Annotated in this window: 56 protein-coding genes and 3 tRNA genes (2 of these 59 cut by a window edge); 15 read left to right on the forward strand and 44 right to left on the reverse strand. The window is 66.2% G+C overall.

Features of this window, described 5'->3' with window-relative positions:
- The 7 genes from F788_RS13900 to F788_RS0104680 all read right to left on the reverse strand — a co-directional run.
- Positions 1 to 1,780 carry the 5' portion of a DEAD/DEAH box helicase gene (locus tag F788_RS13900; protein WP_155984428.1) on the reverse strand. It extends 1,046 nt beyond the left edge of the window, so only the first 1,780 of its 2,826 coding nucleotides appear in the window; the start codon lies at positions 1,778 to 1,780; the stop codon falls past the left edge of the window.
- Positions 1,773 to 2,816, reverse strand: a complete 1,044-nt coding sequence (locus F788_RS13600; protein WP_231372021.1) for an EH signature domain-containing protein — start codon at positions 2,814 to 2,816, stop codon at positions 1,773 to 1,775. The genes F788_RS13900 and F788_RS13600 overlap by 8 nt, the downstream gene beginning before the upstream one ends.
- 392 nt (positions 2,817 to 3,208) lie before the next feature.
- On the reverse strand, positions 3,209 to 4,096 hold the full coding sequence (locus F788_RS13605; protein WP_019589416.1) for an OmpA family protein: 888 nt from the start codon (positions 4,094 to 4,096) through the stop codon (positions 3,209 to 3,211).
- On the reverse strand, positions 4,093 to 5,832 hold the full coding sequence (gene zorA / locus F788_RS13905; protein WP_155984429.1) for an anti-phage ZorAB system protein ZorA: 1,740 nt from the start codon (positions 5,830 to 5,832) through the stop codon (positions 4,093 to 4,095). The genes F788_RS13605 and zorA overlap by 4 nt, the downstream gene beginning before the upstream one ends.
- Before the next feature lie 463 nt (positions 5,833 to 6,295).
- Positions 6,296 to 6,952 (reverse strand): YajG family lipoprotein, encoded by a 657-nt coding sequence (locus F788_RS0104670; protein ID WP_019589418.1) that lies wholly within the window; start codon positions 6,950 to 6,952, stop codon positions 6,296 to 6,298.
- A 16-nt stretch (positions 6,953 to 6,968) separates the two neighbouring features.
- Positions 6,969 to 8,009, reverse strand: coding sequence for a YafY family protein (locus F788_RS0104675; protein ID WP_026332707.1), 1,041 nt, complete (start codon positions 8,007 to 8,009; stop codon positions 6,969 to 6,971).
- A 111-nt stretch (positions 8,010 to 8,120) separates the two neighbouring features.
- Complete coding sequence (locus F788_RS0104680; RefSeq protein WP_019589420.1) at positions 8,121 to 8,405, reverse strand: hypothetical protein; 285 nt, start codon at positions 8,403 to 8,405, stop codon at positions 8,121 to 8,123.
- A gap of 142 nt (positions 8,406 to 8,547) precedes the next feature.
- Between F788_RS0104680 and F788_RS0104685 the strand changes: the two genes are divergently transcribed.
- Positions 8,548 to 8,751: a hypothetical protein gene (locus tag F788_RS0104685; RefSeq protein WP_019589421.1), complete on the forward strand. Its 204-nt coding sequence runs from the start codon at positions 8,548 to 8,550 to the stop codon at positions 8,749 to 8,751.
- Positions 8,752 to 8,766: 15 nt separating this feature from the next.
- Here the strand turns inward: F788_RS0104685 and F788_RS0104690 are convergent, their stop codons facing one another.
- The 4 genes from F788_RS0104690 to F788_RS0104705 form a co-directional block, all read right to left on the reverse strand.
- Positions 8,767 to 9,417: an SOS response-associated peptidase gene (locus tag F788_RS0104690; protein WP_019589422.1), complete on the reverse strand. Its 651-nt coding sequence runs from the start codon at positions 9,415 to 9,417 to the stop codon at positions 8,767 to 8,769.
- Between the two features lie 162 nt (positions 9,418 to 9,579).
- Positions 9,580 to 10,548, reverse strand: coding sequence for an HD domain-containing protein (locus tag F788_RS0104695; protein ID WP_019589423.1), 969 nt, complete (start codon positions 10,546 to 10,548; stop codon positions 9,580 to 9,582).
- On the reverse strand, positions 10,538 to 11,725 hold the full coding sequence (locus F788_RS0104700; RefSeq protein WP_019589424.1) for a tyrosine-type recombinase/integrase: 1,188 nt from the start codon (positions 11,723 to 11,725) through the stop codon (positions 10,538 to 10,540). The genes F788_RS0104695 and F788_RS0104700 overlap by 11 nt, the downstream gene beginning before the upstream one ends.
- A gap of 43 nt (positions 11,726 to 11,768) precedes the next feature.
- Entirely contained in the window at positions 11,769 to 11,990 is a 222-nt protein-coding gene (locus F788_RS0104705; protein ID WP_019589425.1) for a hypothetical protein, read from the reverse strand.
- A 158-nt stretch (positions 11,991 to 12,148) separates the two neighbouring features.
- Here F788_RS0104705 and F788_RS0104710 point away from each other — a divergent pair, with 158 nt between their 5' ends.
- From F788_RS0104710 to F788_RS0104720, 3 genes are all read left to right on the forward strand, one after another.
- The gene (locus F788_RS0104710) at positions 12,149 to 12,358 is read left to right on the forward strand and encodes a CopG family transcriptional regulator (RefSeq protein WP_019589426.1); all 210 of its coding nucleotides are present in this window, start codon (positions 12,149 to 12,151) and stop codon (positions 12,356 to 12,358) included.
- Between the two features lie 265 nt (positions 12,359 to 12,623).
- Positions 12,624 to 12,700 (forward strand) — tRNA-Val (locus F788_RS0104715).
- Between the two features lie 136 nt (positions 12,701 to 12,836).
- On the forward strand, positions 12,837 to 14,366 hold the full coding sequence (locus F788_RS0104720) for a phospholipase D family protein (RefSeq protein WP_019589427.1): 1,530 nt from the start codon (positions 12,837 to 12,839) through the stop codon (positions 14,364 to 14,366).
- A 19-nt stretch (positions 14,367 to 14,385) separates the two neighbouring features.
- Here F788_RS0104720 and F788_RS0104725 read toward each other — a convergent pair whose 3' ends face one another.
- Entirely contained in the window at positions 14,386 to 14,976 is a 591-nt protein-coding gene (locus tag F788_RS0104725; RefSeq protein WP_018870381.1) for a cyclopropane-fatty-acyl-phospholipid synthase family protein, read from the reverse strand.
- Between the two features lie 119 nt (positions 14,977 to 15,095).
- On the opposite strand from F788_RS0104725, the gene F788_RS0104730 reads away from it, so the two are divergent.
- Positions 15,096 to 15,947, forward strand: a complete 852-nt coding sequence (locus F788_RS0104730; protein ID WP_018870382.1) for an ion transporter — start codon at positions 15,096 to 15,098, stop codon at positions 15,945 to 15,947.
- Here F788_RS0104730 and F788_RS0104735 read toward each other — a convergent pair.
- The 5 genes from F788_RS0104735 to smc are packed head-to-tail and all read right to left on the reverse strand — an operon-like array spanning position 15,944 to position 23,502.
- Positions 15,944 to 16,264, reverse strand: coding sequence for a nucleotidyltransferase family protein (locus F788_RS0104735; RefSeq protein WP_018870383.1), 321 nt, complete (start codon positions 16,262 to 16,264; stop codon positions 15,944 to 15,946). The two genes, F788_RS0104730 and F788_RS0104735, sit on opposite strands and share 4 nt — an antisense overlap.
- A complete protein-coding gene (locus F788_RS0104740; RefSeq protein ID WP_018870384.1) occupies positions 16,257 to 16,649 on the reverse strand; it encodes an HI0074 family nucleotidyltransferase substrate-binding subunit in 393 nt (130 codons plus the stop codon). The genes F788_RS0104735 and F788_RS0104740 overlap by 8 nt, the downstream gene beginning before the upstream one ends.
- Positions 16,642 to 18,771, reverse strand: a complete 2,130-nt coding sequence (gene ligA / locus F788_RS0104745; RefSeq protein WP_019589428.1) for an NAD-dependent DNA ligase LigA — start codon at positions 18,769 to 18,771, stop codon at positions 16,642 to 16,644. Before ligA ends, F788_RS0104740 begins: the two co-directional genes overlap by 8 nt.
- On the reverse strand, positions 18,768 to 19,955 hold the full coding sequence (gene zipA / locus F788_RS0104750) for a cell division protein ZipA (protein ID WP_019589429.1): 1,188 nt from the start codon (positions 19,953 to 19,955) through the stop codon (positions 18,768 to 18,770). The genes ligA and zipA overlap by 4 nt, the downstream gene beginning before the upstream one ends.
- Before the next feature lie 31 nt (positions 19,956 to 19,986).
- Positions 19,987 to 23,502 (reverse strand): chromosome segregation protein SMC, encoded by a 3,516-nt coding sequence (smc, locus tag F788_RS0104755; protein ID WP_019589430.1) that lies wholly within the window; start codon positions 23,500 to 23,502, stop codon positions 19,987 to 19,989.
- Between the two features lie 148 nt (positions 23,503 to 23,650).
- On the opposite strand from smc, the gene queF reads away from it, so the two are divergent.
- Together queF and F788_RS0104765 are read left to right on the forward strand one after the other, a co-directional pair.
- Positions 23,651 to 24,073, forward strand: coding sequence for a preQ(1) synthase (gene queF, locus F788_RS0104760; RefSeq protein ID WP_018870388.1), 423 nt, complete (start codon positions 23,651 to 23,653; stop codon positions 24,071 to 24,073).
- Positions 24,074 to 24,080: 7 nt separating this feature from the next.
- A complete protein-coding gene (locus tag F788_RS0104765; protein ID WP_019589431.1) occupies positions 24,081 to 25,394 on the forward strand; it encodes an FGGY-family carbohydrate kinase in 1,314 nt (437 codons plus the stop codon).
- Between the two features lie 30 nt (positions 25,395 to 25,424).
- On the opposite strand, the gene F788_RS0104770 is transcribed toward F788_RS0104765, so the two are convergent.
- The 19 genes from F788_RS0104770 to F788_RS0104860 all read right to left on the reverse strand — a co-directional run bounded on the left by F788_RS0104770 (position 25,425) and on the right by F788_RS0104860 (position 42,828).
- Positions 25,425 to 26,597, reverse strand: a complete 1,173-nt coding sequence (locus tag F788_RS0104770; RefSeq protein ID WP_019589432.1) for an aminotransferase class I/II-fold pyridoxal phosphate-dependent enzyme — start codon at positions 26,595 to 26,597, stop codon at positions 25,425 to 25,427.
- On the reverse strand, positions 26,581 to 28,026 hold the full coding sequence (gene der, locus F788_RS0104775) for a ribosome biogenesis GTPase Der (protein WP_018870391.1): 1,446 nt from the start codon (positions 28,024 to 28,026) through the stop codon (positions 26,581 to 26,583). Before der ends, F788_RS0104770 begins: the two co-directional genes overlap by 17 nt.
- Positions 28,027 to 28,033: 7 nt before the next feature.
- Entirely contained in the window at positions 28,034 to 29,224 is a 1,191-nt protein-coding gene (gene bamB / locus F788_RS0104780; protein WP_019589433.1) for an outer membrane protein assembly factor BamB, read from the reverse strand.
- Between the two features lie 14 nt (positions 29,225 to 29,238).
- Positions 29,239 to 29,853 carry a tetratricopeptide repeat protein gene (locus F788_RS0104785; RefSeq protein WP_019570774.1) on the reverse strand — a complete coding sequence of 205 codons (615 nt, stop codon included), beginning with the start codon at positions 29,851 to 29,853 and terminating at the stop codon, positions 29,239 to 29,241.
- A 13-nt stretch (positions 29,854 to 29,866) separates the two neighbouring features.
- Positions 29,867 to 31,141 (reverse strand): histidine--tRNA ligase, encoded by a 1,275-nt coding sequence (hisS, locus tag F788_RS0104790; RefSeq protein WP_026331455.1) that lies wholly within the window; start codon positions 31,139 to 31,141, stop codon positions 29,867 to 29,869.
- 54 nt (positions 31,142 to 31,195) lie between these two features.
- Positions 31,196 to 32,467, reverse strand: coding sequence for a helix-turn-helix domain-containing protein (locus F788_RS0104795; RefSeq protein ID WP_019589434.1), 1,272 nt, complete (start codon positions 32,465 to 32,467; stop codon positions 31,196 to 31,198).
- Positions 32,460 to 33,233, reverse strand: coding sequence for a type IV pilus biogenesis/stability protein PilW (pilW, locus tag F788_RS0104800; protein ID WP_018870396.1), 774 nt, complete (start codon positions 33,231 to 33,233; stop codon positions 32,460 to 32,462). Before pilW ends, F788_RS0104795 begins: the two co-directional genes overlap by 8 nt.
- Entirely contained in the window at positions 33,233 to 34,366 is a 1,134-nt protein-coding gene (locus tag F788_RS0104805) for a bifunctional tRNA (adenosine(37)-C2)-methyltransferase TrmG/ribosomal RNA large subunit methyltransferase RlmN (protein ID WP_019589435.1), read from the reverse strand. The genes pilW and F788_RS0104805 overlap by 1 nt, the downstream gene beginning before the upstream one ends.
- A 242-nt stretch (positions 34,367 to 34,608) precedes the next feature.
- Positions 34,609 to 35,040, reverse strand: coding sequence for a nucleoside-diphosphate kinase (ndk, locus tag F788_RS0104810; protein WP_018870398.1), 432 nt, complete (start codon positions 35,038 to 35,040; stop codon positions 34,609 to 34,611).
- Positions 35,041 to 35,435: 395 nt separating this feature from the next.
- Positions 35,436 to 35,639: a Fe-S cluster assembly protein IscX gene (gene iscX / locus F788_RS0104815; RefSeq protein ID WP_018945660.1), complete on the reverse strand. Its 204-nt coding sequence runs from the start codon at positions 35,637 to 35,639 to the stop codon at positions 35,436 to 35,438.
- A 19-nt stretch (positions 35,640 to 35,658) separates the two neighbouring features.
- Positions 35,659 to 35,997, reverse strand: a complete 339-nt coding sequence (gene fdx / locus F788_RS0104820) for an ISC system 2Fe-2S type ferredoxin (protein WP_019022485.1) — start codon at positions 35,995 to 35,997, stop codon at positions 35,659 to 35,661.
- A gap of 3 nt (positions 35,998 to 36,000) precedes the next feature.
- Positions 36,001 to 37,890, reverse strand: coding sequence for a Fe-S protein assembly chaperone HscA (hscA, locus tag F788_RS0104825; RefSeq protein ID WP_019022484.1), 1,890 nt, complete (start codon positions 37,888 to 37,890; stop codon positions 36,001 to 36,003).
- 56 nt (positions 37,891 to 37,946) lie between these two features.
- Positions 37,947 to 38,468, reverse strand: coding sequence for a Fe-S protein assembly co-chaperone HscB (gene hscB, locus F788_RS0104830; RefSeq protein ID WP_019022483.1), 522 nt, complete (start codon positions 38,466 to 38,468; stop codon positions 37,947 to 37,949).
- A 122-nt stretch (positions 38,469 to 38,590) separates the two neighbouring features.
- On the reverse strand, positions 38,591 to 38,914 hold the full coding sequence (gene iscA / locus F788_RS0104835) for an iron-sulfur cluster assembly protein IscA (protein ID WP_018870403.1): 324 nt from the start codon (positions 38,912 to 38,914) through the stop codon (positions 38,591 to 38,593).
- Positions 38,915 to 38,921: 7 nt separating this feature from the next.
- Positions 38,922 to 39,329, reverse strand: a complete 408-nt coding sequence (gene iscU / locus F788_RS0104840) for a Fe-S cluster assembly scaffold IscU (protein WP_018870404.1) — start codon at positions 39,327 to 39,329, stop codon at positions 38,922 to 38,924.
- Positions 39,330 to 39,377: 48 nt separating this feature from the next.
- Positions 39,378 to 40,601: an IscS subfamily cysteine desulfurase gene (locus F788_RS0104845; protein WP_019589437.1), complete on the reverse strand. Its 1,224-nt coding sequence runs from the start codon at positions 40,599 to 40,601 to the stop codon at positions 39,378 to 39,380.
- A complete protein-coding gene (locus F788_RS0104850; RefSeq protein ID WP_018870406.1) occupies positions 40,601 to 41,119 on the reverse strand; it encodes an Rrf2 family transcriptional regulator in 519 nt (172 codons plus the stop codon). The genes F788_RS0104845 and F788_RS0104850 overlap by 1 nt, the downstream gene beginning before the upstream one ends.
- 60 nt (positions 41,120 to 41,179) lie before the next feature.
- Positions 41,180 to 41,986, reverse strand: a complete 807-nt coding sequence (cysE, locus tag F788_RS0104855) for a serine O-acetyltransferase (protein ID WP_018870407.1) — start codon at positions 41,984 to 41,986, stop codon at positions 41,180 to 41,182.
- Positions 41,987 to 42,042: 56 nt separating this feature from the next.
- Positions 42,043 to 42,828, reverse strand: a complete 786-nt coding sequence (locus tag F788_RS0104860) for an RNA methyltransferase (protein ID WP_019589438.1) — start codon at positions 42,826 to 42,828, stop codon at positions 42,043 to 42,045.
- A 160-nt stretch (positions 42,829 to 42,988) separates the two neighbouring features.
- Here F788_RS0104860 and F788_RS0104865 point away from each other — a divergent pair, with 160 nt between their 5' ends.
- A complete protein-coding gene (locus F788_RS0104865) occupies positions 42,989 to 43,816 on the forward strand; it encodes an inositol monophosphatase family protein (RefSeq protein WP_019022478.1) in 828 nt (275 codons plus the stop codon).
- A gap of 110 nt (positions 43,817 to 43,926) precedes the next feature.
- Here the strand turns inward: F788_RS0104865 and secF are convergent, their stop codons facing one another.
- Genes secF through queA form a run of 5 tightly spaced genes read right to left on the reverse strand, consistent with a single transcriptional unit; the run spans position 43,927 to position 49,341 of the window.
- On the reverse strand, positions 43,927 to 44,877 hold the full coding sequence (gene secF / locus F788_RS0104870; protein ID WP_018870410.1) for a protein translocase subunit SecF: 951 nt from the start codon (positions 44,875 to 44,877) through the stop codon (positions 43,927 to 43,929).
- Between the two features lie 16 nt (positions 44,878 to 44,893).
- On the reverse strand, positions 44,894 to 46,759 hold the full coding sequence (gene secD, locus F788_RS0104875) for a protein translocase subunit SecD (protein WP_019589439.1): 1,866 nt from the start codon (positions 46,757 to 46,759) through the stop codon (positions 44,894 to 44,896).
- A gap of 13 nt (positions 46,760 to 46,772) precedes the next feature.
- Positions 46,773 to 47,102 (reverse strand): preprotein translocase subunit YajC, encoded by a 330-nt coding sequence (gene yajC / locus F788_RS0104880; RefSeq protein ID WP_018870412.1) that lies wholly within the window; start codon positions 47,100 to 47,102, stop codon positions 46,773 to 46,775.
- A 48-nt stretch (positions 47,103 to 47,150) separates the two neighbouring features.
- Positions 47,151 to 48,266, reverse strand: a complete 1,116-nt coding sequence (gene tgt / locus F788_RS0104885) for a tRNA guanosine(34) transglycosylase Tgt (RefSeq protein ID WP_019589440.1) — start codon at positions 48,264 to 48,266, stop codon at positions 47,151 to 47,153.
- Positions 48,256 to 49,341 (reverse strand): tRNA preQ1(34) S-adenosylmethionine ribosyltransferase-isomerase QueA, encoded by a 1,086-nt coding sequence (queA, locus tag F788_RS0104890; protein WP_019589441.1) that lies wholly within the window; start codon positions 49,339 to 49,341, stop codon positions 48,256 to 48,258. The genes tgt and queA overlap by 11 nt, the downstream gene beginning before the upstream one ends.
- 90 nt (positions 49,342 to 49,431) lie before the next feature.
- Between queA and F788_RS0104895 the strand changes: the two genes are divergently transcribed.
- The 7 genes from F788_RS0104895 to F788_RS0104925 all read left to right on the forward strand — a co-directional run bounded on the left by F788_RS0104895 (position 49,432) and on the right by F788_RS0104925 (position 54,768).
- Positions 49,432 to 49,516, forward strand: a tRNA-Leu gene (locus F788_RS0104895).
- Between the two features lies 1 nt (position 49,517).
- Positions 49,518 to 49,593: transfer RNA gene (locus tag F788_RS0104900), tRNA-Thr, on the forward strand.
- Positions 49,594 to 49,828: 235 nt separating this feature from the next.
- A complete protein-coding gene (gene ubiG / locus F788_RS0104905; RefSeq protein ID WP_019589442.1) occupies positions 49,829 to 50,587 on the forward strand; it encodes a bifunctional 2-polyprenyl-6-hydroxyphenol methylase/3-demethylubiquinol 3-O-methyltransferase UbiG in 759 nt (252 codons plus the stop codon).
- A 16-nt stretch (positions 50,588 to 50,603) separates the two neighbouring features.
- Positions 50,604 to 51,503, forward strand: a complete 900-nt coding sequence (locus F788_RS0104910; protein WP_019022473.1) for a histone deacetylase — start codon at positions 50,604 to 50,606, stop codon at positions 51,501 to 51,503.
- Positions 51,504 to 51,775: 272 nt separating this feature from the next.
- Complete coding sequence (locus F788_RS0104915) at positions 51,776 to 52,549, forward strand: SDR family NAD(P)-dependent oxidoreductase (protein WP_019589443.1); 774 nt, start codon at positions 51,776 to 51,778, stop codon at positions 52,547 to 52,549.
- 6 nt (positions 52,550 to 52,555) lie between these two features.
- A complete protein-coding gene (locus F788_RS0104920) occupies positions 52,556 to 53,515 on the forward strand; it encodes an NAD(P)/FAD-dependent oxidoreductase (protein ID WP_026332710.1) in 960 nt (319 codons plus the stop codon).
- Positions 53,512 to 54,768 (forward strand): FAD-binding domain-containing protein, encoded by a 1,257-nt coding sequence (locus F788_RS0104925; protein ID WP_019589445.1) that lies wholly within the window; start codon positions 53,512 to 53,514, stop codon positions 54,766 to 54,768. Before F788_RS0104920 ends, F788_RS0104925 begins: the two co-directional genes overlap by 4 nt.
- A gap of 71 nt (positions 54,769 to 54,839) precedes the next feature.
- Here F788_RS0104925 and F788_RS0104930 read toward each other — a convergent pair whose 3' ends face one another.
- The 3 genes in view from F788_RS0104930 to F788_RS0104940 are tightly spaced (each overlapping or abutting the next) and all read right to left on the reverse strand, a layout consistent with a single transcriptional unit that may run on beyond the window.
- Positions 54,840 to 55,211 (reverse strand): hypothetical protein, encoded by a 372-nt coding sequence (locus tag F788_RS0104930; protein WP_019589446.1) that lies wholly within the window; start codon positions 55,209 to 55,211, stop codon positions 54,840 to 54,842.
- The gene (gene tadA, locus F788_RS0104935) at positions 55,208 to 55,735 is read right to left on the reverse strand and encodes a tRNA adenosine(34) deaminase TadA (protein WP_019569954.1); all 528 of its coding nucleotides are present in this window, start codon (positions 55,733 to 55,735) and stop codon (positions 55,208 to 55,210) included. The genes F788_RS0104930 and tadA overlap by 4 nt, the downstream gene beginning before the upstream one ends.
- Positions 55,732 to 55,811: the 3' portion of a glutathione peroxidase gene (locus F788_RS0104940; protein WP_019589447.1), read on the reverse strand. Its footprint extends 442 nt past the window's final position; 80 of the gene's 522 nt are visible here — the last part of the coding sequence; its start codon lies off the right edge, out of view; it ends in the stop codon at positions 55,732 to 55,734. The genes tadA and F788_RS0104940 overlap by 4 nt, the downstream gene beginning before the upstream one ends.

Consider the following 55,811-nt stretch of genomic DNA (forward strand, 5'->3'; position numbering starts at 1 on the left):
GCGCTTCGTCAAACCCTACCACGGCCCAATCCACCGGAAGAAAGGTGTGGATCCGGTCTCGAAGCGTTTCATATGTAGTGAGGACCCAGTCGGCTTCCTGCAGGCGTTGAGACCGCCGACGCAGCCCTTCTGTTTCTAATTCTCGAAGCCCGCTGCCGAACGCTTCAATAGGCTGGCCTAAACCTGGCCGGACCAAATGTCTCTCTTGCTCACCCTGCCAGTTTCTCAGTAGGCCTGTCGGAGCCACGAGCAAAAACGGCTTTCTCGGATAATCCCCCGAATCCATTTGTTCTTGCACCCAGGCGAGGAACGCTAGCATCTGCAACGTTTTACCTAGTCCCATATCATCGGCTAGCAGAACGCCTGGAACACCCTCCCCCCACGCTTTCTGGAGCCAGTACAAACCATCCCTCTGATGCGGATACAGACCTTTCGTCTCCAGCGCACCGGGTATCCCTCCCGCCTGCCCCGTCCGGCGAATTCGTTTTACCGTATAACCCAACTCTTCCAGATTATCGATAAGTATAGGCACCAATTCCCGATCCGCTTCCTCCTCGCTCGACTCATCCTCCCGGGCGTCTCGTGCGGCACCTTTCGACTTACTGGTCACAAACCGGCCAAGAGTTTCAAGGTTGCTTTCATTCGCCGGCAGATGGATCCCTTGGTATTCAATCGAGTCTCGACCACTGGCAAGCGCCGCTTCCATCTCACTATAGAGGTTCGGAGCGTCATCCAGATCTAGGGATACGAATTGATCACCGAGGAGAACACCAACCCTTTGCTCACTGGTGAATCCATCACTTTCCTGTGGAAGCCATTCCGCCCCCAAATTCGAAACGTATGCACACAGTTTAGGATGCCACTCTCCCAGACACGCTACCCGGCCACTAAGAAATCGAGGTTGCTCAACGAAAAGCCCTTCTAGCGTCCCCTCGTCGAATTCGCCGCTCAGTTCATCCCGCAAAGCAGCGTGCGGATTGGCGATGAATGCCCGACGCGAAGTAGCGGATTGCTCTTGCATTTGACGCACCACCGAAAGGGCTCGCCTAGTCGTTTCTGGCACCACGACATACCACCCAGCCCCCAAAGCATAATGGCCACTTGCATCTGAAATTCGTCGGAAGCGCTCCGCGAAAATGCCTTGGCGTGTCTCTGGCAAAGCTTCTTCCAGTTCACCACGCCGCCCATCTTGGTCAGCGCCCCCTGCGCGGCTCAGGAGGATAGGATCGAAACTTGCATCCTCTCTTACATCTAACGTAAAACAGTCCGCCCTAACGAGTTGTATCGTCTGGAGTTGCTGATCGACCACGGAATCTTCTGGCAACATTGCCTTAATGGCCGCCCAACGGGCAAAACGACCATCCATGTCAGAGGGCGATAGATCCTCATATTCATCGATTGCCTGGAGAATGCTGTACATTGGATCGAGCAAAACGTAATGCCGCGAGCCCGTCTTCAGGAGCGCGCCATCTTTCTGTCCGCCCATTACCGGTTTTCCATCATGGCGGAGCAACCGCGACTTGAGCTTGAAACTACTACTTGCAATCAACCCCTCTCCTCGAATTTCCAGCCGAAAAGGGCTGGATTCGGGTAGTCCGAGGGCACGCAATTCCCACGGTGCAAGTCCCGCAACCCTCTCATCACTGACAAACAAACCATCCGCCTGTTCGATCGCTAGTCCTTCGTTGATAAGAGCACCGGCAATGGTCTCGCCTGCATGCTCACGGGGCGACAGCACAAATCCCCCTTCGCGCTTTATCCAGTTGCCCTGCTCAGTCATATGGCATCAAGTCCCTCACCGAGAACCGAATCCCAGTCTCCCCGCGAATGTACCGTTCTAGCTGATATTGCCAGGTGCCATACTCAGCGGCGTGATGCCGCTGTTCAAAGTCCGCACCGGAGACCATTTGCGATCGATAATAGCTTGACTTGTAAAAACGCGGAACAGACTCCGAACCCTCATGCCAGACGCGCACCTTAGCAGTGTGGTTCCATTCGGTCACAACTAGATTCGCAACACGCAGAATCAGCACTGCGTGGTCGCTACGTACACTTTCTCCGCTTTCAAGGTTTGCAAATGAACCGCGCGGCAGATTGAGCCTGCTCTGTGCCTCCTGCCTGAGTTTCCAGCCAAGAACAACCCAGGCATCGGTAATATGCCCCTCGCGAAGATAGGCGCCCCAGAAGGCATTTCGATATCGCCATTGCCGATCAGCACCGGATTCGCCACGCTGGACCTGGTCACTAATCAAATGGAAAAAGCCGTCCAGCGTGGTCTCGACCAACCATCGACGCATGACAGATTGAGCGACAGCGCCAACTCTATTCCATCTTATGGGTTTGAGGCGAATATCGCCTAATTGCTGCAACAAAAACCTTTTAATCGCATCCTGCATCGGATTATCCGGATCACGTCTTTCAAAAGGCTCCAGCAGTGCGTCAGCCAAAAACGGTAACAAATTAGGGAACAAAAATTCGGATGCGTGAACCTCCGACCCGAACCCTAAACTCAATCGCCGGACTAATTCAGAAACACCCAGCGTCTCTTTCTGTAAATCGTGTCTAATGCCCTTTCCGACTTCCGCGAAAACATAGTAAACGAAATTCGACTGTCTAAGAGCCCCCGCGAGCCCCAGCTCCTCTAGGAACGCACTCCCATTCATTTCAGATTGTCCGTACGCGTCAGCCACTCGCCGATGCCCCTCGCGACCCAACACTCCGAACTCTTCGTGCAGTGAAAGCAGGGCATTGGCGCGAAACGACTGCGCCGACCGCAAACCAGCAACAACGGCCTCGCTCAATTCGTTCAGCTTCACACAATTCGGATCGTAGTTATATAGGTACGCGTTCCCGGCATTAGGGAACGTTCGTCTGGTTCCCTTGGCCGCCAATAATTTCACGTACCATTCAAGGAAGCGAGGGCTTGAAGCGAGAGCCCCCCCGTCCGGATGAAACTCCCCAAAGACCGCCCACGGACTCAATCTCAATTGTCGAGGCCGTTCAACGATCCTTGTATCACCATCATGGAAAGCCGCCCAGAGAACTCTCCCGACCTCCTGTAGATCGTCGCTTGGTGGAACGGTTACCGGGCTCCCGAGGAACTGCCGCTCAATCTGAGCCTCTGCCTTCTTCAGGTGCGGCTCGCCCCGGTGAAATGTCGGAGGTGCTGGCACGCGAATCTGGAGGAACCGGCTTTTGAGACCAGAACTCATTCAACGATGCCCTCACGCAGCGCGTCCCTCACCTCGGAATCGTCCGTCCGAGGCGACTCCATGATGAAGCGAAGATCAATCCGACGGTTCTGCTGGTCGGGCGTGGGCGTGTCATACTCCCTACCCGGTAATGGGCGAGAGGCTCCGTATCCTGCAACACTTAAGACTCTTTGTCCGCTTTGGTTTGTCACATCTCCCAATATTGGAGCGACATCGACAAATTCCCTGTATGCACGTATGGCGCGATTGGCGGATAACTCCCAGTTCTGGTCGATTCCATCTCGGATCATTGGCACATTATCGGTATGTCCCTCTATGAAGCTCGCCTCCAATGTGCCCAATGTTTCTGTCTCGCAGCCATGCTCAATAGCCTCTTGTCGCCCAATATCGGTGTAGCAAGGAACGATCTCGGCCAAGATCTCCGCGATAGTCACAGCATTATCGCGTGCACGATCTCCTAAGGATGCAGAACCACTTTCGTATTCAATCGCACGCTCATCCAGGCGCAAAACACCATGATCGTAGTCGACAGTCACCTGAATCTCTTCCTGGAGCAAAGCACTCTGCAACTCATCAAGGAGGCGTTCACGCAAGTCCTCTCTCCCACTATAGGCACTTACCAACGACTGGAGATCTCGCTGGTCTGCTCGCAAATCATCCCGCTCTTTCTCAAGCTCGCGCTGCGTCTCCTCCAATGTCTCCTGCTCTTCCCTCAAGCTGTCGTATTCAGCCTGAGCCTCCCCTTGCGCGAGTTGAAAATTAATGACAAACGCCATTAAGGTAATCACGAAAACGAACAGCAACCCTGTCATTATGTCCGACACGGACATCAGATAACTGGCGCCGTCATCGGCAACCCGGTTACTAGTCGCTAGATCAGTCATCTTTGTTCAACATTGACAGTTCCGAATTCTTCGATTGCTTCCTCGAGCTGGCGCACAGCACCTGCAAGCTTCTCCACCACACGCGCGGCGTGTTCATCGAGGCCCTGCACGTAGCGATTGGTGGATTCTTGATACTCTGACAGGCCCTGCTCCAACTCCTTGAAGACCTTTTCCAGCGAAGCATCGATATCCTTGAATCGTTGCTCATAAGCTTTCCATGTTTCGGTCGTGGTCTGCTGCGCGCCTGAAAGTCGATTTGTTGCCTCTGAAATCTGCGCCGACGCACTATCAATACCGGAAGCCGCGTTTGCCACACGGTTTCCAGTCTCGACGAAAGTTTGGCCCGCCTGTTCGAAGGGTTCTTTGATTTTGGCGAGCGCAACGTGGGCCGCCTCTACGGAGGCGAGAAGCTCTCCCATCTTTTCCTTGAGATCGTGAGAATGAGTAGTCGTCTCACGAATGTCTGCAATTGCGCGACGTAGTTTTGCAACGGAATCGTCGAACCGCTCCACTATTTGGTTCATATTCTGGGTGGTCGTCTCAGTCGCGGCGCGAAGCTCGCGAGTCATTTGGGCAACAGTCTCACCGACCTCGGTAACGAGATCGTTGACCACGCTAGACAGGTCTTCCTGTATTTGCTTGCTACTATCGCTGAGGGTGTCGGATAGCTGTTCAATGGTGCGTTGCGACGCTTCCTGCATTTCCTGGTGGCTTGACGACATGGTCTTGATTTGCCTTTCTAGGCTATCGTTCAATCCTTGTACCGTGCTAGCGAAGGCTTCCATTTCGCGGCCCGCAGCGGAGCTAATGGAATCGGAAAACTTTTGGATGAGACGCTCTAGGGTGTCATCGGCCGTGCGTTTCTGATCTTGACGCATCTGTTTAAGCTCTAGTGCGACACGATCCATGAGCGGTGCCAATTTCGATGTAACACGCTCATCGAGCGCCTCGGAGATCTGGAAAGCCAGATCATTACCGAATGCCTGCAACGCCGCACGCTGCTGCCTTAACTCCCTTAGGGACTCCTCAGTGATACTTTCCTGAGTCACCCTGCCGAGCCGGAAATCAAGGGCTTCCACCCATTCACTGCAGAGCTGATCAAACTGATGAACTTTTCGTTTCTCCCACGAAGAAAATGCGATGGAAGACACAAGCCCTACGATTGAGGTGATGAACGCCAAGGCAGCACCACTTAGCAAAGCCGATAGTGCGTGTTGCGCCTGGCTCACATCGTCGGCAGCCAAGCCATGACTGGCCTGGCCAATACCGATAACGAGCCCTACAAAGGTGCCGAGGATACCCGTACCAGTCAGCAAATTGGGAAGAGCATTATAGATACGAAGATTGACTCTGGGCTCAAGAAGGTTTTGGCGGTTAAAGTAGCTGTCGGGAGGGGCTGTATTTTTGATTATAGGCTGATCAGAAGTTGCATCGGGATCATCAGGAAATATCAGGGTTTCGCAGAATTCCGACCAAGCATGCCGCAGCAATGTGCTCCTTCGGAATGCTTCATCGATATCAAAGAAATTTTGAGCGAATTCGGCCTGCCCCCACGCACCCTCGAGCACCTTGATAGATGCACGAAAATCTTGGGTTAACGGGTCAATTCGGCTTGTAAACCGGAACGTAGCGATCACGGCCCAGAGAATGATAGCGCCCGAGATCACAGCAATGCCAGGCAGAGAGGTTATAACGCCCAGCGATTGGATTAGTTGCGAAGCTTCCTGAGTCTGCATTCAGTCCTCGATGTAATAATACTGTCGCAGATAAAAAGCGGGCCGGAGCCGCTTTCAATTCACAGAGGAGATGTTATCTCGAGTAAACTTCTTAACATCTTCATATTTATGGTGCACCTACTTCACGTGATCGGTTGGAAATTATTTATGGCCTGGCCTGCTCTTCGTGAGAGAGCTGCGACGGGCGGCATCGTGTCGCATTGCATGGCGAGATTGATTCTGAGGAGTCGCCTTGATTATATGGATTTGGGCGGCGCCGGGGCCGGTCTTCCAACTCATGGTAACTGTGTCGTCCGGAGGCCGTCAGACTTGCGAATCGCGTCGTGCGTTTACTAACGTTTGTAAGGTGTTGGCGAAATCGGAGCGAAGGACATTGATCGACTGCTGCACTAGGTAACTTTCCTTACCGGACCCACGGACGCAGGTACGGAGGTCACTCGACCAGATTGAATACGCGCTCATTCTACTCGCCTTCCGTGATCACGCCACGGTCTCGGAGCCGCCGAAGGGCCTCTATATCCGCTTCCAGCTCGCTCGATGTCTGACTTTCCGAAGGGCCGGCAGCGATGGCCTGATGCAGTCGCTCATCGTCCAGGGCCTCGTCGATGGTCTCCCACAGGGTCCTCGTCAGGATCTCTTCCAGCTTCTCGATGGACGCAAAGACGCCGCCACCCGCACCGCCCTCGACATTGCTCGCACGAACCGAATTCTCGTGGGCGATCTGCCGGGAACCGGGCTCCAACACCGTGACATTCAGTCGGGAGTGCGCCTCACGCCGCATCACCTGGTTGGAATCCAGGTGTTCGATATCGACCTCCATGACGAAATCACCCTTTCCTTCCTCCGCCAGCATGCCGCGCTGCTCCAGCCCCATAATGAACTGGCCGCGGACCACATCGGATACCGGATCTTCGGTCTCGAGCGTCTGCAATGGATTCCCGAAACCGCCCCGAATCGCGCCCAACCAGTTCGCCCCGTGCTGCCGACTATCGGTGACCCCCCCCATCTCGACGTTGGCCTCGCCGACCGATTCCGATTCGGGGCTTGAAGCCGGATCCAGCGTGACCGGCGTGGTGGTACATCCAGCCACCAGAAAGCCGCCCAACAGGACCACTGCCATTCGCGTGATGCTCACCCTATTCCCTCCCCCCTCTTGTGGTTCTATAAGCCATCCTCGCAGATTCCAGTTCCTGAATCATCGCGTCCCGTAGTGCCCTCGGTTCCAGGACCTCGACACTGGCACCCAACCCCAGCAGCCACCACTTCAGGCGTGCGGTGTCCCGGACGGTGGCGGTAACCCGGGAGCACTCGCCGTCCCCTTCGGGCTCAATGGTCTGATCCTCCGACAGGCGAGCCTCGTGCAGGTGGTAAGCCAGCGCCGGACTCACCCAGAGTTCCAGGCGAATGGTGTCGCCCTCGGGATAATCGAACACGCCCTCCTCAATGAACTGGTCGAGATCAAAGCCGGCGTCCGGATCGCGCGCCGGCACCTCGGTCAGCGCCGCGGCCTCGATCCGATGTGCGGCGAGATGCAGCACGTCCTGATGCGGTTCGATCGTAGCCAGGAGGTAGGTGACCGGCTCGCGGAACACCAGCGCCAGAGGGTGAATGCGGTGGTCTCGCACCCGCTCCTTCGAGCGCGAGCGGTAGGTGATGTCGAGGCAGCAGCGTTCCAGCAGGCCCTGTTGCACGGTCGCGAAAACGCCTTCCGGGATCGGCGGCGGATCCAGTGGCGGACCGTTGGGAAGAATGCGCACCCGCTCCGGCCACAGACTCAGGCCGGACGACTGACCCGTGGCTTCCAGCACCTCCCGCGCCCGCGCAACCTGCGGCGCCAGCCGTTCCCGGGCGGACGGCGGCAGCAGGCGCGCTGCGTTAGCATCCAGGATCTGCAGGGTGAGTGCTGTCTCGGGATCGAGCGCGGGCACATCCTGCAGCGGGGCGTCGGCCAGCCAGTACCAGCCATACGGACGGTCCCGCTCGTCGCGTCCCAACGGCAGAAACGCCGAAAGCGATTCCAGGTCCCGTTCGATGGTTCGCAGGGTCGTATCCAGTCCCCGCGCCTGCAGGCGTTCGACCAGTTCCGGTGCACTCACCCGGCGGGGCTGTCGAGGCACCATGCCCAGCAGCAGCATCCGCCGCTGCAACGTCGCGCGCATTCCGTTGCCCTGGGTCATTTCCCGTCCACCCCCTGCCCGTCTGTTGTCCCTCTCACAGTGGAGCCTGCCAGCCGGTCATCACCGGCGCAAAGATTCGACGCTCGAACACCGAAGCAGGGGCACGCCCCATCAACGTAGCTCATCGACTTCATACCGAATGCGCCCGTCCGTATCGCGAATCCGCGTCGGCGCGGAACCCGGGCCCTCCTCCACCGTGCCCAGGATCCGACCGTCCGCACCGCGGATGTAGGTCGGGCCCGGAGGCTGCTCGTCGATGTAGCCGGTGATGCGGCCGTCAGCATCCCGGATCAGCGGCTGCCCGGGTGAGGGGTAGTCCCGCTCGGGCGGCGACGGCACGGCACACCCGGTCAGCGCAGCGAGCAGTAAGGCACAACCGCTTTTCAGAACGTCCATGACACCCCCGGCGAATGGATTTCCCCTTCAGGGTGGCCCATCCGGACGTCCGTTTCTGTCGCCCGGCCGAGCGAACATGGCCTGAGATGTACGGGCCGAATGTGCATACCCGTCCGAATCGCCTCCGGAAGCGAGTGAGCCCATGTCCGACGAAATCGCCTTTGAAGAACTGGTCCTGCACCCCGAGTTCGTCCGCATCCAGGACGGCTCGCGCGTGGTCCTGCTGCACGAAAGCGAGTTTGTGCAGATGCTTGCCGCACTCAACCAGTACGAGGCCCTGCGGGACCACCTGGGCGGCGATCCGCTGGTGGACGCGGACCAGGAACGGGACGAGGAACGCGAGTAAAGGCGCCGGGGCCCGTCAGGCGATCGCTTCGATCAGCGACGGGTCGTCCTCGGCGGGCCGGTTCACCCGGGTGGACACCGGGTGATATCGGAGGGCGTCGGGATTCAGGCGCTGCGTCCGTGCCCGGATGGCCTCCCGCTCGGTGAGTGCCGCGTCGAGCCAGTCCCAACGGCAGGATGCATCGAGCACCAGGGGCTTGCGCTCGTGGATGTGCGCCAGACGATCCGATGCGGGTTCGGTGATGATGGCGCAGCAGGCGCCACCGTCGGCGGTGGGTTCCCAGATCCCCGCCATCATCAGCACGTCCTGCGGCGCGTCTTCAGCCAAAGTGATGTAATACGGCTGCTTCCCCTGCTCCGTCCGCCGCCACTCGTACCAGCCATCGGCCAGCACGATGCAGCGGCGATGGGCGAACGCCGAGCGGAAATACGGACTGGTGGCCACTTTCTCGGCCCGCGCGTTGATGGGCCGCGGTCCCTCCTCCACCCGTTGCGGACGAAAGCCCCAGAACATCGGCTGGAACGCGGCCCGTCCATCGTCGCCCGCCCGGAACCCTTCCAGCTCCGTCCCCGGCGCGACGTTGTACCGCGGTGCGTCGAAACCCGTATCAACCGGTACCTGGAAATAGCGCATGGCCAGCTCGCTGGTCGCGCTGTAACGCGTCATTCGTCCGCACATGGAGCCAGCATGCCACGAGAAACCGGGCGAGCCGTAGGCATCGCCCTCGTATCGCCCTCCGCCGACATGCTCATTCGAAGCCGCATCTCCGAAGTTTTCGATTGCCCAAAAGAAAAGGCGGGGACTCGCCCCGCCGTTTCCTACAGCCCATTAAGCACTCCCCAGCCAGCCGGCCGGGCGTTCCGGATCCCTCGGGGGCATCCACACCGCGCGCCCGCCGCAGAACCGATGCCAGTAGCCCTTACGGCCCGCCTGAAGTGCCCGCTGCGCAACATCCGCCTGAGCGCTGCACTGGTCGAGCCCCCGCACCAGGGCCGCCATCGGGGCGCCATAGGTCTCGCCGCTGCGGTAGGCGGCAATGGTGAGCCAGAGCGCGTCATGCGCATCCCGGTCCCGCTGCCGCAGCGCGGCCATGGGGTCCTGCAGGTGATATTCGATCAGCCGCTCGTGGCGCTTTTCCGGAATACGGTGCGCGTCCGGGACGGCGCACTTCCCCACATCGTGAAAGAGCGCCAGCAGGATCCCGGCTTCCCGCATGCAGGTCGCCACGCTCATCCGCTCGGTGGCCACGGAGACCGCTTCGGCCACTTCCAGACTGTGATTCAGCAGACCGCCCCGCTCCGCATGATGACAGTGCCCCGAGGCCGTGCCAGTCACGAAGCTGATGGCGAAGTCGGGGTCGGCAAAGACGTCCCGAACGAACGCGCGATAGCCTTCGGTCTCCAGGCCTTCAACCAGCTCGATCAGGCGGCCCAGGTCCTCCGGATGCGGCGCGCGGTGCGCCGGCAGAAGGTCCAGCGCATCCCGTTCGCACGGCGGTTGACCGTAATCCGGGTGCGCGACCAGCACCCGTTGCCCTTTGGGCGTGTCCGCCGTGTGCAGCGAGAGGTCCCGGAGCTGGCCGTCGACCAGACCGTGGCCGGCCCAGTCACCGCACCGGGCAAACGCCCCGACCCATCCAGAAGAGTCATACAGGCGCAGCCTCAGGTACGGCTCACCGCTCGGTGCCGTCCCTTTTTCGAAGATCTCCACTCGTGCCGACAGGTCCACCGGTTCGTGGCAGGCGATGTCGTCGAGCTCCACGAACATCTTGAGGTCTTCCACGGTTTCAGCCTTCATGTTCCACCTCCCTGCTGCTGTCGACCGTCCCGCCCTGCAGGCGCATGCGCAGGAGCTGGTCGATGGCGGATCCGTCCTGGCGGGTCAGGTTGGGCACGTAGCGCGAATACACCGTGAACAGCATCTTGGTGTTGGAATGCCCCATCTGCCGGGCAATCCATTCCGGGCTCTCGCCGGCCGCCAGCCACAGGGTCGCGGCCGTATGCCGCGTCTGATAGGGATTGCGGCGCTTGAGTCCCGCCTTCTTCAGCGTCGGGTACCAGACCCGGTTGTTCACGTTGCGGTACGCAATCGGATACCCGTACCGGGTGGAGAACACGTAGCGGCTGCGGTGGGTCTCCGGGCGCTGACGCATGGCCTCGCGTTCCTCCATGAGCGCCCGGTACACCACGTCGGACATCTGGATCGTCCGCGTCGACCCGTCGGTCTTGGTCGTGGTCTCCTCGCCCTGCACCCGGGCCGACTGCACCAGAATCTCCCGACGATCGAAGTCGACGCAGTCCCACTTCAGCCCGTCAATCTCGGACGTCCGCATGCCGGTGAAGAAGCGGACCAGGAAATACCCACGCCACTCCGGCGGCGCGGCGTCCAGGAACCGCTGGACCTCCTCCAGCGAGAACGGATCCACCTGCGAACGCCCGATCCGCATGGGCTTGATGCCCTGAAACGGCGTGTTAAAGTCAAAGCGGTCGGCGGCTTCCTCCAGAATCTGCTTCGTTACGTTCAGAATCTGGTTGATCCGAGACGCGGACAGCGCCTTCCCGGTATCGCGGTTCACTTTGGCGAGTTGGGCGCGATACTGGAGAATTTCGGATTTCTGGATGTCGCCGACCTTTCGGTCCCCGAACTGCGGGACCACGTGCTTCGACAGGATGTCGGTCACCTTCGTCTGGTACGAGGACTTCCACAGCGGAGCGTTTTCCGCGAACCAGGTGTCACTGAACTCCCGCATCGTGGGCTGATCCGCAGATGCCTCGGGACCGCTCTCCTGCGAAACGACCGCATCCGGCTGCGCGAAGCGCTGCGCATTGCGGCTGTTCGGGAAGGTCTTGGCGTAATCGAAGACCCCTACCCGGATTTCAGCCTCCACCCGCTCCAGCAGTTTCGCGACCCGCTTTCGGTTCGCAACCGTGTCGGTCATGGCCGTGTACTCCCGGCAGCGAACCCCCTGGTACATGAAGTCCAGGAACAGGCGGCCCGTTTCCTTCCTTACACGAACACTACCCATTGGTCTTACCTCCGTTGGCCATCGGGGTCGCGGCCACCGCGTCGGTGAACATGTCCTCTTCGATCGTTTCCCAGATGTAGAGCACCTTGCGGCGCCCGAACGGCCGGACGTAGTGCCGTCCTTCCGAGAGGCACTCATGCCGCAGGACGTTGTTGACGTAGCGAGGATTGAGGTGAAGCTTCTCGGCAAGCTCTGCCGAACTCAGATAAGTCATCATCCATCTCCTTTTGTCGGTGTATAGCCGCTATACGGCCATGTCTTAAGTGTATAGCGGCTATACGTCGGAGTCAAGTAAATAGGCGCTATTCGCTATACGGCTATACGGACGCGCGGGTATACTGCCCGGAATCGAAGCCGACGACAGATCTCTCCATGAAACCCTCCAAGACCCATCAGAAGCAGGTGAACATCCGGCTGGACGACGAGACGCTCGACCGCCTGGATGAATGCCGCTCCGATCTCAGAGATCAGTTCCCGAATATCCCGACACGCTCGGATGTCGTTCGGATGGCGATCGAGGAATTTCTGGAGCGCCGTGGCAGAGATGGCCACCCGCCCTCGGAGTCATCGAACGACCGTTAAGGCCCAACACGGTGGTACTCACTTCTGCTCTTCCACCTCGGCACCGAATCGGCCCAGCCCCGTTCGATTTAGGCACATGTAAGGCCCACACAAGGCCCAGGCAGCAGAACCAGCGATGACCCGTCCGAAACCGGGCAGTCCATGATCAACGCGACATGTGCCACAATAGCCAGAACGCCGCTCGAAATAGCTCTACGAATCCGATACTTACAGCATCCTTTGACACACCCGAAAGACGCTGTAGAATACGCGTCTCGGACACGACAGGCGCGTAGCTCAGTTGGTTAGAGCACCACCTTGACATGGTGGGGGTCGGTGGTTCGAGTCCACTCGCGCCTACCAGATTTGTGAAAGGCGAGCCCGACCTGGTCCGGCTCGCCTTTTTTTCGCCCGGAACCCGTACATCGGGTCGGGCTGCCGGAGATCGGGGCGGTCAGACATGGAGTCCAGGCTCAGGGCGTTGGTAACGGGGCTTGCGGTGCTGTTGCTGGCCTCCGGCTGTGCGTCGCTGGAACCACGCGATGACCGCCCCGCGAATCCGCCCGCCGCACCGGCCGACGAAGGCCCCCTCGCCGAATGGATCACGCCCCAGGTGGATGCATCTCCGGGGAAATCCGGATTCCGTCTGCTGGATGATGGCGTCGAAGCCTTTCAGTGGCGGGCCTTCAGTGCGCGCAAGGCCGAAGATCGGCTGAGCATTCAGTACTACATCTGGCGCAACGATGCCGCCGGCCGGGCCCTTCTCGGCGAGCTGCTGCGCGCGGCCGACCGCGGGGTCAATGTCTCGGTACTGCTGGACGACATCGATGCCCGTGGCCGCGACGACATCCTCGCCGCCGTCGATCAGCACCCCAACATCGACATCCGCCTGTTCAATCCCTTCCGCACCCGTCACGGGATGCTCGGCAAGGGACTGGAATTCCTGACCCGGGGTGTTCAGCTCAACCGGCGCATGCACAACAAGGCCTGGGTGGTCGACGGCCACCTGGCGATCATCGGCGGGCGCAACATCGGCGACGAGTACTTCGAGGCCAGTCCGGAATACAATTTCGCGGATCTGGACGTGGCGATCGTCGGGCCAATGGCCGCCGAGGTGGAGGCCTCCTTCCACGATTTCTGGAACAGCCAGGGTGCCATCGGCATCCAGCGTGTGGTCTCGCGTCTCCCGGATCCGCCCCGGCTGCAGGAGCATCGCGAGGCCCTGCAGGAATGGCTGTCGACACAGAACGACCACCCGCTGCTGCAGAAGGCCCCGGCCGGGCGCCTGCCCCGCGGACATATCGACGATGACGAGGCCTATGTCTGGACCGCGGCGGCGGACTTCGTGGTGGACCCGCCCGCCAAGGCGCTGGACACCGCGGGTTTCGATCCCGAGCGGGATGGCGGGGTCACCCCGGCGCTGCGGGCCCGCTTTTCAGAAGTGCGCGACGAGCTGCGTATCATCACGCCCTATTTCGTGCCGCAGCGGCGAGGCACCCGGGAACTGATCGAGATGGCGGAGCGTGGGGTTCGTATCAGCGTGCTGACCAATTCGCTGGCCTCCAATGATGTGGTGTTCACCCACAGCGGATATTCACGCCGCCGACCGACCCTGCTGCGGGGCGGCGTGGAGCTGCACGAGCTGCGCCCCACCGCCCTGCCCAACGGCGAGGAACGGGCCAGGCGCTGGGGCCTGGGCTCTTCGCAGACCAGCCTGCACACCAAGGCGTTCGTGATGGACGGCCACGAGGCGTTCGTCGGCTCCTACAACCTCGATCCGCGTTCGGCCTACAGCAATACCGAATCCGGGGTGTTCCTGCGCGAACCGGCGCTGGTCGGCCAGGTCGTGGACCTGCACGAGCGGATTATCCAGCCCGAGTTCGCCTACCGGGTCGAGCTGGACGCCGAGGACAACCTGATCTGGAGCGACGACCAGGGCCGCACGTGGCGGCGCGATCCCAAGGCCGGCCACATGCGTCAGATCCTTTCGGATCTCACCATCCTGTTCCCGGTGGAGAGCCTGCTGTAATCCCCGCGGGCAAGCCCGCTCAGGACGGACGCCGGCCGACGACCTGCACCACCGCGCCGCGACCGGTGTGATAAACCCCTTCGATCACCTCGCGCTCCAGCTCGTGGGCGTAGTCGAACTCGAGGCCATCGAGTTCCTCGCTGAGCGCGTTCAGGTCCATCATCAATTCTTCCACCGGCGGGCCACCGGTGCCGTGCGCCAGCTGTGCCGGCGTGTACGCCTCGAGGATGAAAGTCCCGCCGGGGCGCAGCCCCTGCACGACATCGGCATGCACACGGCGACGGATCTCCGGTGGCACGTGACAGTAGATCGACACGATCACATCCCAGCTTTCGGGATCAATGCGGTAGTCCGCCAGATCGGCGACCTCGGTCCGGATACTCACCCCGCGCTCGGCCGCCAGCCGTTCGGCCTTGCGCAGGCCCACCAGGGAGCTGTCGACCGCGGTCACGTCGAAGCCCTGTTCGGCCAGATACACCGCGTTGCGCCCCTCGCCCTCGCCCAGGCACAGCGCATCTCCGGGCGGCAGGGTGGCCACGGCCTCGCGCAGGAAGTCGTTCGGCTCGGTGCCGTAGGCGAATTCCTCCGTTGAATAACGATCATCCCACATCATCAACTCCTTGCATGTTCCGGGCTCCATTGCCGGGCGCGCGGGTTTGCCCTACTCTTTGCGCGCCCGGCAGTCACCCGATTGCTTCTTCATACGTTCGTTTTCACGACCAGGCCACCATGACCGAGACCGTAACCCTGCGCGGCCGCCTGACGGCCCTGATCGAAGCCAATTACACCCAGCGCTTCATCATCGGACTGATCCTGCTGAACGCCCTGACCCTGGGGCTCGAAACCTCGCATGCGGTGATGCAGGCGATCGGCCCCGTGATCAACAGCGCCGACGTGATCATCCTGTCGATCTTCACCGTCGAGGTCCTGACCAAGATGTTCGTCTACCGCCTGCGGTTCTGGCGCAACCCCTGGAACGTGTTCGATTTCTTCGTCGTTGGCATCGCGCTGATCCCGGCTACCGGCCCGTTCTCGGTGCTGCGCGTGCTGCGTCTGCTGCGTCTGGTCTCGCTGGTGCCCAAGCTGCGCTTCATCGTCGAGGCGCTGCTGCGCGCGATCCCGGGGATCATCTCCATCATCGGGCTGTTGCTGCTGATCTTCTACGTGTTCGCGATCATCGCCACCGGGCTGTTCCGCGAAACGCATCCCGAGATGTTCGGCAGTCTCGGCGCGACCATGTACAGCCTGTTCCAGGTCATGACCCTGGAGGGCTGGTCGGAAGACGTGGCCCGGCCCGTCATGGAGGAGCACCCCTGGGCCTGGGCGTTCTTCGTGCCGTTCATACTGATCGCCACGTTCACCGTGCTCAACCTGTTCATCGCCATCATCGTGGATGCGATGCAGCGCATGCACGACCGCGCGGTGGAAATCGAAAAGCAGGCCATCCACGACAGCGTTCACGAGGAAAACAAGGCCCTGCACAACGAACTGCAGGCCCTGCACGAGGAGACCGGCGCGCTGCAGGAACGCCTGTCCCGGATGCAGAACCTGCTGGAACAGCGAGCGCGCGACGGACGCTAGCCGGCCTCCCCGGTCCCGGTCTCCGACAGCGGCACGCATTCGGGCCGGATGCGGGCCGCGAACGCCTCCGATATGCGGTGCAGATCCACCACATCCACCGGAAACGGCAGATCCGACTCGGCGAGGTCGGCCTCCAGTTCCCCGAGGATCGCGAAATCCAGGGCCTCGCCGGCATCCACCAGCAGGTCCAGATCCGAAGCGGGCACGCTGTGCCCGGTAGCGCGCGAGCCGAACAGCCACACCCGTGTCCCCGCGGGCAGATGCCGGTGCACGAGACGCTCCACCACCTCCCGCTGAGCCGGCGCAAGATCAACCATCCGGATGCTCCAGCTTCTCGATCAGGGCCTGCACGGCGGGCAGAAACCTTCGCGCAACCTCGTACACCTCTTCCGCCACGGCCTCGTTATAGGTGTGGGAGGTCATGTTGCGCGCCTTGTGAAAGGCAAACCACGGCGCGGCATCCTCGATCAACTGCCGCGTTGCCGCCAGACGAAACAGCTCCCGACGACTGAGCGGCATCACCGCCTCGCGCCCTTCATCCTCGACCAGCCGCCGCTGCAGCAGCTTCCACGCCAGGTCGAAGCTGTATTCGAAGCGCTGGATGGTCGCATCGCGCATGAACTCGTCCTTCGGCTGCGCCAGCGCCCGCTCCAGCAAGGCGGCCGCGTCGCGCAGCGGGGTCACCAGCAGACCGTCACTCATGCACTGCCCCTTCCGTGGCTTCCGGCTCGGCCAGCAGATCCTCGCCCGCCAGCAGCCGGGCCAGTTCCTCCGGGCCCAGCACCGGGACGCCCAGCGATTCGGCCTTTGCGACCTTGGAACCGGGGTCGGCCCCCGCGATGACCGCGCTGGTCTTCTTCGACACCGAGCCGGTGATCCTGGCGCCCAGCGCCTCCAGGCGCGCGCGCGCCTCGTCGCGGCTCATCTCCTCCAGGGTCCCGGTGAGCACGAACGTGCGGCCCGCCAGCGGGGCCTGCGCGGCCTCGTCCCCGGCGTCGCCGGGCGGGGCCGCCGCCGGCTCCGATTCCGGCCAGTGCACGCCGGCCGCACGCAGGGCTTCAACCACCTCGCGGTTATGCGGCTCGGCGAAGAAATGCACGATGTGTTCGGCCACCACCGGCCCCACGTCCGGGATCGACTGCAGGATCTCGGCATCCGCCACCATCAGCGCATCCAGGTCGCGGAAATGCGCGGCCAGGGCTTGCGCGGTGACTTCGCCGACCTCGCGGATGCCGAGGGCGAAGATGAAGCGCGCCAGCGTGGTCTCGCGCGCGGCCTCCAGCGCGCGCACCAGGTTGTCGGCCAGTTTCGGCCCCACCCGTTCCAGCTGCTGCAGGGTCTCCCCATCCAGCGCGAACAACTCCGCCGGGGTGCGTACCCGGCCGCTGTCGACCAGCTGCTCGATCAGCTTCTCGCCGAAGCCCTCGATGTCCATGGCGCGACGCGACACGAAGTGCTTGAGCGCCTCGCGTCGCTGCGCCGGGCAGACCAGCCCGCCGGTGCAGCGCGCCACCACCTCGCCCTCGGGCCGCTCCACATGCGAGCCACATTCCGGGCAGGCGGCCGGTAGCTCGATCGGGCGGGTCTCCGCCGGCCGCTCGCCTCCGGCGCGACCCACCACCTCGGGGATCACGTCCCCGGCGCGGCGCACGATCACGCGGTCGCCGATGCGGATATCCTTGCGCTCCACCTCGTCCATGTTGTGCAGGCCGGCGTTGGACACCATCACCCCGCCCACCAGCACCGGCTCCAGCCGCGCCACCGGCGTCAGGGCCCCCGTGCGCCCCACGTTGAACTCGACGTCGCGCAGCGTGGTGGTCCGTTCCTCGGCCGGGAACTTGTGCGCGATCGCCCAGCGCGGGGCCCGCGACACGAACCCCAGCACCTGCTGGTCGGCCAGATCGTCCACCTTGTACACGATGCCGTCGATCTCGTAATCCAGATCGCGCCGGCGCGCGGCCAGATCCTCGTAATAGCCCAGGCAGCCCGCCACCCCGGTCACCACGCGGCGCTCCGGACACACCGGCAGGCCGAGATCGCGCAGGGCGTCCAGCACCGCCGACTGCCGCCCCGGCAGCGCCCCGCCCTCGACATGCCCCACGGAATAGGCAAAGAAACTCAGCGGCCGCCGGGCCGTCACCTTCGGGTCCAGCTGGCGCAGGCTGCCGGCGGCGGCGTTGCGCGGGTTCATGAAACCGCGCTGCCCTTCGGCCTCCAGGCCCTCGTTGAGGCGCAGGAAATCGGCCCGGCGCATGAACACCTCGCCGCGCACCTCCAGCACGGCCGGGATCGTGCCCCCCACGCCCTGCGCCCCGGCCGGATCCAGGCGCAGCGGCACCGGGCGCACGGTGCGCATGTTGGCGGTCACGTCCTCGCCGGTCTCGCCGTCGCCGCGGGTGGCGGCGCGCACCAGCACTCCGTCCTCGAACAGCAGCGAAATCGCCAGCCCGTCCAGCTTGGGCTCGGCCATGTAGGTGACGGCCTGTTCGGCACGTGCCGGATCACCGGTGTCGCGCGCCAGGCGCTCGCGTACCCGCCGGTCGAAGTCGTGGATCTCGTCCGCCTCGAAACCGTTGGCCAGCGACAGCATCGGCAGGCGGTGACGCACCGTCGCGAAGCCCTCGGCCGGCTGCGCGCCCACGCGCTGGGTCGGCGAGTCCGGGGTGATCCATTCGGGATGCGCGGCCTCCAGCGCCTCGAGCTCGCGCAGGAGCTCGTCGTATTCGGTATCCGAGATCTCGGGATCGTCGTGGACGTAGTAGCGCCGGTTGTGGTGTTCGATCTGTCGGCGCAGCGCCTCCAGGCGCTCGCGGTCGGCGCTCATTGCGTCCTCCCGCGACGGAGGATGTCGGGCCGGTTGCGCAGCAGCCACTGGTTCAGGTCCTCGCGCATGTGCGCCAGGGTCTGGTTCGTCGCCGTCGACTGCTGCGCGTCCAGGATGGTGCCCCCGAGGTCGCGTGCCAGCGCGTGCGCGTTCTCCAGCAGTGCCTCGAACGCACGCTGCGGATGGGCACTGTAGTGCACCTGGGTGAACAGGGTGACGCCGGGGGTCATCATGTCCGCCAGGTCCTCGTCACGCAGGGTGCCCGGCGCCACCATGTTGGCCACCGAAAACAGCGGCTGCCGTTTGTCGCTGGCGGGTTCATGGTAGTGGTAGATGTCCATCGCCCCGGGCTTGAGACCGGCGCGATCCAGCGCGGCGCCCAGCGCCACGCCGGTGAAGGGCTTGTTCCGGGGCGCGACCACGTGCAGCAGCAGGATCTTCTCCTGCAGCGAGGCGGACGCGGCGCGCGGGTTTTCGCCCGCCTTCCACGGATCGGACACGTATTCGCCCAGCGATTCCGGATCCGGCCGGTCCGGCTCCTCGATCAGATCCGGATCCACCTCGTGGTCCGGGTCCAGGCGTTCGCCGACCGGGCCACGCGACTTGCGTCCGCCTCCCGGCATGCGTGCGCGCACGGCGTCCAGACCCTGGCGAGTGACGGCGATCAGGCGTTCCATCGGCGACGGCTTCGCATTCCGGCGACGCTGGGACGCCGGGGCCGTCCCGCGCCCGGGCTCGGGGTCGGGGTCGGGGTCGGGCTCGGGCGCCGCCCGCAGGTCGCCGCCGTAATCGGTCTCGAACCCGCGCGGGCCGGACGCACCATGGTCGGCGGCCCCGGCGCCGGGCTCTTCGTCCTCCAGCACGCCGTAGATGTCGTTGACCGGTTCCTGCGCGGAGGTCGACCCGCGCGGCGCGGCCTCGAACGGATCATCCGGATCGGGCTCCGCATCCGGGCCCGGCGAGGTCACGCCGAGATGCGGCTCGCGCCGTCCGCCGGTCACGCGGGGACTCTCGTCCAGCGGATCGGGCGCGCCGGCACGGATATGCACCGCATCATCGGCCCAGTCGCCGGCGTCATCGGCCTCGTCACGCTCGCGCGCACGCGTGCGCATGCGGTGCGTGATCCAGATCCCCGCGATCAGGACGATTCCCAGCAGCAGCAGACTCAACCGCATCCAGTCCACGAAAATTCCTCGCTCGTTGCGCCCGGCGCCGTCAGGCCCCGGCCATTTCCACGGCCTCGTCGACGTCCACACTGACCAGACGCGACACGCCCGGTTCGTGCATGGTAACGCCGATCAGCTGTTCCGCCATGGACATGGTCGACTTGTTGTGGGTGATAAAGATGAACTGGATCCGCTCCGACATCTCCCGCAGGAGCTCGCCGAAACGCCCCACGTTGGCCTCGTCCAGCGGCGCATCCACCTCGTCCAGCATGCAGAAGGGTGCCGGATTCAGCTCGAAGATGGCGAATACCAGCGCCGAAGCCGTGAGCGCCTTCTCACCCCCGGACATCAGATGGATGGTGGACAGGCGCTTGCCCGGCGGACGCGCCATAATCGCCACGCCGGTATCCAGCAGGTCGTCGCCGGTCATCTCCAGGCGCGCCTCGCCGCCGCCGAACAGGCGCTGGAATTTCTCCCCCAGCCCGGCGTTGACCTTGTCGAAGGTCTCGCGGAACAGCGTGCGGGTCTCGCGGTCGATGCGCTGCATCGCCGCCTCCAGGGTCTCCAGCGCCTCGATCAGATCGGCGTGCTGTTCCTCCAGATAGCGCTGGCGTTCTTCCAGCTCGCGGGCCTCGTCGATCGCCGCCAGGTTGATCGGCCCGAGCTTCTCGATCGCCCGGTCCAGCTCGGCGATCGCCCGGTCCCATGCCTCCACGCCGGCGTCTTCCGGCAGCTCGGCCGCCAGCTCGCGCGCGTCGAATCCGGATTCCTGCAGCTGTTCGCGCAGCTGTTCCAGCTGCGTGGCCCGTGAACGCTGGTCCAGCCGGTATTCCTCGCAGGTGGAACGCTGCTGCTCGACCCGCTGTTCCAGTTCCGTCAGCTCGCCGGCCACCTCGCGCAGGGCATGATCGCACTCGTCCAGCTGGCCGCGCGCGGCGGTCAGCGCGCTCTCGGCCGCCTGGCGCGCCTCGGCCGCCGCCTGCAGGTCCTTCTTCCACTGTTCCAGCGGGGCACGCCGGCCCTCCAGACCCTCGCGCAGGCGTTCCTGACGCTCGCGATCCTCGCTCAGCTGGCGTTCCAGGCGTTCCCGCTCGCTCTGTTCGCGCTCCAGCCGATGGCGCGCCTCCTGCTCGGCCAGGCGTGCCTTGCCCGCGGCATCGCGTGCCGCACGGGCCTGCTCGCGTGCCTGCTGACGGGCCTCGCGGGTCGCGGCCACGCGGGCCTCCACGGCTTCCCGATCGGCCTCCAGACCCTCCAGACGCTCGAGTGCCCGATTGCGTTCGGCCTCGGCCTCGTCGAACTGGGTGCGTACGCGTTCGTCCTCCTCGGCAACTTCTTCCAGCTCGCGGTCGATGCGCGCCTGCTGCTGTTCCAGTTGGCGCGCCTGATCGTGCAGCCGCTGCACGCGGTTCTCGCCCTCCTGCACCTGCTTGCGCTGTTCCGCGATCCGCGCGTCCACCGCGTCGCGGGCCTCGCGCGCCTCGCCGATGCGCTCCCTGCGCCCCGCCAGTGAAGCCTCCAGCGCCCGGCCGCGCTCCTGCAGGGCATCGCGCTGCTGCTCCAGCTCGCGTGCCAGACGCACCCGCGCGACCGCCCCGCTGACTTCGGCTTCCAGCGTGCCATGGGCCAGCCAGCCCGGGCCCAGCCAGGTCCCGCCGGGGGTGATCACGCTCTCGCCCGGGCCACAGTCCCGGGCCCGCTCGCGCGCCGCCTGCGCATCGGCGGCGCAGTAGATGCCGGCCAGCCAGCGCCGCACGGCTGCCGGACCGCGCACCCGCGCGGCCAGACTGTCGTCGGGTACTGGCTCGGCGGACGCCGTGCCATCCAGGCGGCGCAGCGGCGCCTCGGGCAGATCGGCCAGGGCCGCGGCCTCCAGCCCCAGGGGATCGCCGGCACCTTCGGGCACCTCGGCCTCCAGCCAGCTCCCCAGCACCGCCTCCACCGCGGTATCCCAGCCGTCCTCGACCTCCAGCGCCTGAACCAGCGGGCGACCGGCATCGATACCGTGGCGCCGGGCCCATTCCTCGCGCCGCTTGCGAGTCGCCTCGGGATCGGCCTCGCCACCGAAGGATTCCAGCCCGGCCAGGCGCCCCGCGACCTCGCGGTGCTCGCGCTCCACGGCATGGGCCTGTTCCTGTTCCTCCGTCTGCTCCGCCTCAAGGCGTTCCAGTTCGGCGCGCGCCTCGGTGCTGCGCGCCTGCTCCGCCTCCAGGGCCTCGCGCAGTCCGGCGAGCTCGCCCTCCACGCGCTCGGCCTCCTCGCCCGGATGGGTCTGCGGCAGCGCGGCCTTTTCGGATTCCAGCTTCTCGCGCCGGCGCGCGAGGCGCTGGCGGGTCTGTTCGGCGCTGTCCATGCGCGAACGGGCCACCTGTGCGGCCTGACGCGGTTCGGCCAGGTCGCGCTCCCATTCCTGCTGGGCCTCGCGCGCCGCCTGGTCTGCCTGTTCGGCCTCCTCGGCGGCGGCCTCCAGGCGCTGCTGTTCGCGTTCCGCATTCTCCAGCGCTTCGCGCAGGCGCTCGCATTCGCGCTCCGCCTCGCGGATGCGCCCGGCCACCGCATCCTGCTGCTCGCCCGCCGTGCGGATGCGCGTGTCCACATCCTCCAGTTCGCGCGTCTCGCGCTCCAGTTCAGCCTCGGCATGGCGAATCGACTGCTCCAGGCGCGATACCTCGGCGGCGCGGTCGTAGTACGCGCTCTGCGCCTCGGACACTGCCGCCTCGCGGTCCACGCGCTGCTGGCGCAGGGTCTCGGAGCGGGTGCGCGCGTTCTGCGCCTCGGCCTGCAGCCGGGCGAGTTCGGTCTCGGCGGCGGACAGCTCGGCGCGGCGGCTTTCCAGCGCGGCCTCTTCCGCCTGCAGCCGCAGCAGGATCGCCTCGGCCCGCTTGCGCCGGCGATCCGCGGCCAGCTGCTGGTAGCGCTCCGCGGTCGCCGCCTGTCGGTTCAGCCGCTCCGCCTGCTTGCCCACCTCCTCGCGCAGGTCATCCAGGCGCTCCAGGTTTTCGCGCGTGTGGCGCACGCGGTTCTCGGTCTCGCGCCGGCGTTCCTTGTATTTGGAGATCCCGGCCGCCTCTTCCAGATAGGTGCGCAGGTCCTCCGGACGCGCCTCGATCAGCCGCGCGATCATCCCCTGCTCGATGATGGCGTAGCTGCGCGGCCCCAGGCCGGTACCCAGGAACAGATCCACGATGTCACGCTTGCGCGCGCGATGGCCGTTCAGGTAGTACTTCGACTGCCCGTCGCGGGTAAGCGCGCGCTTGACCGCGATCTCGGTGTAGGCGCTGTATTCGCCGCCCAGTCGCCCTTCGGAGTTGTCGAACACCAGTTCGATGCTGGCCTGTCCCACGGGCTTGCGGCTGGAGGAGCCGTTGAAGATCACGTCCTCGCCCGAATCCCCCCGCAGATGCTTGGCCGACGATTCGCCCATCACCCAGCGCACGGCGTCGATGGTGTTCGACTTGCCGCAGCCGTTCGGACCGACCACGCCCACGCGGTTGCCCGGCAGCACCAGGGTGGTGGGATCCACGAAGGACTTGAATCCGGCCAGTTTGATTCGGGCAAGGCGCACGTCGGGATCCTGGGTGTTCCGCAGCCTGGGGTGTACGGGCGTAGAATGGTACACGCTTACAGGTCGAACGTGACCCCGACGGGAACTCGCGCGCGACCCGCTTCTCCAACCGCGCACGCTAAAACAGCCGAAACACGAGAACGCATTCATGCCCAGCCAGCCGAGCAAGACCCTGGACACCTTCGACAACCCTTCCCCGGACAACAACTTCGCGATCTACATCCGGATCCCGGAGTTCACCTGCCTGTGCCCGGCGACGGGGCAGCCGGACTTCGCCGAGCTGCATCTGCAGTACGTGGCGGACCAGCGCTGCGTGGAGCTGAAGTCGCTGAAGAACTACATGTGGTCGTTCCGCAACGAAGGGGCGTTCCACGAGGCCGTAACCAACCAGATCCTCAACGACCTGGTGGCCGCGACCGATCCGCGATTCATGCGTCTGACCGCCAATTTCTACGTGCGCGGCGGGATCTACACCACGGTGGTCGCGGAACACCGTCAGGAGGGCTGGACCCCGCCGGAGAGCGTGACCCTGCCGCCGCCGACGCGCAGCCCGCAGGGCACCGAATACTGACATCGCCGTGCACCCGTCCCGGGCCATCGGACTGGACGTCGGCACCTCGGGGGTGCGCGGCGTGTTGCTGGACCCCGACGGAGGGCGCCGCGCCACCGCCAGCCGCGCGCTGGCACCCGCCGGTATCCGGCATGACGGTCCACTGCACCAACAGGAGCCGGAGCGGTGGTGGGAGGCGCTGCAGGAGGTGCTGGCAGAACTGACCGACGGCCTGGAGGGTGAACCCGTCGCCATCGCGATCGACGGCACCTCGGGCACCCTGCTATGTACCGACGAACAGGGCCACCCGCTCCACCCGGCGCTGATGTACGACGACCGCCGGGCGGCCCCGGCGGTGCCCCGCCTGGCGCGCCTGGCCCCGCCCGAGGCCGCGGTCCACTCGGCCTCCAGTTCCGCCGCCAAGCTCCTGTGGCTGCGCGGGGAACACGGGCTCTCCGGCGTGCGCCGCGTGCTGCACCCGGCCGACTGGCTGGCCGGCCGCCTGCGCGGGCGCTACGACCGCATGGACGAGAACAATGCCCTCAAGCTGGGCTACGACGTGGTCCGGCGCCGCTGGCCGGAATGGCTGCTCCGCGAGCTCGGCGACGAGATCGGCCTGCTGCCCGAGGTGGTGCCGGCGGGCACCCCGCTGGGCCCGGTGGACCCGGACCTGGCCGCGAACCTCGGCCTGAATCCGGCCTCAAGGGTGGTCGCGGGCACCACCGACTCGATTGCCGGTTTCCTCGCCGCCGGGGTCGCGGATACCGCCACCGGCGTCACCAGCCTGGGCTCGACGCTGGCGCTCAAGCAGCTCTCTCCGCGGCCGCTGTTCGCGCCGGAACTGGGGGTGTACAGCCACCGCCTCGGGGATCGCTGGCTGGCCGGCGGTGCGTCGCACAGCGGCGGGGCCGTGCTGCAGCAGTTCTTCGACGATGCAGATCTGGAGCGGCTGGGTGCGGCCCTGGATCCGGAGCGCGACAGCGGCCTGGACTATCTCCCGCTCCCCGGCCCCGGCGAACGCTTCCCCGTCAACGATCCGGATCTGCCGCCCCGCATGGAGCCCCGCCCGACGGACGATGCGCGCTTTCTGCAGGGGCTGTTCGAAGGGATCGCGCGCATCGAACGCGACGGCTATGCACGGCTGCGGGAACTGGGCGCGCCCGCGCTGCAGCGCGTGGTGACCCTCGGCGGTGGCGCGCGCAGCCCCGCCTGGAGCCGGATCCGGGCGCGCATCCTCGGGGTCGAAGTAAGCATGGCAGCGGACGACGAGGCCGCGGTCGGTACTGCCCGTCTGGCGCGGGGCACCGCGCTCGCGGCGCTGCAGGAACCGGCTCCGGCCTGACCCGGAGACGGGCCCGGCTCTACGCCCGGGTCAGGTCAGCACGCTGCGCAGGCGCTCGACCGCCTCGCGCAGCCGGGCCTCGCTCTGGGTATAGGCGATGCGCAGATGGCGCGCGCCATCGGATGGACTGAAATCGGTCCCCGGCGTCAGCGCGACGCCCGCCTCGTCGAGGATGCGGGCGCACAGGGCCTCGGAATCCGCGCCATGGGCACTGCAGTCGGCATAGATGTAGAACGCCCCTTCGGGACGTGCGCGCACCTCCAGGCCGAGTTCCGGCAGGGCCTGCAGCAGGAAGTCGCGGCGGCTTTCGAGCTCGCGCACCCGCTGCTGCAGCTCCGCTTCGGTGTCCGGTTCGAAGGCGAACATCGCCGCCGCCTGGGCCACGCTGGAGGGCGCCACGAACAGGTTCTGCGCCAGGCGGCGGACCGGATCGACCCACGAGGGCGGTACCACCATCCAGCCCAGACGCCAGCCGGTCATGGCGAAATACTTGGAGAAGCTGTTGATCACCACCACGTTCGGGTGCAGGGCCGCGGCACTGCGCTCGGGCTCGCCGAATACCAGCTGGCCGTAGATCTCGTCCATGATCACCAGCCCGCCGCGGGCCTCCACCACCGCCACGATCTCCGCGAGGGTCTCGCGCGACAGGCAGGTGCCGGTGGGGTTGGCCGGCGACGCCAGCAGCACCGCGCGGGTCGTGTCGCTCCAGGCCGCGGCCACCGCGGCGGCGGTCGGCTGCCAGGCGTCCTCGGCCGACACCACCAGGGGCCGGGGCCGCGCACCCCGGGCCGCGACGAACTGCCGGTTGCAGGCGTAGCCCGGGTCCGGCAGCAGCACCTCCTCCCCGGGATTCACGCCGGCCGCCAGCGCCAGCAGGATGGCCGCCGAGGCCCCGGACGTGACCACGACCCGTTCCGGGTCCACTTCGGCCGCGTGGCGGTTGCGGTAGTCCTGCGCGATCGCCCGGCGCAGTTTTTCGCGCCCGTGCGCCGGCGTGTAGCGGGTTTCCCCGGCGGCCAGGGCGATCTCGCCGGCGGACACCACACCACGCGGGGTCACGAAATCCGGCTCGCCGACCTCCAGATGGATGATGTCGCGGCCGGCGCGCTCGGCCGCCTGGGCGCGGTCGAGGATGTCCATCACGCGGAACGGCTCGACCACCTGCGCAAAATCCGACAGGGCGGGCTCAGCGCTTGCGGACATGACGCATCAACCTTTTGCGTTTCTGCTGCTGGCGCGGCGTGAGTTTGTTGCGCCGGCCGGCATAGGGGTTCTTTCCGGAACGGAACTCCAGCCGCAGGGGCGTCCCCACCAGCTTCAGCTGACGGCGGAAGAAGTTCTCCAGATAACGCTTGTAGGCCCCGGGCAGACGATCGGTCTGATTGCCGTGGACCACGATCACCGGCGGGTTCTGCCCGCCCTGGTGCGCATAGCGCAGCTTGATCCGCCGCCCGCTGACCAGCGGTGGCGCATGCTCGGCCACCGCGGCTTCCAGCAACCGGGTCAGCTCCGGGGTGGAGATGTCCACGAACGCACTGGCGTGGGCCTCGCGCACGTCGTCCAGCAGGTGCCCGACGTTGGTGCCGTGCAGAGCCGAGATCAGGCGCATGCGCGCGTAATCGACGAAACCGAGGCGACGCTGCATCTCGGACCGGACCCACTCGCGATCATCCGGGTCCATGCCGTCCCACTTGTTCACGGCCACCACCAGCGCACGGCCGGCATCGATCACCAGCCCCAGCAGGTGGGCGTCCTGATCCGACAGGCCGGCACGGGCATCAATCACCATGATCACCACGTGCGCGGCCTCGATCGCCTGCAGGGTCTTGACCACGCTGAACTTCTCGACGGTCTCGTGGACCCGGGCGCGGCGCCGCACCCCCGCAGTGTCGATCAGGGTGTAGTCCTGGTCCTCGCGCGTGAACGGCACGAAGATGCTGTCGCGGGTGGTGCCCGCCACGTCGGTGGCGACCACCCGTTCATCCCCGAGGATGCGGTTGACCAGGGTGGACTTGCCGGCATTGGGCCGCCCCACCACCGCAACACGGATACCCGGCCAGTCGTCCAGCGCGGCCTGCTGGGCGTCCACGTCGAGGCCGTCGCCGGCGCCCTCGCCTTCACCGCCTGCCGCTTCCCGATCCCGGGCCACGTCTTCCCGCACGGCCTGCATCAGGCCGCGCACGCCGCGACCGTGGGTCGCGGCGATCGGAGTGACATCGCCCAGGGCCAGGGCGTGGAACTCCGCGCTGACCACGTCGGCATCCAGGCCGTCGGTCTTGTTGACGATGACCCGGGCACGCACGCCACTGGCACGCAGCTGCTCGGCGATCGCCTCGTCCTGCGGCGTCAGGCCGTCACGCGCATCCACCAGGAACAGCACGTGATCGGCCTCGGCGACCGCGCGGCGGGTCTGTTCGGCCATGGCCCGGTCGACCCCTTCTTCCTCGCCGGACAGGCCGCCGGTGTCCACCACCATGTAGGGAAACTCGCCCACCCGGCCGATTCCGTACTGGCGGTCGCGGGTCAGACCGGGCATGTCCGCGACCAGCGCGTCGCGCGAGCGGGTGAGCTGATTGAACAGGGTCGACTTGCCCACATTCGGGCGGCCGACCAGCGCGATGACGGGGATCATGAGGGGATCAGGCGTCCTCGTCGATGCGCGCGTCGATCGCAGTCAGCCGACCATTGTCGGTGATCACGTACAGGGTATCGCCCTCCAGCACCGGCCGCGCCACCACGGCACCGCGCGCCACGCGGGTGCGGGCGGCGAATTCGCCGTCTTCCAGGTCGAGCCAGTGCAGGTAGCCCTCGAAATCGCCGACGATGGCGTAACCCTCGTGAATCACCGGCGCGGTCACCCCGCGCAGGCGCAGACCCGCGTTTTCCCACAGATCCCCGCCGTTGCGCGGATCCACCGCGCGCACGTGGCTGTCGGCGTCGCTGACCACCATCACGTTGCGGCTGATCGAGACATCCCCGCCCTGATAGGACGAGAACTCCCGGTCCCAGTAGAGCTCGCCGGAATTGAGATCCACCGCGGCCATGCGCCCCTGGTAGCTGACACCCAGTGCCGCGCCGCGGTAGACCGGGATATGGCCATCCACGTCCACCATGCGCTCGACCTCGGAGCGGCCGGTGGGCACGCCCAGGGTTGCCTCCCACAGGGTATTGCCGCGGGTGAGGCCCAGCATCATCAACCGACCGTCATCAAAGCCGGCCAGCACGCGCCCGCCGACGATCTGCGGCACATGCGCCCCGCGCAGACTCAGTGCCGGCGTGGTCCGCAGCGCGGTCCACTGCACCGCGCCGGTGGCCGCGTCCATGGCGTGCAGCCGACCGTCATTGGTGCGCGCGATCACCATTCCCGACGCGACCTCCGAGATCCCGATGACTTCGCTGGAGAGCTGATTCCGCCAGCGCTCGCCTTCGCCGTCATCGCTCACCGCAATCGCCAGACCTTCCAGGGTCCCCACGACCACGATGCCCTCGCCGACACCCACGCCCGAAGCGATGCGCACGTCGTCCAGTCGCGTCTGCCATGCGCGCGCCCCGGATTCCCGGTCGTGCGCCACGATCCGGCCATCCGCGCCGGCCGCGAACACCCGCTCGTCCTCGATCGCCGGATAGACTTCCCAGAGGAAACGGTCCCCGCCCCGCCCCAGCGAGGCCGACCAGCGTTCGGAGGGTTCGCCGCGCACTTCGAAATCGGTCAGTTCCGCCGGGGGCTCGCTCTCATCCCGGGAAAACAGACCGCAGGCGCTCAGCGACAGCGCCAGGCCCGCCACCGCGAGCCACTGCAGGGTGTAGCGAATTTTCGCGAAGTGATCCATGTCGGCGGGCGTCCTCACGCGGAGAGATCCTCGAATTTCAGTTGCAGGTATTCCGGGCTGTGGCCGGCGTCCAGGGCCTCGCGGTAGCGCTCGCGTGCGGTGTCGTGGTCACCCCGGGCACGTGCCAGATCCCCGTCGAGTTCCAGGCGCAGGCCGCGGAATGCATCGTGCTCGACGGTCGCGAGGACCGATGCGGCTTCGTCCAGGGCCTCGGTCCGGATGAGCTGACGCACCAGCCGCAGACGGAACAGCGCACGATGGCCGTCATCCGGGGCGGCGTCCACGGCCTCGCGCAGGGCGGCCACCGCGGCCTCTTGCTCGCCACCGGCCAGCGCGACCTCGGCGCGGTGGGCCCAGGCCAGCGCGACGTAGGGCGTACGCCCGCCATGTTCGATCAGTTGCCGGGCCATTTCGTCGGCCTGGTCGAACTGGCCGGCGCGCATGCTGAACTGCAGCGCCTGGTACATCTCCGATGCCTGCTCGGCACGTTCGGCCTGCTGACCGCTCCACCAGTTGTAGCCGAACAGGCCGGCGATCCCGAGCACCAGCCCGGCGATGACCGCCATGCCGTTGTCGGACCACCACTGCTTGATCCGTTCCGCCTTTTCTTCGTCGGTGAGATAACTCATGTCAGGTATTCCTTCAGGATTGCAGGGCGGTGTCCATATGCGCGGACAGATCGGCACGCGCCACGGTCTGCTGTTCGCCGCCCTCGCCGCGCAGCGGCTTGACGGTCACGGTGCCCGCCGCGGCCTCGTCGGGCCCCAGCACGAGCGCCACGCGCGCACCCAGCCGGTCCGCGCGTTTCATCTGCGATTTCATGCTGCCACCGCCGCAGTGCTGTACCAGTTGCAGATCGGGACGCGCCTCGCGAAGTTCCTCGGCCAGGCGCAGCGCCTCGCCCGTCTGTTCCGTATCCGGCACCACCAGATAGGCGTCCGGCACCCCCGCCGCCGGCGCGTCTTCGCGGGCCTCCAGCAGGGCCACCAGGCGTTCCAGCCCCATGGCCATGCCGATTGCCGGCGTCCCGCGGCCACCCAGCTGCTCCACCAGGCCATCGTAACGGCCACCGGCGCACACCGTACCCTGCGCCCCCAGCTCGTCGGTGATCCACTCGAACACCGTATGGGTGTAGTAGTCCAGCCCGCGCACAAGACGCGGGTTATGCTCCCACGCGATGCCCAGTGCATCCAGGTGACCGCAGAGCGCATCGAAATGCGCTCGCGATTCGGCGTCCAGATGGTCCATCAGCGACGGGGCCGTGGCCACCACCTCGCGGGTCCCCGGATCCTTGCTGTCGAGGATGCGCATGGGATTGTCGTACAGCCGGTTGCGGGCCTCTTCGTCCAGCTGCTCGCGATGTGCCTCGAAGTGCGCGATGAGGTGCTCCCGATACTGCGCGCGGCACTCCGGGGTTCCCAGCGTGTTGAGCTCGAGGCGCACATTGCTCAGACCGAGCATGCGCCACAGACGCGCGGTCATCGCCAGGACCTCGGCATCGATGTCCGGTCCCGGCAGCCCGAACACCTCGACTCCGACCTGATGGAACTGGCGATAACGCCCTTTCTGCGGACGCTCGTGGCGGAACATCGGCCCCATGTACCACAGCCGCTGAACCTGATTGTGCAGCAGCCCGTGCTGGATGCCGGCGCGCACGCAACTCGCCGTGGCCTCCGGGCGCAGGCTCAGGCTGTCACCGTTGCGGTCCTCGAAGGTGTACATCTCCTTTTCCACGATGTCGGTGACATCGCCGATGGATCGCGCGAACAGCTCCGTGGCCTCCACCAGCGGCATGCGGATCTCGTGGTAACCGTAGCGCGTCAGCAGGTCGCGCAACTGGTCCTCGAGGTGCTGCCACAGGTGAACGCTGTCGGGCAGGATGTCGTGCATCCCGCGAATGGATCGGATGGCTTTCATCGGGTGTATTCGGATTGGTATCGGGTTGGGGCGCGCCGGATGATGCGCGCCTGATTATTCTTCCAGATCGAAGCGGGCCGTACGGTCGTCACGGACATGCTCGTCAAACGCCACCGGCTCGCCGTTCAGCGTGAGTTCGACGCCGGCGGCATTGCCCAGGACCGCACGCCCGGGGAGTTCCAGCTGCAGTTCCTCGCGCGTGCCCGGCGAGAGCACGCCGGTCAGAACCACCGCTCCGTCCGTGTCACGGATCTCGACCCAGGACGTCTCATGAACCTCCAGGATCAGTTCGGCCTGCCCGTCCGCGGCCGGCGCCGTTTCGGCCGCCCCGGTCGTTCCCTCGGTGATTTCCCCGGTGATTTCCTCGGGGGCTTCGACGATGTCGGTTTCCTCGCCGGCCGTGCCGGCCTCATCCAGCGGGGCCGGCGCAACCGGTTCGTCGATCCCCGCATCCTCGGGCACGGTATCCATGCGCGTGTCCGCCGCGGTCTCCTCCGAACCTTCCTCCGCAGCCGGATCACGTTCCGGCCGGGCCAGGGGTTCCGGCGGTCCGATCGCCGGCGTTTCCGCCTCAACGGTCCCTGTTTCGGTATCGGCGTCCGTGTCGGGGGCGGTGTCGCCATTGGTGGCGGCGGCCCCGGGCTCGTCATGTGCCCGGTCGGCGGGCTCCTGCCTCGCCGGCTCCTCCGGTGTGGTCTCCGTTTCCAGAGCCGGCACGCCTTCCGGCCCGTCCCCGATCCCGAACTCCCGCAGCGCGTCCACCGAGACGTCTTCCGCCCAGAACACCGTAGCGACTGCCAGCAGACCCACCACCAGCGCCGCCGCCAGCCAGTACGGCCAGACGGAGCGCCGCAGGGGGCGATGCCTGCGGGTCGCGACCGGGCGCGGCGCCGGCTCCGCCGGGGCACGGCGATCATACGCCTGTATCCAGGGCTCGGGATCCACCCCGAGCTCCCGGGCACATGAGCGCAGATAGCCGCGCACGTAAGCCGGGGTCATGTGCTCGAAGCGATTGGCCTCGAGGTCCTGCAGCAGTGCCTTCCCCAGATGGGTGCGCCGCGAGAGTTCGGCAATCTCGAGCCCGGCCCCCTCGCGGGCCACGCGCAGTCCGCGTCCCGGCTGCGCATCCTGCTCGTCGCCTTCGCCGCCACCCTGGCCCGTGGGATCGTCCTCGGGCTGGTCACGAGTCGTGAGGCCCGCGGCCACGGGCGGTTCATCGGGCCCCGGCACGCCCGGGTCCCCGCTCAGTGGAGGCCGCGAGGAAGCCGTATCGTCGACGTCCTCGACGCGCCCCAGATCCGGATCCCGGCTGCGCCGCTCAGTCACTCTCGCGCTCCAGGCGCCGCAGCCGTTCGGCTTCGTCACTGTCCGGGTATTCTTCACGCAGGCGGTCCGCGCAGGCACTGGCGTTGCGATCCCGTCCCAGCGCGGTTTCCGACTGGTAACACAGCAGCAGGGTCTCGGCGTTCTCGATGCCGCGTCCGCTCAGTCGCTGCAGAAAGGCGCGCGTCTGCATCGGCTTGCCCGCCTGATAACTGACCGACGCCAGCTCGAGGAGCGCACGCGGATTCTCCGGGCTGCGTTCCAGTGCATCCCGCAGGCGCTGCTCGGCACGCTCGTATTCACCCGCATCGGCGTAACAGGACCCCGAATTCAGGAGCGCAACATCGCGCCGGTCGTAATCCACGTTGTTGATCGCCTTGTCGAACAGCTCCTGGGCCCGCTCGAACTCGCCCTGACGGCAGAGCATCGCGCCGGTACTTACCTGGATGTGGGGATCGTCCGGGTCCTGCGCCAGCGCTACCTCGTAGTGCTCGACCGCCTCGTCGACCGCCCCCCGGCGTTCATACACCGTCGCCATCCCCAGATTGGCCATCGGATGCCGATGGTCGAACTCCAGCGCCCGCTTCAGGCTGCGTTCGGCCTGTTCCATTTCGCCTTCCCGCAGGTAGCCGATGCCGAGCTCCGCATTGATATCCGCCGCTTCTTCGCCATCGCGCCCCGTTTGCCGGTCCATCCCGGCACAACCCTGCAGCAATGCCACCAAAACCAGCATTGCGGCCGCCTTCCCCTGCCAGCCACCGCGCATCATCACGATGCCCTCCGTTCGGTTCCCGGGATCTCCGCATGCAGACGGATCATGCGCATCCCGCGATTGGTCCGGTCTTCCACCTGACCGACGAGCTGACCGCAGGCGGCGTCGATGTCATCGCCGCGCGTGCGCCGTACGGTGGTCACATAGCCGGCCTTCTGCAGCAGACGTTCAAAACGTTCGATGTCCGCCTCGGAGGGCCGGTCGAACGGCGCGCCCGGGAACGGATTGAACGGGATGAGATTGAGCTTGCACGGCAGCTCGCGCAGCAACGCCGCGAGCTCGCGCGCATGTTCCGGCCGGTCATTGACCCCGGCCAGCAGCACGTATTCCACGGTAACCCCGCTGTGCGACCCCGTTGCTTCCACATACCGTCGGCAGGCGTCGATCAGCGGGGCAATCGGGTATTTCCGGTTGATCGGCACCAGCCGGTCCCGCAGCTCGTCATTGGGGGCATGCAGGCTCAGAGCCAGGGCGACATCGGTGTGCCCGGCCAGGCGGTCCAGCGCCGGCACCAGGCCCGAGGTGGACACCGTCACCCGCCGGCGGCTGAGGCCATAGGCATTGTCGTCGGTCATCAGCTGCAACGCCGGGACCACTGCATCGAAATTGGCCAGCGGTTCGCCCATGCCCATCATGACCACGTTGGTCACGGCGCGCGGACGCCCTTCGGGCGCCGGGAGGCGCTGCATGGCCAGCCACACCTGACCGATGATCTCGGCGCTGGTCAGATTGCGGTTGAACCCCTGCTGCGCGGTGGAACAGAAGGTGCAGTCGAGCGCACAGCCCACCTGGGAGGACACGCACAGCGTGCCGCGACCGCTGTCCGGGATGTAAACGGTCTCGATGGCGTTGCCATCGGGGAGACGCAGCACCCATTTGACGGTGCCGTCGTCGGAGGTCTTCTCCAGCGCGACTTCGGGCGGCCGGATCTCCGCCTCGCGCGCCAGCCGCTCGCGCAGCTTGCGCGAGACGTTGGTCATTGCGTCGAACTCCGTGACCCCGCCCTGATGGATCCATTTCGCGACCTGGGTGGCGCGAAAGCGCGGCTCGCCCCATTCCCCGAACAGCTCTGTCAGCTGATCGCGGCTGTAACCCAGCAGGTTGACGGGGGCGTGGTTGGGCAAGGACATTGTTACGACCGATTGGAGCGGATGCCACAGTGTACTTCGCCGGGGCACCGCATGCCTACAGGGCGACCCCCATCGGCAGGAGGCCGGCCCTCCGGCCGATCGGGCGCCAGGGGAACATCCTGTGCCCGGTCGGGCAACGCCGGGTCGGCCAGGGGGCTGGCCTCCTACGGGTCGAACCCTGCCCCGGCAGGAGGCCGACCCTCCGGCCGATTTCACGCTCCTGCGGTTTGACCGCAATCGCCTCAGCGGGTGCGCGGGCAGACACCGTCATCGCCGAAGAAGAACGCGATCTCGCGCTCGGCGGTGTCCGCGGCGTCGGAACCGTGCACCGCGTTCTCGTCGATGGAGACCGCGTAGTCGGCACGGATGGTGCCCGGGGCCGCCTCGGAGGGGTTGGTCGCGCCCATGATGTCGCGGTTCTTGGCGATGGCGTCCTCGCCTTCCAGAACCTGCACCATGACCGGACCCGAGATCATGAACTCGACCAGGTCGTTGAAGAACGGGCGTTCCTTGTGAACTTCATAGAAACGCTCGGCCTGGGCGCGATCGAGGTGCATCATGCGCGCGCCCACGATCTTCAGGCCGGCCTTCTCGAAGCGGCTGTAGATCTCGCCGATCACGTTCTTGGAGACGGCGTCGGGCTTGATGATGGAAAGGGTACGTTCTTCGGCCATGGGGCGGCTCTCCTGTAGGGGCAATGATTCGAGTCGGGTCGCCACCCGCTCCCGCAAACGCGAAACCCGCCATATGGCGGGTTCCCGATGCGAACGCGGTCACGGGGCAGCATGCGGCGCGCAGTGTAGCGGCCCGGCCGGCGCGCGGCAACGGCCGCGCGCCCCGTACGAGGCCAGCCTCTGGCCGATCCGGCACCTGCCACCCCGCACGTCCGTTCGCGGCCGAGGCCGCTCCCACATGCCTGACGAATCCTGCAGGAGGCCAGCCCCTGGCCGATCCGGCGCGGTAGATGGGCCGGACGGGGAATCGGTCGGAGGGCCGGCCCCCACCGGGGACAGGGTTCAACCTGTGGGAGGCCAGCCCCCTGGCCGATCCGGCGATTCGGCGCCGCCGCTCAGTCGTCGACGTCCGCCTCGTCCATCCAGGCGAGCTGGATCGCCTCCAGGATGCGCTCGCCGGACCGTTCCGGATCGTCATCGAACTCCGGCAGTTCCACCACCCAGTTCCTCAGGTCAACGAAGTTGACGTTGCGCGGATCCACGTCCGGATGCTCATCCGCAAGCTGCATCGCGATTTCGCTGGTATCAGTCCATTTCATGACCGCACTCTCCCGCAGATCAATGGTGCTCGGACACCTGGTTGATGGTGTACTTGGGCAGCTCGACCACCAGGTTCGCATCGCTCACGACCGCCTGACAGGACAGGCGCGAATCGGGCTCGAGGCCCCAGGCCTTGTCGAGCATGTCCTCTTCATCCTCGCTGGGCTCCTCGAGGCTGTCCATACCTTCGCGCACATACACGTGGCAGGTGGTGCAGGCGCAGGACTTCTCGCAGGCGTGTTCGATCTCGATCCCGTTCTTCAGGGCGAGATCGCAGATGCTGATGCCCGGCTCGGCCTCGATGGAGGCGCCCTCCGGACAGATTTCTTCGTGCGGCAGAAAGATCACCTGTGGCATGGGTCAGTTCCCTGAGTCGTCGTATTCGGAGACGTTGTGCCCCGCCAGTGCGCGGCGGATGCTGTCGTTCATGCGGCGCGCGACGAAGGCCTCGGAGGCCTGCTCGACGCGCTTGCGCGCGGCCTCGATGGCGTCCGGATCCTCGCCCCGGCCGCGTTCTTCGGCCAGGGCGTCGCGCGCGCTCTCGATGTTCGCGCGTTCCTCGGCATCCAGATAGCGGTCGCCGTCGGTTTCCAGGGCGGCGTTCAGCGCCTCCAGCACGCGGTCGGCCTCCACCTGTTCTTCGCGCAGGCGGCGCGCCTCCATGTCGTCACGCGCCGCGGAGGCGGAATCGCGCAACATCTGTTCGATCTCGGCATCGGTCAGGCCGTAACTGGGCTTGACCTCCACGTGGGCCTCGACGCCCTGGGTCTGCTCGCGCGCGGTCACGCTCAGCAGGCCGTCGGCGTCCACCTGGAAGCTCACGCGAATGCGCGCGGCGCCGGCGACCATCGGCGGGATCCCCGACAGGGTGAAGCGCGCCAGCGAACGGTTGGCGTCCACCACGTCGCGCTCGCCCTGCACCACGTGCACCGACATCGCGGTCTGGCCGTCCTTGAAGGTGGTGAATTCCTGCGCCCGACTGACCGGAATGGTGGTATTGCGCGGGACAATGAACTCGACCAGCCCGCCCATGGTTTCCAGTCCGAGCGACAGCGGGATCACGTCCAGCAGCACCAGCTCGGTGTCCGGCTTGTTGCCGGCGAGGATGTCGGCCTGCTGGGCGGCCCCGATCGCGACCACGCGATCCGGATCGATGCCGGCGCGCGGTTCGCGGCCGTAGAATTCCTGCACCGCCTTGCGCACCGCCGGCATGCGGGTCGACCCGCCCACCAGCACCACCTCGTCGATGGCATCGCGCTCCAGACCGGCATCCGCCAGCACCTGGCGGCAGGAGTCGAGGGTGCGGTCCAGCAGCGGTCGCGCCAGTTCCAGCAGGCCGGCACGATCCAGCTGCCCCTGCCATTCGCTGCCATCGGCGCGCGTCACCCGCACCTCGGTGCTGTCGGCCTCGGTCAGGGCCTCCTTGGCGCGACGCGCCTCCAGGGTCACGCGGCGCAGGCGTTGCGGATCGCTTTCGCCCTGCATGCCGGCCTGCTGCAGCAGCCACTCGGCCACGCTGCGGTCCACGTCGTCGCCCCCCAGCGCGGAGTCGCCGCCGGTGGCCAGCACCTCAAACACGCCGCGACGCAGCTGCAGGATGGAAATGTCGAAGGTTCCGCCGCCGAGGTCGTACACCGCGATGGTGCTTTCCTCGCCCTGGTCCAGCCCGTAGGCGACCGCCGCGGCGGTCGGCTCGGAGATCAGGCGCAGGACATTCAGGCCTGCAAGCTGGGCGGCGTCACGGGTCGCCTGGCGCTGGGCGTCGTCAAAATACGCCGGCACGGTGATCACCACGCCTTCCAGTTCGTCACCCAGACTCTCCTCGGCCCGCGCCCGCAGGCTGCCGAGGATATCCGCGGAGACCTCGACGGCACTCTTGTCCCCGGCGGCGGTCTCGATGCGCGGCACGCTCGAACCGTCTCCGGTCTTCAGCCGGAACGGCAGCTCGCCCGAGAGCGTCGCCACGTCGGATGCCGCGCGGCCGATCAGGCGCTTGACCGATGCGATGGTGTTGTGCGGATCATCGCCGGCATGCTCCGCCGCCTCGTATCCGACCTGCGCACCGTCCGCCGAATAATGCACCACCGAGGGCAGGATGTGCCGGCCCTGTTCGTCGGGCAGGGTATCGGCCTCGCCGCTGCGAACCGTCGCTACCAGCGAGTGAGTGGTGCCCAGGTCGATGCCCGCAGCCAGGTGACGCTGGTGCGGGGCGGAATCAACGCCGGGTTCGGTGATCTGCAATAACGCCATCGCGTTCGGCTCCTGAGGAAGCTCTCGGTCGAAGGGGAATCTTCCGCCGGCGTCGGTTACGACGCCAGCGACTGTCGGGTTCGCTGGAGTTCCTCCAGCAAACGGTCGAAGAATCGCAGCTCGAGCACCCGATCACGGGCGTCGTCCGCCGGTTTCTCCGGATCGGCCAGGGCCGTGGCGACTTTCTCGCGCGCCTCGGCCCGCGCCCCGTTCAGCTCGTCGGCCAGGGCGTCCAGCGCCGCGGCATCGCTGGCACGTTCCGCGTCTTCCAGGCGTTCCCGCCATTCGATCTGGGCCTCGATGAAACCCATGTCCCGGCTGGTGTCGCGTTCGGGATCGAATTCGAATCCCGCCCGCTCGAGGATGTGCAGGGCGCGCCGATAGTCGTTCGCCAGGATATCGTGGGCCTCGTTCACGTCCGCGGCCATCGCCGCGGCCATGCGCCGCGCCTGATCGCCCTGACGCACGAAGCGGTCGGGATGAAGCTCCGCCTGCAGGCGCCGGAACCGTTCCTCCAGGGCATCACGATCCACCTCGAAGGTAACCGGAAGATCGAACTGTTCAAACGGATCGTTCATCGGCCGACTGTCATTCCTTGTCCATAGCGAAAAACCGGGCCCGCAGGCCCGGCAAAGAAAAGGGGTGAGCGGGACGCCCGTAGCCGCACGATCCCGCCGCACCCCGCGCTGGTCCGGTACCTTCAGACGTTGAAGCTTTCACCGCAGCCGCAGCGGGCCTTCTCGTTCGGATTGTTGAAACGGAAACCCTCGTTCAGGCCTTCCTTGCCAAAGTCGAGCTCGGTGCCATCGAGGTACACCAGGGACTTGGGACTCACCACAAGCTTCACCCCGTCCACCTCGAACACCGTGTCCGTTTCCTCGACCTCGTCGGCGAATTCCACCACGTAGGCCATGCCGGAGCAGCCGGTGGTCCTCACCCCGAGCCGCACGCCGACACCCTTGCCCCGCTGTTCGAGGAAGTGCCGGATGCGGTCGGCCGCGCTGTCGGTCAGTGTGATTGCCATATCGTCTTCAGGCCGTCTTCTGTTCCGGTTCCTCGGCGTCGTGCTTCTCCTGATAGTCGGAGATCGCCGCCTTGATCGCGTCCTCGGCGAGCACCGAGCAGTGGATCTTCACCGGCGGCAGTGCCAGTTCTTCCGCGATCTGCGTGTTCTTGATCTGGCTCGCCTCTTCCAGGCTCTTGCCGCGCACCCATTCGGTGAGCAGCGAGCTGGACGCGATCGCCGAGCCGCAGCCGTAGGTCTTGAACTTGGCGTCCTCGATCACGCCATCGTCGTTGACCTTGATCTGCAGCTTCATCACGTCACCGCAGGCCGGCGCACCGACCATGCCGGTACCTACCGCCTCGTCGCTCTTGTCGAAGCTGCCGACATTGCGCGGATTTTCATAATGATCCATCACCTTGTCACTGTAAGCCATGGTATCTCTCCTGTTCGCGTACCCGTGGGTGGATGTTCCGGGACGGCCTCAGTGGGCCGCCCATTCGATGCTCTTGAGGTCGATACCGTCCTGGTACATCTCCCAGAGCGGAGACAGTTCGCGCAGTTTGCCAACGGCCTTGTGCACGATGTCGATGGTGTGGTCGACCTCTTCGACCGTGGTGTAGCGGCCGATGGAGAAGCGGATCGAGCTGTGCGCCAGCTCGTCGTCGCGACCCAGGGCGCGCAATACGTAGGAGGGCTCCAGACTGGCCGAGGTACAGGCCGAGCCGGAGGAAACCGCGATGTCGCGCAGCGACATGATCAGGCTCTCGCCCTCCACGAAGTTGAACGACACGTTCAGGTTGTGGGCCACCCGGCGTTCCTTGTCGCCGTTGAGGTAGACCTCTTCCATGTCATCCAGCCCTGCCCACAGGCGGTCGCGCAGCATGCGGATACGTTCCAGCTCGCTGCCCATCTCTTCGCCGGCGATGCGGAAGGCCTCGCCCATGCCCACGATCTGGTGCGGCGCGAGCGTACCCGAACGCATGCCGCGTTCATGCCCGCCGCCGTGAATCTGCGCCTCGATCCGCACGCGCGGCTTGCGGCGGACGAACAGCGCGCCGATGCCCTTCGGACCGTAAGTCTTGTGCGCGGAGAAGCTCATCAGATCCACCGGGAGCTTCGTCAGGTCGACGGCCACCTTGCCGGTCGACTGCGCCGCGTCCACATGGAACACGATGCCGCGTTCGCGACACAGGTTGCCGATCGCCTCGATGTCCTGAATGACGCCGATCTCGTTGTTCACGTGCATGACCGAAACCACGATGGTGTCGTCACGCATGGCGTCCTGCAGCTCCTGCAGGTCGACTAGGCCGTTCTCGTCGACCCCCAGATAGGTCACATCGAAGCCTTCGCGCTCCAGCTGGCGCGCCGGGTCCAGCACCGCCTTGTGTTCGGTCTTGACCGTGATGACGTGCTTGCCCTTGCGCTGATAGAAGTGCGCAGCACCCTTGACCGCCAGGTTGTCGGCCTCGGTGGCCCCGCTGGTCCAGATGATCTCCTTGGGGTCCGCCCCCACCAGCGCCGCGACCTGCTCCCGCGCGTTCTCCACCGCCTTCTCGGCGTCCCAGCCGAAGCTGTGACTCCGCGAGGCCGGATTACCGAACAGACCGTCCCGCGTCAGGAATTTCTTCATCTCCTCGGCGACGCGCTCGTCCACCGGCGTGGTCGAGGAATAGTCGAGATAGATCGGCAGTTTCAGGTCACTCATCACGCATTGCTCCTGTCCGCGGCCGCCACCGTGGCGCCCGCATGATCGTTTTCTTTTCCGGTCGAGCCGTGCACCGTCACCGGATGTTCGCCCTGCTCGCGCGCCTGCACGCTGGCCTCGTGGCGCTCCAGCACCTCGGCCAGCGAACGGTTGCTGAGGAAATCATAGAGCTGATCGCTCAGATCCGCCCACAGATCGTGGGTCAGGCAGCGCGACTGCTTGTTGCAGTTGGCCTTGCCACCACAGCGGGTCACGTCCACCGGCTCATCCACCGCCACGATGATCTCGGCCACGCTGATCTCGGCGGAGTCGCGGCTGAGCGCGTAACCGCCGCCGGGGCCGCGGCTGGACACGACCAGCCCCTTCTTGCGCAGACGCGAGAACAGCTGCTCCAGATAGGACAGGGACAGCTTCTGCCGGCCCGCCACTTCGGCCAGCGAGACCGGCCCCTCGCGGGTATGGGTCGCCACGTCCAGCATGGCGGTGACGGCGTAACGTCCTTTGGTCGTCAGTTTCATGGCTCGATGCGCCTTCTTGTTCAGGTTGCTCGAGAGCCTAGCAATTCCTGATCAAAAAGGTCAACTATTACCCTGCTGTTTGCGGGGCGGGATTTCGCAGTCATCCGGTTCCAGCCCTTCCAGGTCGCAGGGCTCCAGCGGATGGCCGGTATCCTCGCCCATCGCCTCGCCCGGGTCGATGCCCGCACGCTTGAGCGCCTGACAGGCCTTTTCCATGCGGTCATCCAGCTCGTGGACGCGGTCCACGATGCGGTGCAGGGCGTTCGCAACCGGGTCGGGCATGTCCCGGGTGACGCCATAGGCGTCGAAACCCATGCGACTGGCGGCCTGCTGGAAACGCGGATCCGGCTCCGGGCGCGGCCCCAGCACCCGCGCCGGAATCCCCACCGCCGTCGCGTCGGCCGGCACGTCCTTCAGGACCACGGCATTGGAACCCACCCGGGCACGATCACCGACATGGATCGGGCCGAGCAGCTTGGCGCCGGCCCCGATCACGACCTCGTTGCCCAGAGTCGGGTGGCGCTTGCCGCCTTCCCAGCTGGTCCCGCCGAGGGTCACCTGGTGGTAGATCGTGCAGTCATCGCCGATCTCTGCGGTCTCGCCGATCACCACGCCCATCCCGTGGTCAATGAAGAAGCGCCGCCCGATGCGCGCGCCCGGGTGGATCTCGATGCCCGTCAGCAGCCGCGCGAAGTTACCGAGGATCCGTCCGAGCCAGCGCATGCGGTGATTCCACAACCAGTGCGCGGCACGATGAAACCACAGCGCATGCAGACCCGGGTACGCCGTCAGCACCTCGAAGGCATTACGGGCGGCGGGATCGCGCGCAAAGACGCAGCGGATATCCTCGCGCAGGGTCTTGAACATGGTTACGGTCTCATTCCTGAGTTATTCGGTAGGGTATCACAGCCGCAACACCGCGCTCACCGGCCCCGCAGGGTGTGCGTCAATATGCCACGCAACAGCCGCACCTCCGAGGCCGTGGGTTCCGCACGCAGATACAGATGCCGCAACCGGCGCATGGTGTGCCGCGGATTCTCCGGATCGAGCACCCCGATGCTCTGCAGGGCCTGTTCGTAGTGCGCGAACAGCCCTTCCAGCTCCGCATGGGTGGCCGCGGGATCCCCCTCCGCCGCCGAGGCCTGGCGCACCGCAGCATCCGGTTCCCCGGCCCCGGCCAGTGCCGCCCGACGCACCGTCCAGGTCATGATCTGCACGCTGCCGGCGAGATTGAGCGAGGAAAAATCGGGATCGGTGGGGATACGGACGAACGCGTGGCAATGATCCAGCTCTTCGTTGGTCAGGCCGCTGTGCTCGCGGCCGAAGACCAGAGCCACCGGCCCCTCGGTCGCCCCGCCAAGCACACGGGCTGCAGCCCCGTCGGGTTCCAGCACCGGTACCGAATGGGTGCGCGTGCGGGCGCTGGTCCCCACCACCTGACGACAGTCGGCGACCGCCTCCGTCAGCGTGTCGACCACCGTGGCCCCTGCCAGCACGTCGTCGGCACCGGACGCCAGGGCGGTGGCGTCGGCATGCGGGAAGCGCTCCGGCGCCACCAGCGCCAGGTCGCGCATGCCCATCGCCTTCATGGCGCGGGCCGCGGATCCGATATTGCCCGGGTGGGTCGTTCCCACCAGCACGACCCGGACCCGGGCGGCGGCCCCCGGGCCCGGATCGATCGGTCGATGCTCGTCTGTGCTGGATTCCATGGCGCCCCTGCCCGCTCGCATGCGGGCGCGATTGTACACCGCCGCGCCGCGGGAAGCCCGACCACTTCCAAAGCCCCGATGCGTTGTGTATCGTTCGCGACCTTCGGGGGCGTCCGTGCGCCGGCCCCGATTCCTTCCCAAGCGATGTCGGAGATCCCTCATGCACCCCATGCTGAACACGGCGGTATCGGCGGCCCGCGCGGCCGGACGCATCACCACCCGCGCCTGGGGACGACCGGACCGGGTCAACACTCGCGAGAAGGCCCGCAACGACTGGGTCAGCGATGTCGACGTCAACGCCGAGCAGGCGATCGTCCAGACGCTGAAGAAGGCCTACCCCGACCACGCGATCCTCGCGGAGGAGGGAGGCAACCAGCCCGGGGCCACCGGCGCCGAACACGAGTGGATCATCGACCCGCTGGACGGCACCACCAACTACCTGCGCGAGATCCCGCAGTACGCGGTGTCCATCGCCCTGCGGCAGAAGGGGCGCCTGGAACACGCGGTGGTCTACGACCCGATCAAGGAAGAACTCTTTACCGCAACACGCGGTGGCGGCGCCTTCCTCAACAACCGGCGTATCCGCGTGGGGCAGCGCAAGGATCTGTCAGGTGCGCTGCTGGGCACGGGCATCCCGTTTCGCGAGGGGCAGGACCTGGAACGTTATCTGCGCACCCTGCGCCACATGATCCCGGGCACGGCCGGCATTCGGCGGCCGGGTTCCGCGGCGCTGGATCTGGCGTGGGTCGCCTGCGGCCGTTTTGACGGCTTCTGGGAGATGGGCCTGCAGCCCTGGGACATGGCAGCGGGACTGCTGCTGGTGCAGGAAGCCGGTGGCCTGACCAGCGACTGGCAGGGTGGCAACGAGATCTTTCGCAAGGGCGATGTCGTGGCCGGGAACCCCAAGGTCCTGAAAACGATGCTGCAGCGTCTGCACGCTGCGGAGGTGGAGGGACGCAAGACCGGAAGCCCGCACGGCGAAGGCTGAATCGCCCGGGGCGGTCATCGGCCCCGCTCTGCTCCCGCAGCCACGCCCTCATATCCCTGTGGGGGCGGGCTTCCTTGTCCGTCCCTGCCCTCCCCCGAATCAGGGCGTTCTCAGGGCGTCGCATCCTCCTCGTCCGCCCCTTCCTTCTTCACCGGCAGCAGCACCTGGCGGTCGACCCCCAGCATCAGCGCCGCCGTGGCCGCGATGAAGATCGAGGAGTACGTCCCGACGATGACACCGATGATCAGCGCCACCGAGAAGTTCTGCAGAGCCGCCCCGCCGAGGAAGAACAGCGCGAACAGCACCAGCAGGGTCGTCATACTGGTCACGATCGTCCGCGCCAGGGTCTTGTTGACCGCATTGTTCATCACGAACTCGGTGCCCTGCTTGCGCAGTATCCGGAAGTTCTCGCGTATGCGGTCGTACACCACGATGGTGTCGTTCAGCGAGTAACCGATCACCGCCAGGACCGCCGCCAGGACCCCGAGGTCGAACTCCAGCTGCAGTGCCGAGAAGATCCCCAGCGTGATCACCACGTCATGCACCAGTGCCAGCACGGACCCCGCGGCGAAGCGCCATTCGAACCGCACGGCGACATAGATCAGGATCCCGACCAGAGCGTAGATCATCGCCAGACCGCCCTGCTCGCGCAGCTCCTCGCCCACCGACGGCCCGACGAATTCCACCCGGCGCAGTTCGGCACCTTCCGGGCCCCCGGCCTCCAGCAACTGCATGACCTGATTGGACAGCGCCGCCTCGTCCGGCTCGTCCTCGCGCGGAGGCAGACGGATCAGCACATCCCGCGCGGTCCCGAAGGTCTGGACCTGCGCTCCCTGGAACCCGCCCTCGTTGATGGTTTCCCGGATCGGATCGAGCTCCACCGCTTCCGGGTAGCCGACCTCCACAAGGGTTCCGCCCGTGAAGTCGATGCCGAAATTGATCCCGCGGGTGGCGAGCATCAGCACGGACAGCAGGATCAGCACCACCGAGATCACCAGGGTGACCCGGCGCTTGCCCAGGAAGTCGAAGTTGGACTCGGCGAAGTTGAGATGCGGCAGCATTCCCCGGCTCCCGGACTTAAATGGACAGACGGGCCAGCCGCGGCTGGCGTCCGTAGGTCAGATTGACGATGGCCCGAGTCACCACGATGGCGGTGAACATCGAGGCGACGATCCCGATCGACAGCGTGATGGCGAAGCCCTTGATCGGGCCGGTCCCGAATATGAACAGCACCACGGCGGCGATCAGGGTCGTCACGTTGGCGTCGGCGATGGTGGTCACGGCGCGGTCGTAGCCCGACGCGATCGCCGCCTGCGGCGACATGCCATTGCGCAGCTCCTCGCGGATGCGTTCGAAGATCAGCACGTTGGCGTCCACCGCCATGCCAACCGTAAGCACGATTCCGGCGATCCCCGGCAACGTCAGCGTGGCCTGCAGCATCGACAGCACCGACACGATGAACACCAGATTGAGCGCGAGCGCGACGTTGGCGATCACGCCGAACACCCGGTAGTAGAGGATCATGAACAGCATCACCAGCACGAAGCCGATGATGACCGACTGGATCCCGCGGTCGATGTTCTCCTGACCCAGGCTCGGGCCGACCGTGCGTTCCTCCACGATCGACATGGGTGCGGCCAGCGCCCCGGCCCGCAGCAGCAGTGCCAGATTCCGCGCTTCGGTGGTGGAATCCAGCCCGGTGATCTGGAAACGCCCGCCCAGCGGTTCGTTGATGCGCGCGACGTTGATCACTTCCTCGCTCTGCGAGCTGCGCATCACCACTTCGCCGTCTTCTTCCTTGGTCTCGATCGTGGTCTCGATGAACACCGTGGCCATCAACCGGCCGACGTTGTCCGAGGTCACGCGCGAGAAGATGCGGGCGCCCTGGCCATCGAGATTGATGAACACCGCAGGCCCGCCCGTATCGTCGGCGATGCCGGACGAGGCATCCGTAATGAACTCCCCGGTGAGCATGACCTGCCGCTGCAGCAGCACCGGGGTGCCGTCACGTTCTTCGTACAGCCGGGTCCCGGAAGGCACCTCGCCGGTTTCGCGGGCCTCCATGGGGTCCCCGCTTTCGGACACCAGCCGGAATTCCAGCGTCGCGGTCGCACCCAGCACTTCCTTGGCGCGCGCGGTGTCCTGCACGCCCGGCAGCTGCACCACGATGCGATGCTCGCCCTGCTGGGCGATCAGCGGCTCGGCCACGCCCAGCTCATCCACGCGGGTGCGCAGCGTGGATATGTTCTGTTGCAGCGCCTGGCGGCGCAGTTCGGTCAGGTGCTCCTCCTCGAGAGTGCCGACCAGCAACCAATCGTCGTCCTCCCGGCGCGAGGCCCACTCGAGCTCGCCGCGATATTCACTGCTCAGCCAGCTCTCGGCCTCGTCGCGTTCGCCCTCACTGGCAAAGCGAATGCGCAACTCGTCACCGCCATCCTCGAGCGCGGAGAAACTCAGGCGTTCCTCGCGCAGACGGGGACGCAGCTCGTTGGTATAGCGTTCGATGGCCGTACCGATCACCGCATTGAGGTCGACTTCCATCAGGAAGTGCACCCCGCCCCGCAGATCGAGCCCGAGCGACATCGGCTGGCCATTGATGGCACGCAGCCAGTCGGGCGTGGCCGGCGCCATGTTGAGCGCAACCGTATGGTTGTCGTCCAGCGAATTCCGCAGGATTTCCGCTGCCCGCGCCTGCTGGTCCGCGGTTTCGAACCGCAGCAGCAGCTGGCCGTCACGGCGCTCGGCCCGCATCGGGGTCAGGCCCTGGGCACCAAGCACGGTACCGATCACGCCCTCCATGTTCTCCTCGACTTCCCCCGCCATGGGGTTGTCGATCTGCACGGACGGATCTTCGGGGAACAGGTTGGGGGCGGCATAAAGCAGCCCGATCGTCACGACCACGACGATCAGGGCATACACCCACACCGGATAGGAGTTGCGCATCGGCTACGGGCCTTCAGAGGTCTTTCAGGGAACCCTTGGGCATGACGGACTGCACGGACTGCTTCTGCACGACGACGTTCACGCCATCGGCCACATCGACGTGAATGAAGTTTTCGCCGACTTCCGTGATCTTCCCGGCCATGCCGCCATTGGTCACGATCTCGTCACCCTTCGACAGGGACTCGACCATGGAGCGATGTTCCTTGGCCCGCTTGCTCTGCGGACGAATGATCAGGAAGTACATGATCGCAAAGAAGATCACGATCATGATCAGGAATTCGATCAGGCCACCACCGGCGGCCTGGCCTTCCTGCGCGTGGGCGGCGGAAATCAGGAAATCCATGCAGCTTCTCCGTTCAGCAAATCGGTTCGGTCAAACAGGCGGCGCGAATTATGGCACAGCAGGCACGTCCATGCCGCGCCGGCCGTAGAAATCCGCCACGAAGGCGTCCAGTGCCCCTTCGGCAATCGCCCCGCGCATCCCGCGCATCAGGTCCTGGTAGTAATGCAGGTTGTGCGTGGTCGCCAGGCGCGAGCCGAGAATCTCGTTGCACTTGTCGAGGTGCTTGAGATAGGCCCGCGAGTAGTTGCGGCACGCGTAACAGCCGCACTCGGGGTCGATCGGGCGGGTATCGTCGCGGAACCGGGCATTGCGGATCCGCAAAACCCCCTCGCGGGTATACAGAAAACCGTTGCGGGCGTTACGGGTCGGCATCACGCAGTCGAACATGTCCACCCCGCGGCGCACCGCCTCCACGATGTCCTCGGGCCGCCCCACGCCCATCAGATAGCGCGGCTGTTCCACCGGCAGCTCCGGCAGGGTCACGTCCAGGGTGGTCAGGCGTTCGTCTTCCGGCTCGCCCACCGACAACCCGCCGATGGCGTATCCGTCGAAACCGATCGAGCGCAGGCCCGCCGCCGACTCCCGGCGCAGCTCGGGGATCATGCCCCCCTGCACGATACCGAACAGCGCCGCCGGGTTGTCCCCGTGGCCCTGACGCGAGCGGTCCGCCCAGCGCAGCGAGAGCTCCATGGAGCGGCGCGCTTCGTCATATGTCGCCGGATACGGGGTGCACTCGTCGAAGATCATCACGATGTCCGAGCCCAGCTCGCGCTGGACCTGCATTGACGACTCCGGCGTCATCAGCACCTTCGAGCCGTCCACCGGCGACTGGAAGCGTACGCCTTCCTCGCTGATCTTGCGCATCTCGGCCAGCGAGAAGACCTGGAACCCGCCGGAATCGGTCAGGATCGGCCCCTCCCAGTGCATGAAGTCATGCAGATCGCCATGCGCCCGGATGATCTCCGTCCCGGGGCGCAGCATCAGATGGAAGGTATTGCCCAGGATGATCTGCGCCCCCAGCCCCGTGAGTTCCTCGGGGGTCATCGCCTTGACCGTGCCGTAGGTTCCCACCGGCATGAACGCCGGAGTCTCCACCCCCCCCCGCGGGAACGTCAGCCGGCCGCGGCGGGCCGCCCCGTCGCTGCCCAGATGTTCAAACTGCATCGGAAGCCTCCGCGCTCGGCGGCTGATCGTCCGGATCGCCGGGTGCCAGCCACATCGCATCCCCGTAACTGAAGAACCGGTAGCGCTGCGACACAGCGTGTGCGTAGGCCGCAAACAGCCGCCGATATCCGGCAAACGCCGATACCAGCATCAGCAGCGTGCTCTGCGGCAGATGAAAATTGGTGATCATGCGGTCCACCACGCGGAACGGATATCCCGGCTGGATGAACAGCCGCGTATCGCCCGTGAACGGCTCCAGCTCGCCACCCGCCGCGGCCGACTCCAGCGCACGCACGCAGGTCGTGCCCACGGCCACCACCCGGCCGCCGCGCTCGCGGCAGCGTGCCACCGCCGCGCACAGCTCCGGCGAGACCTCCAGCCACTCCGCGTGCATCTCGTGGTCCGTCGTGTCCTCCACCTTGACCGGCTGAAAAGTACCCGCGCCCACGTGCAGCGTCACCGTTGCCGTCTCCACGCCACTGTCGCGCAGTCCGCGCAGCAGGGTGTCGTCGAAATGCAGCCCCGCCGTCGGCGCCGCCACCGCCCCTTCTCGCCGCGCGAACACCGTCTGATAGCGCGTGGTGTCCTCCTGCTCCGGCGCACGTTCGATGTACGGCGGCAGCGGCACCTGACCATGGGCATGCAACAGGGCCGGCAGATCCTGCTCGCCCGCCTTTCCTTCGCCACACAGCGACAGGCGGAAGAACGGCCCCTCGCGCCCGGTCACTTCCACCTCGAAGGCCCCGTCCGCCAGCCACAACCGCACTCCGACGCCCGGAGCCCGGCTCGCACGCACCAGCGCCAGCGCCTCGCGCCCGCCTTCCAGCACCCGCTCGAACAGGACCTCCACCCGGCCGCCGCTCGCCTTCTGCCCGAACACCCGCGCCGGGATCACCCGCGTGTCATTGAGGACCAGCAGATCGCCCGGACGCAGCCAGCGCCCGATGTCCGCGAACACGGCATCCTCCGGCTCCCCGCCCTCCAAGACCAGCAACCGGGACCCGGTGCGCTCCGGCAACGGATCCTGCGCGATCAGCTCGGACGGGAGCTCGTAATCAAAATCGGCAACTCGCATGGCGCGCGATCCTACCATGCCCCGGCTCGCGGGATACCGCACGGCCGTATTGCCACCCCCCCTGCGTGCGCTACACTACGAGCGCTGCACGCCGGGATGGTGGAATTGGTATACACGGCGCACTCAAAATGCGCTGGCTTCGGCCTTGTGGGTTCGAGTCCCACTCCCGGCACCAGGCCGGTGTAGCTCAGCTGGTAGAGCGTCTGATTTGTAATCAGAGGGTCGCGGGTTCGAATCCTGTCACCGGCTCCATCTATTCAGTACCTCAGGCGGCTCGCAAGCCCGTCCGAGGGCTGGCAACGCAACCCTCAACACTCGGGCCGGGCTCTCACCGGCAAACCCCGGATCAGGCTGCACGTCAGCGCCCGAGACCCGGATATCCGCTCTTTTTTCCGGGCCGAGTACCCTGCGCACGAGCGAATGCGATCAAAACCGTCGTCATATGGTCAGACAGAGACCTTGATGCCGATGACGAGCAACCCGGCCCATGACTTCTCCCAATCCGGAACACGACCGAACCGTTGATCCCGCCGAGGTGGAACGCTACCGCGCTCTGGCCGAGATGTGGTGGCAACCGGACGGAAAACTCTGGCCGCTCCACGTGCTGAATGGCCTGCGCAGCGATTACATCCGGGACCAGCTCTGCCGCTCGCTCGGACGGGACGCGGAGGCGGAGCGCCCCCTGGCCGGCCTGCGCATGCTCGACATCGGCTGTGGCGGCGGGCTGCTGAGCGAGGCCATGGCCCGCCACGGCGCGGATGTACTGGGCGTGGACGTCGTCGACCGCAACATCGCCGCTGCGCGGCTGCATGCCGCGGAGCAGGGCCTGGATATCGAGTACGAAACAAACACCGCGGAGGCCCTCGCAGCGCGTGGCGAAGCCTTCGACGTGATCCTGAACATGGAGGTGGTCGAGCATGTGGCGGACCTGCCCGCGTTCATGGCGAGCGTCAACCGCATGCTGCGTCCCGGCGGCCACACCTTCGTGGCCACCATCAATCGCAATCCGGTCTCGTTCGTGGTGGCAATCGTCGGCGCCGAGTACCTGTTCCGCATCCTGCCCCGGGGCACCCATCAGTGGAAGCGCTTTGTCACGCCCCGCGAAACACGCGATCTGCTGGCCCGGGACGACCTGGAGCCAGTGGCGCAGACGGGGGTGAAGGTGAATCCGCTCACCCGCCGGATGTGGCTGTCGCGATCCATGAGCGTCAACTACATGCTGCTGGCACGAAAGCCCGCCGACTGAAGGCCGGGGTCGCTGTATGCCGCTCAAACTGATCCATCATCCGGGGTACACGATCGAACTGCCGGATGGGCATCCGTTTCCGATGGCCAAGTTCCGGGTCCTGCGGGAGCGGCTGGAAACCGGGCTGTCCGACACGGCGTTCGAATGGGTGCAACCGGATATCGTCTCCTGGAGCGCCCTGTCCCGCGTGCATACACCGACCTACCTGGCTGCCTTCCTCTCCGGCCAGACCAGCAGGGCTGCCCAGAGGCGCAGCGGATTTCAGTGGTCGGAGGCGCTGGTGGAGCGGGTACGGCTGGAGACGGGCGGCACCCTGCTGACCGTGGAGGCCGCGCTGAGCGACGGACTGGCCCTGAACACCGCCGGCGGCACTCACCATGCCCACGCGGGATTCGCGAGTGGCTACTGCCTGATCAACGACATCGCGGTGGCGGCAGCGCACGCCCGGGCCAGGAGTTGGGTCCGACGCGTCCTGGTCGTCGACCTCGACGTACATCAGGGCGACGGCACCGCTGCCATCTTCGCGGACACCCCCGAGGTGGTGACCTTCTCCATGCATGCGGGGAGCAATTTCCCGGCGCGCAAGACGCCCGGCGACCACGACATCGAACTCGCCCGGGGCACTGGCGATGATGCCTATCTGGCGACCCTGCGGGATACCCTGGCGACCCTGATCGACGACGTGCGCCCGGATCTTGTGGTCTACGACGCCGGCGTCGACGTGCACCAGGCGGACCGGCTGGGGCATCTGGAGCTGACCGATGCGGGCCTCGAGGCGCGGGACCGGCATGTGCTGCAGGTCTGTCGCGAGAGGGCCGTGCCCGTGGCAGCGGTGATCGGCGGCGGTTACGACCGCGACATCACGGCCCTGGCGGATCGCCATGCGATTCTTTATCGAACCGCCGCCTCCCTGTGACAAGCTTGCGTCCGGAACCCGAGCCCAGTCGGGAATCCCGGGATCAAGAAATCATGGATCGTGCTGCGCGCGGCATGCCTGGACCGACATCGGTAACGATTGCGGCAGCGAACCGGCCCTGATCGGCCGAACCTGACGGCCAGCCCCGCCGCATTCAGGCGGAGCGATTGCACTGCGCGACGAGCACCAAACACCCCGGTTGAACTCGCCCGTCGGAACCGGGACAAACGCTGTGTATCGACCCGGAAAGAACCCCGAAGGACCCACGCGAGATGAGCAAACGAACAGTACTGGTGACCGGCGCAACCGGCGGGGTGGCGAGCGCGCTTGTGCGATCGCTGGATCCCGCCCATGACCGGGTTGCTCTCGTCTCGCGCAACGCCGAGGGACTGGACGCCCTTCGCGGGCAGCTTCCGGATGACCTCGAGGCATGCACCATCGTCGCGGATGTCAGCACCGCGGAAGGCGCGGATCAGGCCGTGGTCCGGGCCTCCGCACATTTCGGCGAGCCCCCCGCGCAACTCGCTCACTGTGCCGGCAGCGCGCTGCTGGCCCCGTTGCACCGAACCACACAGGCGCAGTATCGCGACTGCATGGCGGCCAACCAGGACAGCGCCTTCTACACCCTGCGCGCCTGGGTGAAGGCCCGACTCCAGACGGACGAACCCCGGGGCAGCGCCGTTCTGTTCAGCTCGGTCGTCGCCCAGATCGGCGTCTCCAATCACGAGGCGATTGCGATGGCCAAGGGCGCGATCGCCAGCCTGGTCCCGGCCGCTGCGGCGACCTACGCCGGCCACGGCATCCGGGTCAACGGGATCGCCCCCGGGCTGACACGGACGGGCGCCACCGAACGGCTGTTTGCCTCCCCGCGTGCCGAGGCGCAGATCGAAGCGCAGTATCCGCTGCAGCGTTACGGGCAGGCGGAAGACCTCGCGCGGGCCGTCACATGGCTGTTGTCCGACGAGGCCGAATGGGTCACCGGCCAGGTCCTGTCGGTGGACGGCGGGTTCGCCCGCGTGCGCCCCATGGTCCCGACGGGCGGCTGAGGGATGGTGGCACGCATCGCCATCATAGGCGCCGGGATCTCCGGGCTCGCAGCCGCCCGACGGCTGCACGATGCCGGCCATGACTGTCTCGTGCTGGAGAAGAGCCGGGGCCTCGGCGGACGCATGGCCACGCGGCACACGGATGGCCTGAGCTTCGATCACGGGGCCCAGTATTTCACCGCTCGTGGCACAGACTTTCGCCACCAGGTGCACGCCTGGCAGGACCAGTGTGCGGTGGCGGCGTGGGGAACGGACCGGTACGTCGGCCGTCCCGACATGACGGCCCCGGCCGGCGCGCTGGCTGCGCCCCTGGAGGTGCGGCGCAACTCCCGGGTCGAGCGGCTTCGACGTTCCGACGGTGCCTGGCATCTGCAGGTCGAGTCGACGCCTGAACATGCGGGGCTCGAGGGCCCGTTCGACGCAGTCCTGCTCGCCCTGCCCGCACCGCAGGCCGCCGAACTGTCGGCCACCGCCGCAACGGGCTTTGCGGCGCTCGCGGGCGTTCGTTATGCCCCCTGCATTGCGTTGATGGCCGCCGTCGAAGGCTCCACCGACCTGCACGAAACATCGTGCGAATTGTCCGGCCAGCCACTTTCCTGGGTTGCCCGGAACGCCACCAAACCCGGCCGTGACGCAGAAACCGAGACCCTCGTGGCCCACGCCGGTCCCGACTGGTCCCGCGAGCACATCCAGCAAGACCCGGATCAACTGGCACATCCGCTACTGACCGCTCTGCGGCCCCTGCTCGGCTCCGCCCGCCTGCTCCACCATCAGGTCCACCGATGGCTGTACGCGCGGGTCGAGCAGGCCGCCGGGCGGCCGTGCCTCTGGGACGCCGGGCAGCGTCTGGGTGCCTGTGGCGACTGGGCCCTGGGACCACGCGTAGAGGCGGCATTCGACAGTGGTCGGGCCCTCGCAGACGCGGTCTTGGAAACCCTTCCCGACCCGCGAACGGGTGGCTCGTGAACGGCGTCGTCGACGCCGACGGCGAAGCCCCGGACGGTTGCGCCGCCCTTTTCCCGCCGTCGCGGGCAGCCGCCCTGGAGCGGCTGTCGGATTTTGCCCCGCGTGCGGGCCATCACTACGCGGCCCGGCGCAACCACGATCCCGGACCCGGTGAACGCGACAACGTGTCGTTGCTTTCGCCCTACATCCGTCACCGGGCCATCAGCGAACACGAGGTGATCGCGCGGGTGCTGGCGCGGCATTCACCCGAGGCGGCCGAGAAGTTCGTTCAGGAGGTCTTCTGGCGGACCTACTGGAAGGGTTGGCTGCAGATGCGCCCCGGGGTCTGGCGGGCCTTCCTGGCGGAACGGGACATCGAACGGTCACGCCTTGCCGAAGACGATGGCCTGCGCGAGCGCGTTGCCGCGGCCGAGGCCGGACACAGCGGAGTCGAAGGATTCGACCACTGGGCCCGCGAACTGATCGCAACAGGGTATCTGCACAACCACGCGCGCATGTGGTTCGCGTCGATCTGGATCTTCACCCTGAGGCTGCCGTGGACCCTGGGGGCGGACTTCTTCCTGCGCCATCTGCTCGACGCCGACCCCGCCTCCAACACCCTGGGCTGGCGCTGGGTCGCCGGCATCCAGACGCCGGGCAAGACCTACCTCGCGACGACCGACAACATTGCCCGCTTTACCGACAATCGGTTCGGCCCGACGGATCTCGCGTCCGAGGCGCCCGCGATCCGCGACGAGACCCCGCCTCCCGCCAGCGCCCTCCCGGTCCCGCGCACCCTGCCGCGCGGCCGGCGCGTGCTCCTCCTGTTGCATGGCGACGACTTCAGCGGTCAGGAAGTGTTGCCGGCGGGAACCGACGTGGCGTCAATCGCCGTCGCCCGGCGCGGCCAGCCCGACATCCCCTGGCCCTTTGGTGCCACGACCACCCACTGGGTCGACACAATGGCCGAGGATGCGGCGCGGCACGCGGGTGAGGCCCTGCAGCAGCCCGCAACCGTTCTCCCGCAACTGCATGCAGAGCAACTCCGGGTGCAGTGCGCCGCCGCTGGCGTGACCACCATCGCCACACCGGAGACGCCCGTCGGCCCCCTGGCCGACGCCCTGGATAACGTTGCCCGCGAGCTGGCGGAAGACGGGATCGAAGTCATTCCGCTGCGCCGGACCTGGGACGACCTCGCCTGGCCACATGCCACCCACGGATTCTTCCGCTTCAAGCGCCAGATCCCGGAACTGCTCGCCCGGAATGGCCTTTAGCGCCAGGCACTCCAACAGCGCTGTTGTTCGATGCCTTCACATCGCGTCAGCACCGCCTCGGTGGCATGTTTTCAGTCGTCCACATCCTCCAGGCGGGCCTGTTCGATCAGGACCGGGTAGACGTAACCGGCTCCGAAGTCCCGGTCGAACACGTAGACCCCTTCCACCCGCACTCGGTCACCCGGATCGGCGGTCTGTTGGCTGGTGAGGGTAATAAAGTCGCCGGGCTCGCCGGTGCCGTCCACCAGTCGCAGGAAATTGCGGCCCATGATGTCCTCATTGACCTGCGCGATGATGCCTTCCAGGCGCACCGTCTCGCCCTCAAGCTCTTCCGGTGCCTGATTCAGGGCTTCCACGCTGTGGATCTCGTTCGCGGCAACGGCCGTGGCCAGCAGGCCCGCAGCCAGCGGCAGGGCCAGCAGCATGTGGCGGATTCGGATCATGAAGTTCTCCTTTGCGGATCGGGTTCGGGCGGCGCGCCATCTTCGTCCCCGACGGCGGGCGTGTTGCGCCGACGGGCGCGGAAGAAGTCGCGCAGCTGGGTCGCGGCGCGTTCGGCCAGCACGCCGCCGGTGACCGCCACGCGGTGGTTGTGGGCCGGATGGTGGATCAGGTCAATGGCACTGCCGGTGGCCCCGGTGCGTGGATCGGCCGCAGCGTACACCAGCCGCGCCACGCGGGCGTGGATGATGGCGCCGGCGCACATGGAACAGGGCTCCAGGGTCACGTAGAGGGTGGTACCGGGGAGGCGGTAGTTGCCCACACGCTCCCCGGCCGCGCGCAGGGCGCGGATCTCGGCGTGCGCGGTGGCGTCACGGCTGGCGATCGGTGCGTTGTGGGCCGCCGCGAGGGCGTTGCCTTCGGCATCCACCAGCACCGCGCCTACTGGCACCTCGCCGGCTGCGGCTGCGGCCTCGGCCTGTGCGAGCGCCTGTTCCATCCAGCGCACGTCATCCTGCTCGCTCATGCCACGCTGGCGGGCGCGGACTCGTCCAGCGCCCGTTCGATGGCGCTGGCCAGATCCTGCGGGCGCCGCGTGGGGG

The organism is Thioalkalivibrio sp. ALE10 (assembly GCF_000381385.1).
GTDB lineage: Bacteria > Pseudomonadota > Gammaproteobacteria > Ectothiorhodospirales > Ectothiorhodospiraceae > Thioalkalivibrio.

Coding starts and splice junctions, on each gene's coding strand:
- yajC (WP_018870412.1), bottom strand. CDS start 47,102: ATGGATTTCCTGATTTCCGCCGCCCACGCGCAGGAAGGCCAGGCCGCC.
- F788_RS0104930 (WP_019589446.1), bottom strand. CDS start 55,211: ATGATCCGAATCCGCCACATGCTGCTGGCCCTGCCGCTGGCTGCGGGC.
- der (WP_018870391.1), bottom strand. CDS start 28,026: ATGATCCCCGTCATCGCGCTGGTCGGCCGCCCGAATGTGGGCAAGTCG.
- secF (WP_018870410.1), bottom strand. CDS start 44,877: ATGCTGCCGCATCTCAACTTCGCCGAGTCCAACTTCGACTTCCTGGGC.
- tgt (WP_019589440.1), bottom strand. CDS start 48,266: ATGCAGTTTGAACATCTGGGCAGCGACGGGGCGGCCCGCCGCGGCCGG.
- queF (WP_018870388.1), top strand. CDS start 23,651: ATGCCCAGCCAGCCGAGCAAGACCCTGGACACCTTCGACAACCCTTCC.
- fdx (WP_019022485.1), bottom strand. CDS start 35,997: ATGCCACAGGTGATCTTTCTGCCGCACGAAGAAATCTGTCCGGAGGGC.
- F788_RS0104680 (WP_019589420.1), bottom strand. CDS start 8,405: ATGGACGTTCTGAAAAGCGGTTGTGCCTTACTGCTCGCTGCGCTGACC.
- zorA (WP_155984429.1), bottom strand. CDS start 5,832: ATGCAGACTCAGGAAGCTTCGCAACTAATCCAATCGCTGGGCGTTATA.
- F788_RS0104730 (WP_018870382.1), top strand. CDS start 15,096: ATGACCGAGACCGTAACCCTGCGCGGCCGCCTGACGGCCCTGATCGAA.
- F788_RS0104850 (WP_018870406.1), bottom strand. CDS start 41,119: ATGAAACTGACGACCAAAGGACGTTACGCCGTCACCGCCATGCTGGAC.
- bamB (WP_019589433.1), bottom strand. CDS start 29,224: ATGGATCACTTCGCGAAAATTCGCTACACCCTGCAGTGGCTCGCGGTG.
- F788_RS0104695 (WP_019589423.1), bottom strand. CDS start 10,548: ATGAAGGCTGAAACCGTGGAAGACCTCAAGATGTTCGTGGAGCTCGAC.
- pilW (WP_018870396.1), bottom strand. CDS start 33,233: ATGATGCGCGGTGGCTGGCAGGGGAAGGCGGCCGCAATGCTGGTTTTG.
- F788_RS0104710 (WP_019589426.1), top strand. CDS start 12,149: ATGAAACCCTCCAAGACCCATCAGAAGCAGGTGAACATCCGGCTGGAC.
- queA (WP_019589441.1), bottom strand. CDS start 49,341: ATGCGAGTTGCCGATTTTGATTACGAGCTCCCGTCCGAGCTGATCGCG.
- F788_RS0104845 (WP_019589437.1), bottom strand. CDS start 40,601: ATGAGTGACCTGAAACTGCCGATCTATCTCGACTATTCCTCGACCACG.
- tadA (WP_019569954.1), bottom strand. CDS start 55,735: ATGAGCGAGCAGGATGACGTGCGCTGGATGGAACAGGCGCTCGCACAG.
- F788_RS0104785 (WP_019570774.1), bottom strand. CDS start 29,853: ATGAGTTATCTCACCGACGAAGAAAAGGCGGAACGGATCAAGCAGTGG.
- F788_RS0104725 (WP_018870381.1), bottom strand. CDS start 14,976: ATGTGGGATGATCGTTATTCAACGGAGGAATTCGCCTACGGCACCGAG.
- ndk (WP_018870398.1), bottom strand. CDS start 35,040: ATGGCCGAAGAACGTACCCTTTCCATCATCAAGCCCGACGCCGTCTCC.
- hscA (WP_019022484.1), bottom strand. CDS start 37,890: ATGGCGTTATTGCAGATCACCGAACCCGGCGTTGATTCCGCCCCGCAC.
- F788_RS0104675 (WP_026332707.1), bottom strand. CDS start 8,009: ATGACCCAGGGCAACGGAATGCGCGCGACGTTGCAGCGGCGGATGCTG.
- ubiG (WP_019589442.1), top strand. CDS start 49,829: ATGACTTCTCCCAATCCGGAACACGACCGAACCGTTGATCCCGCCGAG.
- cysE (WP_018870407.1), bottom strand. CDS start 41,986: ATGTTCAAGACCCTGCGCGAGGATATCCGCTGCGTCTTTGCGCGCGAT.
- F788_RS0104705 (WP_019589425.1), bottom strand. CDS start 11,990: ATGACTTATCTGAGTTCGGCAGAGCTTGCCGAGAAGCTTCACCTCAAT.
- iscA (WP_018870403.1), bottom strand. CDS start 38,914: ATGGCAATCACACTGACCGACAGCGCGGCCGACCGCATCCGGCACTTC.
- F788_RS0104690 (WP_019589422.1), bottom strand. CDS start 9,417: ATGACGCGTTACAGCGCGACCAGCGAGCTGGCCATGCGCTATTTCCAG.
- iscX (WP_018945660.1), bottom strand. CDS start 35,639: ATGAAATGGACTGATACCAGCGAAATCGCGATGCAGCTTGCGGATGAG.
- ligA (WP_019589428.1), bottom strand. CDS start 18,771: ATGAGCGCCGACCGCGAGCGCCTGGAGGCGCTGCGCCGACAGATCGAA.
- F788_RS0104805 (WP_019589435.1), bottom strand. CDS start 34,366: ATGTCCTTGCCCAACCACGCCCCCGTCAACCTGCTGGGTTACAGCCGC.
- F788_RS13605 (WP_019589416.1), bottom strand. CDS start 4,096: ATGACTGATCTAGCGACTAGTAACCGGGTTGCCGATGACGGCGCCAGT.
- F788_RS0104860 (WP_019589438.1), bottom strand. CDS start 42,828: ATGGAATCCAGCACAGACGAGCATCGACCGATCGATCCGGGCCCGGGG.
- F788_RS0104735 (WP_018870383.1), bottom strand. CDS start 16,264: ATGGTTGATCTTGCGCCGGCTCAGCGGGAGGTGGTGGAGCGTCTCGTG.
- secD (WP_019589439.1), bottom strand. CDS start 46,759: ATGCGCAACTCCTATCCGGTGTGGGTGTATGCCCTGATCGTCGTGGTC.
- F788_RS0104685 (WP_019589421.1), top strand. CDS start 8,548: ATGTCCGACGAAATCGCCTTTGAAGAACTGGTCCTGCACCCCGAGTTC.
- F788_RS0104770 (WP_019589432.1), bottom strand. CDS start 26,597: ATGTCCGCAAGCGCTGAGCCCGCCCTGTCGGATTTTGCGCAGGTGGTC.
- iscU (WP_018870404.1), bottom strand. CDS start 39,329: ATGGCTTACAGTGACAAGGTGATGGATCATTATGAAAATCCGCGCAAT.
- F788_RS0104910 (WP_019022473.1), top strand. CDS start 50,604: ATGCCGCTCAAACTGATCCATCATCCGGGGTACACGATCGAACTGCCG.
- F788_RS0104865 (WP_019022478.1), top strand. CDS start 42,989: ATGCACCCCATGCTGAACACGGCGGTATCGGCGGCCCGCGCGGCCGGA.
- hscB (WP_019022483.1), bottom strand. CDS start 38,468: ATGAACGATCCGTTTGAACAGTTCGATCTTCCGGTTACCTTCGAGGTG.
- F788_RS0104700 (WP_019589424.1), bottom strand. CDS start 11,725: ATGTACCAGGGGGTTCGCTGCCGGGAGTACACGGCCATGACCGACACG.
- F788_RS0104740 (WP_018870384.1), bottom strand. CDS start 16,649: ATGAGTGACGGTCTGCTGGTGACCCCGCTGCGCGACGCGGCCGCCTTG.
- F788_RS0104670 (WP_019589418.1), bottom strand. CDS start 6,952: ATGGCAGTGGTCCTGTTGGGCGGCTTTCTGGTGGCTGGATGTACCACC.
- hisS (WP_026331455.1), bottom strand. CDS start 31,141: ATGAAAGCCATCCGATCCATTCGCGGGATGCACGACATCCTGCCCGAC.
- F788_RS0104915 (WP_019589443.1), top strand. CDS start 51,776: ATGAGCAAACGAACAGTACTGGTGACCGGCGCAACCGGCGGGGTGGCG.